Here is a 57671-nt window from a genome sequence, read left to right on the forward strand (position 1 = left end):
CTGCGAACCGAATCTTGTCCATGCCGTCCAGACGCATCTCGTTTCCGGTCGGTTCGACGTCGTTGAACGGCCCGTCGTGCGTGCCCGTCACCGTCCAATCGAGCATCATCACGCCGTCCCCCGCGAGCATGTCGTTGACGGTCACGTGGAAGTCCGGGAACCCTGTGTGGAGTTCGCGGACGTACGCTTCGAAGGCGTCCCGCCCCTCCACGGCGTCCGGTACACCGGGGTCGTGGACGGTTATCGACTCGGCAACGACGTCCTGAATCTTCTCGTAGGCCTGCTCGTTGTAGATGGCGACGTAGTCGTTCATGAGCTGTTCCGCGTCGCGTGTGGCTGTGGCCATAGATACCCCTCCGTGGTGAACGTCCGAACCACCTCACCCTGCAGTCCCTCGGTACTCTGGAACGTTCGCGTGGAACTTCGCTAAGCGTCGTGTTAAGGGTTATCACATGCCGGGTGCTGTCGGTCACGGACCAGTCTCAGGCCCGGAGATTGGGTTACCGACGTACGTCACACCCCAACGCTTCGAGCGTCTCGACCGCCGCGCCTAGGTCATCGTCCCCGACCAAGACGTGGTCGGTCGAGTACGAGGATAACGCGAACACGGCGACGTCCGCGTCCGCGAGCGCTGTCGTGACCGTAGACAGAAAGCCGACCAGTTCGAACGGGAGGTCCGCCTCGAACGTGAGCCGTCGCCACCCGCGTTCGACGTCGGTGGCATCCTCGACGGCCGGACTGTCCCCCTCCACGACGACCGTCGTCTCGCTCTCGTCGGTGACAGTCGCGAACGCGTCGGTCGCCGGCCGGTCCGTCCGGCAGACGGCGTACGTCGGGTCCGCCACCGTGACCGTACACCCATCGAGAACCGATTTCGGGTCCATGCGCGGGCCGAGGGGCCGGGACCGGAAAAGCACGCCCCCCGGGGTACTGACGACGACGGCCTGAATCAACAGGGTTTTCCGACCCGGACAGGGTACCCTCGAACGGGTCCCGGTCCCCGCTGTAGCCACACACGCTCACCCATCCCACATCCCCTCGATGGGAACGGGACCCGCTTCTCCACCGGTCGCACGGACCCCACGTCGAGCGAACAGTACGACGCGACAGTACGTATCGCTGAAACCGGCAAGGGTGACTCGAACCGGAAACATATCAACCAATCAAGCAGTACTCACTAACGGACCTCGACATGCCCACCTCGGCGGAAGCGACAGGAGTCCGCCAGTCGAGGTCTCGCCGCGGCGTTCGGATGGGGTTCGAAAGGGGCGAATAGGGACTGGTCGGCGGCCGCCGTCCGGGGGAGCGAGCGGCCGTCGGCCGAGTCGCTACAGGCTGTCGTCGGTAGATTCTACCAACGCATCGTAGAGCCGACTCTTCCGGTGTTCACCTGCAAGTATAGCTACCACAAAAAACTCAGTTCCATTTTCGGATGGTAGCCGAGACGCACGGACGGAAACACGGATTACTTCACAAACTGTCAGACGGTAGCCGTCGGGGCATCCGCTCTGAAGCCCGCGAAAAGGTGACACGTTTCCCATCCACGGCGCGCGGGAGTCTTACTCGGTCCGAACCGCGTCGGCGATAGCCGTCAGGTCGGCTTTCCGGAAAGCACGGTCGGTGCGGTCAGCGTCGCCCGCGTCGAGTCGACCGATTTCGCGCAGAATCGCCGCTCGCATCTCCGGTTTCGGCGGGAGTCGGGTCGAGTCGACGTCGTGGCCCACGGCCTCGCAAATCGCCGCGAGCGCTTCCTTCGTGAACGCCGTCGATTCGACGCGCTCGTAGCGGCCCACGGCCAGTCGAATCTCGTTGCGCAGGTCGTCGACGGTCGGTGACATGGGTGGATGGAGCGTGTAGGTCGACGTGTAGCTTCTGGTTTTCACGTCGGTCGTCGCGGGCACAGGGCCACAACGAGGGAGCGGGAAACCCACGAAGGATTTACCAGTTGAATACGGACGGTCAGACGAAGATGGTCCCTCCAACACGCCGCCGCCTCCTCCACGGAGTCGCGGGACTGGTCGTCGCACTCGCCGGATGTGGCAGACTAGTCGACACGAACGGCACCCCAACCCCGACGAGTACCGCCCGCCCAGACAGTATCGACGACCCCGGGTCCGGCTCCGAGTCCGACCCCGAACTCGTCACCCTCCGGTCGGACGGCGAACGGCCACCGATGTGGTTGACCGACGGCGACCAGACCGACGAGCCGACGGCCCGCGGGGATGACCGGCCGTTCCGAACCCCCAGAACTCTCCTCGACAGCCAATCCCGGGCCGACGGAGTCCAGTTTGCGGACGTCGACGGTGCCGACCGCGCCGCCTCGTTCCTGTCCGAGACAGACTTCGACAGCCAGACGATGTACCTCGAAACGACGGCAGTCGAGTCGTGTTTCCGCCTCGAACTCTGCCGCATCTCGTGGCGACCCGACCACGTCGAGACGGACTACGCCCGGACTATCCGACCGTACGACGAGCGATGTTCGGTCGACGCCCGAGTGTTCGAATCGCGCCTGATACGGATTCCAGACGCCCTCGACGCGGAGTCGGTGAACAGCCACGGTTCTTCCATCGGGTCCGGTCGCTGCGACAGCGGTCCCGAGATGGCCGCGGGAGAGGAAAGCGGCCGGACTGAAGTGGTCCGAACGGACGGTCCCTCTGATACCGACGAAACGGGAGGTGAACAGTGATGGGTGGCGAGAAGGGCGTCACCCGACGCGGGCTACTGACCTTGCTCGGGTCGAGCGCTCTCGCCGGGTGTGGCGCGTTCGACAGTCTCTCCGGTGAGAGCCGCGAGACAGTCAGCAGCTACCGGCTGCCGGATTTCGACCGCGGCGAGGACCCGGAGCAGGTCGTCAAACCGAGCGTCCCCGTCGAAATCGACCCCGCATACCTCGCTAGCGTCCGAGACCGGGTCACCTCCTTGCTCTCGACACTGCCGACCCCGCTGGGACCCGAAGCGATTCCGAACGGCCACGTGCGCCAACACCTCGTGGACGCGGCCGCGGACGCGACGACAGCGCTCGACGAAGCACTCAGCGCGGAGACGCAGTACGTCTCGCTCCAATCGCTCCGAGAGGCCCGGGAACGGGCGCGATACGCCGCCACCGGGTGGGCCGTCGCTGACGCGGGACAGACGCTCGAAGACGTCAAAGCGGAGCAACAGCGTGCCGCCTCACGGGCGGCGTCGTTTCGGTCGGACCGGGAGTACCTCGGGCGCGACCCAGTCACCGCCACGTTGGTCCACGCCCGCATCGAAACAGCACTCCGGCGAGCGACGACGGACGACCCCGTACACACCTCACACGGCGGCGACCAGACGCTTCTCGGAGTCGCCGAGTGGGGCGAACGGGCAGAGTCCACGCGAGCTCTCTTGGCCGACGCCCGACACCTCGACGAGCGGTTCGCCGACTCGCTTCCCGCTGACGTGGGGACGGTCGAGGAGACGCTGACGGGGGCCGCCGACGCGCTACTCGGCGACGTGCGGTCACGGCAGTCGTCGCTCCCGCCCCAACAGAACGGCGACGACTGGACGCCGGCGATGGAAATCCTCGACGAACTCCGGTGGAGGGCAGAAAGCGGGGCCGACCGCGTCTCGGACGGGGCAGGACCCGCCAGTGTAGTCGTCGACGCGACCGACCGACTGGCGACGTTCAGGGCGCTGGCCCGAGTGCGAGACCGCATCGACGACGGGGAGCAGTTCCGGGTCGAGAGCGCCGACGACGTCCGTCGGTACCGGAGCGACGCGCTCGACGCCGTCGAGACGGCCCTCGACGAGAGTCCCGCGCCGGGCATCGCGAGAACTGTGGCCGTCGACGCAGTGGCACTCATCGCGAGCACCGATTGGGAGTTCACCCGGTACCGCGGTGACGTCCGACTCGACCAACTCGACCGAACGATTACGGGCTACGTCGTCGCGACGAGCGTCGCCCGAGCGACGCCGGCGGCGTGTCGACAGACACTCGAAGCGTTGACCGCGGCGTGAGCGACCACCCCCTGTTTCGAGTGTTCTGAGCGGCGGTGGAACCTGTCGGCATCCCCCTGTGCCATTCGTCGTCGTCAGTCCGTCGACCGGCGATACATCGACGGACGAATTGTACCCTTCCAAGAGGGGTACACAGCGGTACGTAGCCCGGAGGACACACACCTCTATCGAAGTGTTCCACCGCTCGTCGAGCACGTGTCCGACGCCCGAAAAGTGCAGCGAACCGGGGAGAGCCCAGCGGACAGAGAGGGGTCGGAACAGACACACCCCTCTATCGATGTGTTCCAAACGTGGGTGACTCGGCAGGCACTCGGGACGAGCGAGGGGCAGAACTAACAGGAGCGAGGGAAACGTCAGTCAATACCCGGTAGAGGGTGTGACTGGGGTGTTGAGAGCGGCGAGAGCCACAATCGACGAACGGTGCAGCGTGGGACGAACGACGGGTCCCTACCGACACTTCGAACACTTCGATAGAGGTGTGTCTGTGTCTCTAGTACTAGCTAGACTAGAAGAAGAGAGAAGAAGAGGAGAACGGACAGGAATACAGCACGGCTAGAGTGTCCGCTCACGGTGCACGGAACGGATTCTTCGGCCTGGGGCATCTCTGACTGCGTTTCGTTCCTTGCCGTTCGAGTCAGATGGTTCCTCGATGGGCCCCCTCATCCCTTCCCCTGAACACATCGATAGAGGGGTGTGTCTGTCACGGCGGGATCAGTCCTGTACGCCACGTGGCAGTCGTCACGAACACTTCGTCAGTCGTTCGCGGTTCCGTCTGAACTGAGTGCTCCGAACGCCGGAAAAATCCACCGAGAACCCCTCGAACAGAGAGACACACATCGATAGAGGTGGGTAACACTTTTGTCTGGTCACCGTCTGGTTCTTGCATGGACACCGACGACTCCGACCGCTCCACCGACCGGCAGGAGTCATCGGACGGCGCGGACCCAAGTGTCGACGGTCAGGACTCCGCATCGCCGCCGCCCGACCGAGAGGCGGACGCGGACGGTTCGGGGTCGCAGTCTATCGAGGAGATGCTCCTCGAGTTCGACGAACAGGAGGGGTTGATTCGGGAACGGACTCTACTGGACCCGAACTACGTCGTCGAAGAGGACCGCATCGTCGGGCGCGACGAGCAGTTACAAGAAGTCACGAAGATGCTCCGGGTGGCACTGGGCGACAACCGGCCGCCGAACCTCTTTCTGTACGGCCCCTCGGGGACCGGCAAGTCTCTCATCACCAAGGCGGTGTGTAAGAACATCAGCCAAATCTGTGAGGCTCGGGACATCCGCTTCGGCACTATCGAAGTCAACTGCCAAGACCTCGACACCCTAGGCGTCGCCGTCTACGAACTCGTCTCCCGGGCCGCCGACGAGGCCGGCGTCCCCGTCGAAGTACCGAAACACGGCGTCGCGACGAAGGAGAAGTGGGACGAACTGTTCCGCATCGTCGACGAGAACTTCGACTCGTTGGTGTTCGTCCTCGACGAACTCGACATGCTCGTGGGCCGACGGGACAAGCAATACCCCGCCTTCTCGCGCCTCCTCTATCAACTCTCGCGGGCGGGCGCTGACGGGGACCTGGAGACGTTCATCTCTGTCGTAGCCATCTCGAACGACACGAAGATGATGGAGTCGGTCGGAAGCCGCGCTCTCAGTTCGTTCACTCCGGAAGACGTCCACTTCGGAGACTACGACGCCAACCAGTTGCAGGCGATTCTCCGCCGCCGGCAGGACGCCTTCTACGAGGACGTCCTCGACGACGACGTCATTCCGCTCGCGGCGGCGTTCGCCGCACAGACCCACGGCGACGCTCGGAAGGCCATCGACCTGATGCGCGTCGCCGGCGAACTCGCCGAGCGAGAGGGCGACAAGCGAGTGAACGAGTCTCACGTCCGCGAAGCACAGGACAAGGTCGAGAAGAACCGCGTCCTCGAAGTCGTCCGCGGCATCAGCACCCAGAAGAAACTCTGTCTGTACGCGACGGCCGCCGTCGCCGCCGAGTCGAACGACGGCGCGGCACGAAGCACGACGGGGTACAAGGTGTACCAGTTCCTGACGGACTCTATCGACGCCGACCAGTACCACCAGGAGACGTACGTGAACAAGATGAAGGAACTGACGACGTACTCGCTCGTCGACTTCGAGCGCCGCAGTCACGGCCCCAGTTCGGGGATGTTCCTCGAGTTCCAGTTCGGCGAATCCCCGGAGACGATTCTGGAGACGCTCCGCGAGGACTCCCGCATCGAGATGGTCTCCCCGGACGAAGTCCAGTCCGTCGTAAAGGCTCAGATTCGGAACGAGGGCTGAGAGGAGCAGTCGAAGCGGCGGGCGGGGGAGACGCCTCTATCGAAGTGTTCTTTGGCTGGCCCCGGGGCCCACGTGTACGTCCATGCTCGGCAGCACACCCTGGCGGACACCCCTCTATCGAAGTGTAAACAGCCGCCACAAGCGTTGTAGTAGTCGGTATTTGGACTTCGCGAATTGCAAGTCCTCCATCATGATTGACAGAACGAGGGCGACGAACGGCGGCCGTCGACCCGTCGTGACGGCGGACACACCCCTCTATCGAAGTGTTCCGGCCGACTCCACTCTTCCAGAACAGACACACCTGTATCGATGTGTTCGTGCGGGACGCGTCCACGAGACAGCGTAGGATTGTCGACCCGAGTTCCGACAGCAGGGTCCGGAAGACACACTTACCGCTACGCCGAGCTAACCAACATAGGGCGGTATACCGACCCACTGTTGGTTAGCAGGTACACTGACGTAGTCGGCCACCGAAACACTTCGACAGAGGGGTGTGGGTCGGCCTCGACATCGAGACCCCAGCGTCCTTACTGACTACCGTTCCCACTGGGCAACTTCGGGATGAGCCACGAGAGGAAGGCGTCGGGGCTTCGCGTCTGCGTCCACACGGTTCCCTCGCCGGTGAACTCACAGACCAGGCCTTCCCCGCTGAACAGCGTCGACTTGAGGCCGCCCACCTTCCGCACGTCGAAGTCCAGTGACTCTTCGAAGGCGACGATGTGACCCGTGTCAACGACGACGGACTCGCCCGGTTCGACGGTGAGTTCGTCGATGGCGCCGTAACTCGAGATGAACGCCGGGCCGGTACCGGACAGTTTCAGGAGGAAGAGCCCTTCACCGCCGAAGAACGTCTTCCCGCCACCGAACTTCGTGTCGACGTCGATAGCGGGGTCCGACGCGATGAACGACGTGGACTGGACGTACAGGGTCTCGTCGTTCAGTTCGTGGTGCTGTATGTCGCCGGACAGGGCCGGTGCGAGTCGGAGTTCGCTGGCCTGCGATGCAGTGAACGTGTTCATGAAGAACGACTCGCCACCCAGCACCGACCGGGAGAGCGACTTCAGCAAGCCACCCTCGGCCTTCGTCTCCACCTCGATTCCGGCCGTGTGGCTGACCATCGCACCGCCCTCGGCCCTGATTGCCTCACCCGGTTCGAGTGAGAGGTTCAACTGGGCGTACGACGGTTTGTGTGTAATATCGAACTCCATGGAGTACTGTTCGCTCAAGTGATATATAGCCGTGGCGCTGCTGGCACGCTCGGAGTTACTGTGGAATCGGGTACGGGGTCTGGACTAATTTGGAGATTGATCGTTCACACCCGCGTCACGCGGTCTTATCGGTGCCAAAAGCGTAGGTCCTCTACTCGGAGGATGGTGACAGACTGGTAGCTAACCAAAAGGCAGCTGGGTGAAAGTGGTGGTGAGGTGCTATTTCGAACTGGGTAACAGGCCCGTAAGCCGGCGGTTTCGCTACGCGAGAGTAGGGGAGACAGAACTACGACCGGATTTTAGAAGGCCTATAACCGTGAGAAACGGGACGCTGAGTGGTTTTCAGGCGGCATATTCTAAGATAGCTAACATTCGAGAGTTCCTCCGATGCCAGACAGAAGTCTCAAGCGAAAATCACTTGCAATCACGTTATCAGTTCTCACAGTATTGTCGATAGTCGCCGGCGGCACCGCCGGCGCGTTCGTGACCACACAGGGGACGGCACCGACCACGTATCAGGTGTCCGCAGACACCACGCCGCTGTACCAAGCGAACGCGGGCGGGGGCTTCACTGCCTCGAACGGTGACCAGTGGGATCCGCTGACGGACTATCTGGTCGCAGGAGGCGATGAGACGTCTTCACACGGCCAGCCGAGTTCGATAGATAGCTCGGTCCCCAGCGGGACCCCAAGTCAGATTTGGGAGACAGAGCGCTGGGACCCGGACTCCGGGGACGAGATGCAGTACGAGTTCTCGGTGCAACAGGGAGAGCAGGTCGAAGTTCGCCTGTACTTCTACGACGGCTACTCCGGGACGAGTTCCGTCGGCGACCGGGTGTTCGACATCAGCGTCGAGGACCAGACGGTCGAGAACTTCGACATCATCGAAGAGTACGGCGACGACACCGGCGCGATGAAGTCCTTCACGGTCACCAGTGACGGGACCATCGACGTCGACTTCGCACACGTCACGGAGAACCCGCAAATCAACGCCATCGAAATCGTCTCGACGGAGCCCGCACCTGGCGAACTGAGTGCCACTCCGTCCTCGGTGGACTACGGTGACGTCGTGGTCGGCGACTCGGCGACGGAGACCGTCACCTTGACGAACCAGGGTGATACCGGTGACCAGACCATCTCGGTCGACAGCGTCGACATCACCGGCGCGAACGCGACCGCGTTCAGTCAGGACTTCTCCGGGAGCACGACACTCGCTCCCGGGGAGTCGACGACGGTCAACGTGACCTTCGCTCCGTCGAGCACTGGCACCAAGAGCGCCTCGCTGGAGGCCACCCACAACGCGACGAACACGACCTCGCCGCTGACGGTCGGTCTCAGCGGGAACGGCCAGAGCACGGCGACGGTCGGGTTCGGTGCGAAAGACACGGTCACCTCGCAGGTGAGCAGTCCGACGTCGATAGAGTTCGGCCCGGACGGCCGGCTCTACGTGTCCCAGCGGTTCGGGGCCATCAAGATATTCAACGTCACCAGAACCGGCGAGGACAGTTACGATGCGACCCTCGAAGAGGAGCTGACGACTGTCAAGACCCTCCCCAACCACGACGACCAGGGCAATTACCAGTCCGGCGTCGACAGTCGCGAGGTCACTGGGCTGACCGTGACGGGAACGGCAGACCAGCCGGTCATCTACGTCACGTCCAGCGACCCACGCGTCGGCGGTGGCGGCGGTGGGGACGAGACCGGACTCGACACGAACTCCGGTGTCGTGTCGCGACTGACCCAGCAGAGCGACGGGAGCTGGGAGCACGACATGATGGTGCGCGGACTGCCGCGCTCGGAGGAGAACCACGCCACCAACGGCGTCCAGTACTACACCCAGAACGGCAACGAGTACCTCCTACTGGCACAGGGCGGCCACACCAATCAGGGTGCCCCGTCGAACAACTTCGCGTACACCCCTGAGTACGCGCTCTCGGCGGCCATCCTGCAGATCAACCTCACCCAGATAAACAACCAGTACGCGGAGAAGAGCGCGGCCAACACCGACGCCGAATATCTCTACGACCTGCCGACGCTGAACGGCACGGCGACGCCCTTCGGTGGGCAGGACGGCGAGAACATGGCAAAACTCGTCCAGGGAGGCCCGGTCAGCGTCTACTCGCCGGGGTACCGGAACCCCTACGACGTCGAACGGACCGTCGACGGACAGGTCTACACGATAGACAACGGACCGAACGGTGGCTGGGGCGGAGTCCCGATTGGTGAAGGGACTGACCCGGTCTGTACCAACGAACCCAACGAGAACGGGGACGAGAGCAACGGCGACAACCTCCACTACGTCACCGAGGGGTTCTACGGCGGGCACCCGAACCCGACGCGAGCAAACCCCGACGGTGCCGGACTGTGGGAGGAGACTTCCAGCGACCCACAGCAGATAGGGAGTACCGCTGGCGCCGTCTACGACGGCTACGACGGCTCCAACGAGTGTGACTACCAACCCTCTGCAGAGGGCGACGGTGCGCTCTGGGAGAACGGTGCCTCGACCAACGGGATGGACGAGTACACCGCGTCGAACTTCGACGGCAAGATGCAGGGCGACCTGTTGACGGCCGCCTTCGACGGGAACGTCTACCGGATTCAGCTGACCTCGGACGGCACCGACATCTCGACCGAGCCGAACGCGCAGTTCTCGCCGGGTAACACCCCGCTCGACGTGGACGCCGTGGGCGACGACGGACCCTTCCCGGGGACCATCTTCGTCGCGGAGTTCGGCGGTGCCATCAGCGCCTACGAACCGAACGACTACAACACGTCCGACGACGGTGGCACGACCTGTACGGGCGACGACGACCCGACCATCGACGAAGACGGTGACGGGTACGACAACGCGGACGAACTGGACGCCGGGAGCGACCCGTGTTCGGCCAGTTCGACGCCGCCGGACTACGACGACGACGGGACGTCCAACGTCAACGACCCCGACGACGACAACGACGGCATCGACGACGTGAACGACGAGTTCGCCGTCGACCCCGACAACGGCCTCACCACGACGCTCCCCGTCGAGCGCACGTTCGTCCGCGCGTCGGTCAACGACAGCCTCGAAGGCGTCGGGTTCACGGGCCTGATGATTCCCGAGGACGGCAGTACGGACTATCAGGACCTCTATATCCCCGAAGACACCATCTTCGGCGGCGCGAACCCGGCCCTGACCGTCGAAGCGGTCAAGACCGGTGACGCGACCAACAACGACCAGCAGCACGCCTACCAGTTCGGCGTCAACCCGCCCGAAGAGGAGTTCGTCGTCGACACGACGGTGACCGGATTCACCGACGACCCGGACCAGTACGAGGCGGCGGGTATCTTCATCGGAACCGGTGACCAGGACAACTACCGCAAGCTAACGGTCAACGGCTTCGGCGGTGGGACGAGCGGTGAGTACGGCGTCCAGTTGTTCGGCGAGACTAGCGGAACGAACCTCGACGTCGCCAACCCGAACGTCTCCGACGAGTTCACTGGACCGGGGACGACGACGCGACTCGAACTCGTCGTCGACCCGACGACGGACCCGAACCCCGGCAACTCCGTCGACGAAGTCAACGTCACCGGCTACTACACCATCGACGACGGGCCGCGGACGATGGTCGGAACGACCGCCATGCCCGCGGAGTGGCTCAACACGTCCGACGGTAACGGCCTCGCGGTGGGCGTCATCTCGACGTCCTACCAGGGCGACGAACAGTTCTCGGTCACGTGGAACGACCTGAACGTGACGTCGACGGCCGAGGACACCAACTCGTCTCCGATCGCCGACGCCGGCGACGACCAGACGGTCGAGGAGAACACGACGGTCACCCTCGACGCGACCGGTTCGAGCGACCCGGACGGCGACCAACTCGGCTACTCGTGGACGCAACTGGCCGGTCCCGACGTCCAGTTCGACGTCCAGGACACCGCCACGCCCTCGTTCACCGCACCGGAGGTCGACAGCGAGACGACGCTGACCTTCGAGGTGAACGTCTCTGATGGCGAGGCGTCCGACACCGACGTGGTCAACGTGACCGTGCAGGACACTACGGCTGGAGACGTCGTTCTGGCCGTCAACGCGGGCGGGAGCAACTACACCGCCAGCGACGGCACGGAGTACCTCGCCAGTTCGGAGACGAGCGTGTTCACCGGCGGGACCGACTTCTCGACCTCCAACGAGATAACGAACACCGACGACGATCCGCTGTACCAGACGGAACTGTACGGCGGTGGGAGCAGCAGCGGTGCCCCAGCGGCGCCGAACATCTCGGCACCGGTCCAGGACGGCACCTACGAGGTGACCCTGAAGTTCGCCGAACTGTTCCAGGAGTCCGAGGACGCTCGCATCTTCGACGTCTACCTCGAGGGCGAGCAAGTCCTGAACGACTACGACATCTTCGCTGAGGCCGGACAGTACAACGCGACCGACAAAACCTACACAGTCGTCGTCACCGACGGCGAACTGAACGTCGACTTCGTCGCAGAGGTCGACAACGCGAAGATTGGCGCAGTGAAGGTCGTGCGGGTCGGCGACGTGCCGCCCTCCGCGACCAGTGCCGACCTGACCGTCACCGAGAACGGTGGCGTCGACGCGAGCACCTACTCCGGCGGGTCGTTCAGCGTCACGAACACCGGCGAGGAGAACCTCTCCTCGGTCCAGATAGACCTGAGCGAGAGCGCCATCCCCGACGCGGTGTTCGACCCCAACGGCACCGCCGGTGACACGACCTCGAAGGGCGTCGCCATCGACAGCGAGTCCGGTGACGGCGTCGGCGTCGTCACCACGGACAGCAGCGAGGTGTTCAGCCAGCCGCACAACGGCGTCGACGACGAGGAAGGCTACGACGTGCTGACGCTGGAGTTCACCGACTTCGAGCCAGGCGAGACGGTGACGTTCTCGACGGATATCGACCCGACGACCATCAAGGGCGCCTCCACGACCGGCGGCGCCGGGTCGGTCTCCGGTCTCGAACTCTCGGGCTCCGCGGTCACGGTCACTTCGAGTAGCGCCACGGTCTCGAACGACCTCTACACCGACGGCTCCGCAGGCGGATCGCAAGCCAACGTCAACAGCGGGGCCTCTGCCGCACCCACGCTCGGTGTCGAGGGGGTCACGCTCGGCGCGACCGACTTCCCGGCCCACGAGGCCGCGACGGTCAGCGACCAGCAGCAGAACCTCACCGTGAGCGGCCCCGCGGGCGCGACCGTGAACCTGCTCACTATCGAGGCGAGCGAACCACCGTCGGACGGCTACGACATCGACGCCTACGAGGCCGACAACGCCGAAGTCGTCAGCAACCAGACGGTCACGCTCGACTCCAACGGCCAGGCTACGGTCCCGGTCACGCTCGACACGACGAACCTGAACTACTACCAGGCGGCCGTGCAGGACGGACCTGCCTCGAACGGCGCCGTCTCGCAGACGGTGGCGCTGGAGTACGAGGAAGCCGCAGTCGCCGGCAACACCAGCGCCAGCGTGGCGCTGACGCCGAACAGCGGCATCGAGGCGAGCACCTACGGCGCCGGATCGTATCAGGTCACCAACACCGGTGACACGAACATCACGACGCTCCGTGTGGACCTGAACGACACGGTCCTCCCGGACATGGTGTTCGACCCGTTCAACACCGCCGGCGACGACGTCGGCAAGGAGTTCACCCTCGACAGCGGCGACGTCACCGTCGAGAACGTCGAGTACGCGAACTTCCACAACGGAGAGAACAACAGCGCGGGCTACGACAGTCTGGTCGTCACGCTCTCGGGCTTCGAACCGAGCGAGACGATGACGTTCTCGGTCGACAACGACCCGACGAGCATCAGTAGCACGGACCTCGGCTCCCAGGCCGCGGGTCCGGTCTCCGGACTGGAGCTGTCCGGCGGTACCGTCTCGGTCGGTGCAGAGTCGACCGGGATGTACGAGGCGACGCTGGTCGGTGACGGCAGCGCTGGCGGATCGGAAGCGACGGTGTTGAACGACACCGACGAGACCAAACCGGCCATCGGCGTCGATAACGTCTCGCTGTCCCCGATTGCGATGTCCGACCGGCACTCCGCCGCGACGGTCACCGACGCGAACCAGACGGTGACCATCGCGGGTGCGCCTGCGAACGCGGACGTAACCCTGCTCCGCATCGAGGGCGAACTGAACCTCTCGAATGTCCCCGACCCGTACGAAATCGAAGACTACGAGGCCAACAAGGCGGTCGACGTCCAGTACTACTCGGCGACGACCGACTCGACTGGCGCGGCCACGGTGGACGTCTCCCTGACGAACTCCACCGATGAGGGCGGTCTGAACTACTTCGTCGCACACGTCGAGGAACCGAACGGCGACACGGGGCCGACCTCAGACTACGTCGTGCTCGAACTCTCCGAGGCGCAGGCCAACACCGCGCCGACGATAGACAGCATCACCGACAAGGGCGTCGCCGAAGGTGAGTCGCTCACCGTCGACGTGCCGGCTTCGGACGCCGACGGCGACGCGCTCGACCTCTCGGTCAGTGGCGCGCCGTTCGCGAGCGTCGACGACCAGAACGGTACGGTCGTCATCGCACCCGGCGCCGACACGGTCGGCACCTACGACCTGACGGTGACCGCCGACGACGGCAACGACACGGCGAGCGAGTCGTTCGCGGTGTACGTCGACGAACCCGACCAGGACGGCACGGTCGTGTTCGCGGTCAACGCCGGCGGCGGGTCCTACACCGCCACGGACGGCACGACCTATCAAGCCGACACGAACTTCACCAGCGGGTCGACGTACAGCACGACTCAGGACATCGGTGACACCGAGGACGACACGCTGTACCAGACCGAACGGTACGGCGACCCGTTCAGCTACACCGTCGGCGTCGAGAACGGCACCTACGAGGTCACCCTGCAGTTCGCCGAGATCTTCCAGGGCGTCGCTGACACCGACTCGCCGGACTCCTCCGGACCGACCGACGGCACCAACGAGAACGACCGGTTGTTCAACGCCACCGTCGAGGGTGACCAGAAACTGACGGCCTACGACATCTACTCCGAGGTCGGGCCGCTGAACGCGACGTCGAAGACGTACACCGTCGAGGTGACCGACGGCGAACTCACCGTCGAGTTCGACGCCATCAACGACAACGCGAAGCTCAGCGCCATGACCATCGAGCAGATCGACGAAGGTCCCGGCCCCATCGGCGACTTCGAGAACGCGCCGACCGACCCGGACGGCGACGGCAAGTACGAGGACGTCAACGGCGACGGCGCGGTGAACGTCGGTGACGCGCAGGCGCTGTTCGCGAACACCAACGACCCCGAGGTGCAGGACAACCCCGACGCGTTCGACTTCAACGACGACGGGTCGGTGAACGTCGGCGACGCGCAGGCGCTGTTCGCCAACGGACTGGAGGCCTGATCAGCCTCGGCTCCACCCAGACCCGGCACCACTCCAGAGGCAGACCGTCTCCGCCGGGTCGGCATCCCACACGCACCACGAAATCACGCATCGACTCCGGAACGAAACGACGCGAAAACCGACACAATGACATCAAGCGGACTCACGAATCCATCGCGGTCACAGGTCCTCAGCCTGCTGCTAGCGGCCTTCGTCGTCCTCGGGACGACTGCCGGCCTCGCTAGCGCGGCGACGACGACGGACCTGACGGTATCGATTACAGACAGCGACAACACGATTGCCCCGGACGAGACCACCACCGTCCAGATAGGTGTCGCGAACGCCGACGGCGGCGTCGGTGCCGCGGAACTCGGCGTCGAACTGAGTGACCCCGGCGTCGCGACTATCACCGACGTGACGGTCCTGCACACACCGGGCAGTACAGACAACAACATCACCGGTGGCGGGGCGGCGGCGGACGTCAAGTACGCCTTCGCCGACAGCCCCGACACCGGCGCGGTCACCATGGTCGAGGTGACGCTGCAGGGCGCAGCGGAAGGCTCGACGAACGTGAACGTCGTCCCGAATAGTGAGACCGGCAACCTCGTCGTCTTCGACGAGAACGGGGCCGGCTACACGCTGGACACGGTCGGGAGTGCGACGCTGACCGTCGAAGAGGTCAACACCCCACCGACCGCGGACGCGGGCGTCGACCAGACGGTCACCGCGGGCGACAGCGTCACGCTCGACGGCACCAACTCGGTCGACCCCGACGGAACCCTGAACTACTCGTGGACGGAGACGACCAGTAGCGGGGTCACGCTGAGCGGCGCGGACACGGCCACGCCGACGTTCACCGCGCCAGACGTCGACAGCGAGACGACGCTGACCTTCGAACTGACCGTCACCGACGACGACGGCGCGTCCGACTCGGACCTCGTGAACGTCACCGTCCAGCCGCCGGAAGCCGCGAACTTCCAGGTGTCGAACCTGCAGGCGCCCGCCACCGCGACGCAAGGCGACGTCGTCAACGTCTCGGCCGACGTCACCAACGAGGGCGGGCAGTCTGCGACCAAGACCGTCGAGTTCCGACTCGACACCGACGGTGACGACTCGATAGCCGACGAGAGCGCCGTCGCATCGCAGGACGTGCAGCTAGACGCCGACGCCTCGACGACCGTGGAGTTCGACGTGGACACCGCCGGCATCGCCGCTGGGACCTACACTCACGGGGTCGTCACGCCCGACGACAGCGCGACCGCTCAGATAACCATCGAGGAGCCGTCTGAACCGGCGAAGGAGACGACGGTGAGCCTCCAGCCGACTGACCAGACGACTGCTGTCGGTCTCGGCACGACGTACGACGTGGTCGTGGACAACGCCGACGGCGGCGTCGGTGCCGCCGAACTGCGCGTCGCCATCGACGACACGAGCACCGCCGAGATTACCGGTGCAGACGTCGCGGACGACGGCGCGACCGAGGAGATAGAGGTCGCCGCCGACGGGTCGTGGGTCGACGTCGAGTACGCCTTCGCCGACACTGCCGACACTGGCAGCGTCACCGTCGCGACGGTCACCGTCCAAGGCGTCGACGCGGGTACCGCCAACCTCTCGGTCGAACCGACCGACGACAACACCGAAGTACTGGTCTTCGACGAAGAAGGGCAGGGCTACGACGTGACCGGTACGAACGGGGCAACCCTCGACGTGGAGGCGGTGCAGTTCCTCGTCAGCGACCTCAGCGCACCCGACAAAGCAGCCGTCGGGAGCACTGTCACGGTCACGGCGAACGTCACCAACGACGGGAGCGTCGAGAGCACTCAGCCGGTCGAGTTCCGCATCGATGCGGACGGCGACGGTGACATGGAGACTATCGTGACCAAACAGGAGACGATAGCCGCCGGGGCCACGGACGAGGTGACGTTCACCATCTCCGTGCCCAGTGACGCCGAACTCGGCCCGCGCCAGCACGGCGTGTTCACCGCCGCAGACAGTTCGACGGCCGAGATAGAGTTCACGCCACCGGACGTCAACGGCGACGGACTGCTCCCCGGTGACCCGGACGACGACGGCCTCTACGAGGACGTCAACGGCGACGGCAGCACGAACGTCGGCGACGCACAGGCGCTGTTCAGCAACCGCGACTCCACCGCAGTGCAGGACTACGCCTCGTCCTACGACTTCAACGGCGACGGCGTGGTCAACGTCGGGGACGCGCAGGCCCTGTTCAGCGAGGTGACCGCGTAAGATGTCCCTCGGCCACCTCACTCTCGACCGACGCGGACGACGTGGGCTCGTCGCCCTCGTCGCGCTGTTGTTGGTCGTCCCCGCCGCGGCCCCGTTGGCGGCGGCCGCCGGGGCTACCACGGTAAGCATCGCTCCCGCCGAGTCGAGCGTCGACGTCGGCCAGAGCACCACCTACGAGGTCGTCGTGGACGACGCGCAGGGTGGAGTCGGCGCCGGAGAGTTCAGTGTGGTGGTCGACGACAGCGTCGCGACGATTACCGACGTCGAGGTACTCGGCTCCGGCGCGACCAGCGTCGACGTCGCGGCCGACGGGTCGTCCGCCGACGTCGAGTACGCGTTCCGCGACACGGCCGACACCGGAAGCGTCACCGTCGTCGAAGTGACGGTGCAGGGCGTCAGCGACGGCAGTACCTCGGTCGGTCTCGCGCCGTCGGCGGGCAACGACGGAGTGCTGGTCTTCGACGAGGACGGCACCGGCTACGACGTCACCGGGACGAACGACGCCACGCTGACCGTCGTCGGTGACCAGCCGGAACCCGACCCGGCGAGCTTCGAGGTGTCGAACCTCGACGCGCCCGACAGCGCGACGCAGGGCGACGCCATCGACGTCTCGGCCGACGTCGAGAACACGGGCGGGGAAGCCGCCACGAAGGCCGTCGAGTTCCGCGTCGACACCGACGGCGACGGTTCGATAGCCGACGAGAGCGCCGTCGCCACGCAGGACGTGCAGTTGGACGCCGGGGCCTCGACCACCGTCGAGTTCACCGACGTCGATACGAGTGGGCTCCCGACTGAGACGCTCACCCACGGCGTCGCTACAGCCGACGACGCCGCGATGGCAGAGATAACCATCGAGGAGGCACCGGAACCGACCCCCGAGACGGCGGTGAGCCTCCAGCCCGCGGACCAGACGGTCACGACCGGGCAGGCAGTCACCTACGACGTGGTCGTGGAGAGCGCCGACGGCGGCGTCGGTGCCGCCGAGTTCGCCGTGACTGTCGACGACACGAGCGTCGCCACCATCACGAGTGCAACGGTCCTCGGGGCGGGGAACTCCGAAGTCAGCGTCGCCGACGACGGGTCGTTGGTCGACGTCGAGTACGCGTTCCGCGACACGGCCGACACCGGTAGCGTCACGATAGCCGAAGTGACCGTGCAGGGCGAGAGCGCCGGGATCGCCGGGCTCAGCCTCGCGCCTTCCGACGGCAACGACGGGGTGCTGGTCTTCGACGAGGACGGCACCGGCTACGACGTGACTGGCACGGACGGGGCGTCCGTGAGTGTCGAAGCGCCGCCGGAACCCGCGACCTTCGAGGTGTCGAACCTGAGCCCGACCGACGTGACGGTCACGCAGGGCGAGGCCATCGACGTCTCCGCGACAGTCGAGAACACGGGCGAACAGGCCGCCACGCAGACCGTCGAGTTCCGCGTCGACGGGGCGACGGTGGCGAGTCAGGACGTGACGCTCGACGCCGGTGCGTCGACGACCGTGACCTTCGAGGACGTCGACACCAGCGGCCTCGAACCCGGGACGTACACCCACGGGGTGTTCACCGATGACGATTCCGCGACGGCGACGCTCACCGTCGAAGACGCGAGTCTGCCGCCGATAGGCGACTTCGCGAACGCGCCGGCCGACCCCGACGGTGACGGCCTCTACGAGGACGTCAACGGTGACGGCGTGGTCGACGTGGTCGACGTGCAGGCGTTGTTCGCCAACCTCGAGGAGGCGACCATCCAAGACAACCCCGAGAACTTCGACTTCAACGGCGACGGTACCGTCGACGTGGTCGACGTGCAGAAACTGTTCACGGAGGTGAGCTAGCGTGCGGGTGACGGGTATCCCCGCAGTACTGGAGACGAAAAGCGCCGTCGTCCTCGTCGTGGCGGCGCTCGTCGCAACGGTCGGCATCGGCGGCGCCGCGGTCGGCGTCGGTCCCGCCGGTGGGCTACAAATCCCGTCGGCACAACAGCAGGAGCGGCCGGGGACGGCGGTGAGTCTCCAGCCCAGCAGCGGCACCGTCGAGGCAGGCGACACGACGACGTACGACGTGGTGGTCGACAACGCCGCGGGCGGCGTCGGCGCCTACGAGTTCACGGTCAGCGTGGGCGACCCGAGCGTCGCCTCGATAACGGACGTCGCCGTCGGCGGCGACCCGGCCGCACAGACGACCGACGTCGCTATCGCCGGTGACGGCTCGTCGGCCGAGGTCAAAGCCGCGCTGGCGGACACGTCCGATAGTGGGAGTGTGACCATCGCGACGGTCACCGTCCGCGGTGACGCCGCGGGGACCAGCGACCTCGGACTGAGCGTCGACGCGCTGGGTACCGAAGCCGGCGAATCATACACCGTGACGGAGACGAGCGGTGCGTCGGTGACCGTCGAGGCACCCCCGGAACCCGAACCTGAGCCGGACCCGGCGAGCTTCGAGGTGTCGAACCTCGACGCGCCCGACAGCGCGACGCAGGGCGACGCCATCGACGTCTCGGCGGCCGTCACCAACGAGGGCGGTGAAGAGGCCACCCAGACCGTCGAGTTCCGTCTGGACCTCGACGGCGACGGGAGTCTGGAGGCCGGTGAGGCACTGACCTCACAGGAGGTGACGCTCGCCAGCGGTGCGAGTACGACCGTCACGTTCAGCGGCCTCGACACGAGCGGTCTCGACGCCGAGGAGTACGACCACGGCGTGTTCACCGACGACGACTCCGCGACGGCGACGATAGCCATCGAGGAACCGACGGAGTCGGCACCCGAGACGAGCGTGCAACTGGAGCCGGGTAGCGCGACGGCGGACGTCGGCGAGTCGACGACCTACGACGTGGTCGTGGACGGCGCGGACGGTGGCGTCGGCGCCTACGAGTTCACGGTCAGCGTGGCCGACGAGAACGTCGCCGGAGTAACGGCGGCCAGCCCACAGGGGAACCCGTCCGCACAGACGACGGACGTCTCCGTCGCGAACGACGGATCGTCCGTCGAGGTGATGGCCGCGTTGGCGGACACCTCGGACAGCGGGAGCGTCACCATCGCCACGGTGACGGTCGATAGCCGTGGCGTCGGGACCAGCGACCTCGGACTGAGCGTCGACGCGCTCGGTACCGAAGCCGGCGAGTCTTACACGGTGACGGAGACGACCGGCGCGTCGATTACCGTCGAAGCGCCGCCGGACCCAGACCCCGACCCCGAACCGGACCCTGACCCAGACCCCGAACCTGAGCCGGACCCTGCGAGCTTCGAGGTGTCGAACCTCGACGCGCCCGACAGCGCGACGCAGGGCGACACCATCGACGTGGCAGCGGACGTCACCAACGACGGTGACGAAGAGGACACGCAGGACGTCGAGTTCCGTCTGGACCTCGACGGCGACGGCACGCTCCAGTCCGACGAGACACTCGCCTCGCAAGAACTGGCACTGGACGGCGGCGAATCTGAGACCGTCACGTTCGAGGGAGTGGACACCACCGGTCTCGAGGTCGACGACTACGAGCACGGTATCTTCACCGACGACGACTCCGCGACGGCGACCATCGCTATCGAGGCATCCGACGAGCCTTCGCCGGACTTGGAGACTGCAGTCCAGTTGGCCCCGAGCAGTGCGACTGTCGAGGCCGGCGACACGACGACCTACGACGTTGTCGTCGAGAGCACCGATGGCGGAGTCGGTGCCTACGACTTCAGCGTCAGCCTCGGGGACGCTGACGTCGCCTCGATAACCGACGTGAGCGTCGAAGGCGACCCATCCTCGGAGACGACCGAGGTCTCAATCGACGACGAGAGGGCCGACGTGGAGGCCGCACTGGCGGACACGTCCGACAGCGGACGCGTGACCATCGCGACGGTCACCGTCCGCGGCGACGGCGCTGGGTCCAGCGACGTCGAACTGAGCGTCGAGGCACTGGGGACCGAAGACGGTGACTCCTACACTGTAACCGATACGGACGGCGCGTCGATTACCGTGCAATCGTCCGAGGACGAGGAGACCGTCTTCTATCAGGTCGACTTCGTGGAAGGCGAACCGCTGGAGAACCTCGGTCCGGAGGACAGCGACAACTTCTACAGCGACCAGGAACGGCTCATCCAGTACCTTCACGGAAGCTCGGAGGACCCCGTGACGCGACGTGGTAGCCCTGATACGCTGAACGAAACGACCAATAACTGTATCGAAGCCGAGAACATCGTCGTCGACGACGGAACGGCGTCAATCACGTTCACCGTCGCTGACGACTGCAGTCACGAGCTCTCGTTGGTGAGCTACTCGAAACCGCAGGCAGAGTGGAGTCGGGAAATCGCCGACGAACAAGTGCTCGTCGATTCGTCCACTGATACGTTCGGCCCGGGCACCCACACAATCACTGTCGAGTTGCCCGAAGAGTGACTGCCGTCTCACCCGCTTGAAACGGGTCGAGAACGGTACCGCTTGCATTTTTACAAGCGGAATAGGAGAATGCCCCGGGGCTTGACCCCGAGGCGATTCACGTCGACTCTTCCACAGGAGTTGTCTCGGCCTGCACCTCTCGGTTCTGCATCCGCTCGGAAATCCGGCCAGCGAATGTCGCGACCCGAATCAGGTGGTCGAGAACATAAAACACGAGTAGCTCGTAGAAGCCGACTGGACCGTCGGACTCGGCCTGTACCTCCTGTGCCGAATCGCGCAGCTGCGAGGGAGATACTGTCGGCAAGAGGTGTTTGGGATGCCAGAGCGGCCGACGGTCGAACAGTTCTGGATGGTGTCGCTCCCGTTGATGGAGTCCCCGGCCGATTCGGAAGTACTTGCTCAGTAGCTCACGGGTCGACCGTGTCGGGTGGTACATCGTCACCGACGGCTCGTACTGTTGGTCGAACCCCGCTGCGTGGACGCGTTTGCCGAACTCGGCGTCACCCGAAGAACAGAGTCGGTCGTCGAACGTCCCGACTGTCTCGAATACTTCCCGACGAACAGCGAGACAACAGGTCGGTGCAAAGTCGTTCTCTGTCAGGTACCGTTCGACCGGAAACTCGGCGAACTGATTGTACGCGTCGACCACCGAGTTCGACGGGGAACCGACCAGTTCGACCTCGAATCCAACGTAGTCCTTGTCTTCGCCCATCGTCTCGACGACTGACTCCACCCACGACCGTTCGACAGTCATGTCCGCGTCGACGAATGCGACGATGTCTCCGGTCGCCCGGGAGATTCCCGCGTTCCGTGCGGCGTACGAGCCTTGTACTTCGTCTTCGACGACGAGTGTGACGAGGTCTGGTGCTGCTGTTTCGAACTCCCGAACGACGGTCGGAGTCTCGTCTGGGGACCCATTGTCGACGACGAGCACCTCGTACGTCGACGGTGAGGCAGTCTGGCGCGTTACGGATTCGAGCGTTCGTCGAATTCCACTCGGGTCCTCGTACACCGGAATCACGACCGAAACGTCGGCACTGTGTGACGGCTCACGAGGCATCGTCGATAGGGTAGTCCACCGACGGAACTCGCTATAGTATTTACAGGCTTCTTTGGGAGGGTATCCACGCTCACGGCTCGTAGACGTACGATAACTATTCCAGCGCGGTCAGAAGGGGACCCGTGTTTCGAAAGGTGGCGTCGGCGGTTCGCCGATTAGTCAGGTTGTTTCGGCCGGGGAGCTCACTCCTCGGCCAGGCCGCCACCGGTGGACTCTGGCTTGGCTTGCTCAACGTTCTCGACCGTCTCGTCAGGATGGGAACGCTCGTCGTCCTTGCGGGCATTCTGTCGCCAAACGCATTCGGGGTTGTCGGACTCGCGATGCTGAGTCTGTCTGTTCTTCGACGGTGTTCGAAACTCGGGCTCGACGATGCGCTCGTCCAACACGAACAGGAAGACGTCGACGGATACCTCGACACCACGTGGGTCTTGAAGAGTATGCGGGGGCTGGGACTGGCGGTCACCGCTGTAGCTATCGCGCCTCTGGTCGCGACAGGGGTCGGAAATCCGACTTTAGAGCCAGTTATACGCGCTTTAGCGGTGGTTCCACTGGTTACAGGTCTCCGCAATCCGGGTGTGGTCTATTTCACGAAACAACTGGAGTTCCACCGTGAGTTCGTCTACGAGCTTTCTGGGACAGTCGTTCATACGCTCACTGCTCTCGGAGTCGCCATCTCGTTCGGTACGCTCTGGGCTTTGGTCTGGGCCCTCGTCGCGAGTTCCATCTCGCAGACAATCGTTTCGTATCTCGTTCACCCGTACCGGCCGGCACTCCGATTCGACCGCACCGCGGCCAGCGAACTACTCGGATACGGGAAGTGGATCTTCGGTTCCGGCATCCTCGTCTTCCTGCTCAATCGAGTCGACGACGCGCTCGTCGGGCTGACACTCGGGACGACGGCGCTGGGCCTCTATCAGATGGCGTTCCGGTTTTCGAACGCGCCGGCGACGGAGATTACGCACGTCGTTTCCAGAGTGACGTTCCCCTCTTTCTCGAAGGCACAAACTGATGTGCAGAGACTCCGGGAGGGATTCTTCGGCACTGTCCAATTCGTGTCGTACATTGCCGTGCCGATGGCGACGGGGATAGTGCTCGTCACACCCGTCTTCGTCGATGCGTTTCTCACCCCCGCTTGGACGGATATGGTACTGACCATGCAACTTCTCGCAGTCTGGGGGGCCTTCCGGGCTATCGTCTCAACACTGGGGCCGCTCTTCCGAGCAATCGGCCGTCCGGAATACAGTACCGTGCTCCAATTTTCTCGCTTACTCATTCTACTCGTGTGTCTCTATCCCGCCGCGACTACTTGGGGCACGGCCGGCGTTGCAGTTGCGCTCCTCGTAAGCGGTGTGTTGCAGAATCCTGTCGCGCTCTTCGTTGCTATCCGTGCAGTCGATGGCAACGTTCGGGACTTCCTCCGGGTGCTATCTGTCCCGCTGATCAGCAGTGGTCTTATGGGAACGGTGGTTTTGACGTCCAGAGGGACGTTCTCTTCGATTTCACCTTCCTTCAGGTTCTTCCTGCTCGTACTGATCGGCGTTGGTTCCTACGGAACGCTCCTACTTCTCGGGGACCGGTTCTTCGGGGTCGGTCCCAAAGACGAGCTTGTGAGACTGGTCACTGCGCTTCGGGAGTAGCTGTGAGTCCGTTTCGAGAGCAGGTCTCACTTCGGCGAGTTGCGAATAGACAAGTCGGCACACAGCCGATTGAACGACCGTTTGAAGAACCGTGTGACCTTGAGTCCCCAATCACCGCCCAGGGCTATCAGGAGAAACAGGTACGAGCGGAGGTACGCTGGTCGATAGCGCAGGATTAGCAGCGAGTGATGGATCGCGTCCCTGTAGTACCCGTTCGCGAGCGCAGAGGTCGCCACGAGTTGATGGACGCCCGCCAGGAAGTGGCGTTCCTGTGACGGTCGATTCGCTGCGACCGTCGAACGATGTTTCTCCAGTAAAAGCGGACATCCGACATCGCGTCTGGTCTCGTAATCGTCCGATATCTGCCTGTGCTCCGCAATACGGCGAACGGTCAATGGCTCGGGGACAGACTCGTAGGAGAACTGTGTCGCTAACCGGAAGTAGAACTCGCGATCTTGGAGGCAGGGGAACCGCTCGTCTAGAGTCCCCACTGCGTCGAAAACGTCCGACCGAACTAACAGCGCAGAGAACTGGCCGAACGTCCCACTCCGGGTGAGTTGTGTCAAGAAATCGCCCGGTGGGAGCGGCCGTGTGATGTTTGTCACCTGTCCTTCGCCGTTGACGGTTTGCTGGCCAGAAAATACCGCTGCAACGTCGTCGTCGGCGGCCCTCAGCGCCGATACTTGGCGCTCGATTTTTGTCGGGAGCCAGAAATCGTCGTCGTCCAGAAACGCCACGAACTCTCCACTCGCTACCTCGATGCCCGTATTTCGTGCCGCGTTCCCACCACGGTTTCGGTCGTGTCTGATAATCGTAACGTCTGTTAGTTCACCGACTTCGACGTCGTCGAGCAGTTCTTCTGCTGGTGTCGGTGAGCCATCGTCCACCACTAACAATTCGATGGGGTCGTAGGTCTGCGCAACGACGCTCTCTACGGCTTCGACGAGCAATCGGTTCCGGTCGTACGTTGGAACGACGACGCTCACCAGCCCTGGTTCCGACACGCCCATGCTCTCCAGTCGACGAGGGGTTGGCAGATAGTTTTGTTAGTCGCGCTATAACCTGCCCAGAGTAGTCCGACGGATACGGACGGGTCCCAGTTCGTCGCCGGTTTCCGACTGAGCTTCGACGTCGACGGCTGTCTTGAAACCGACGGGGTGCTGACCGAGACCGGCGCTTCAGACGTAGGAGGTGATGCGTGCCTGTGCGGCCTCGTCGGGATTCGGAACGAGGTCGTAACGTTCGAGCATCGATTCGGCGCCCTCTTGGTCGTACTTCAGCCCCTCGAAGACGAGTTCGGGCGACACTTCGAGGGTGTGGATGTAGGACCGGCCGCCGGCGCGCCCGAGGTTCCGCTCGTCGCGTTCGAGCAGGCCGTACAGACGGATGGAGTCGAGGAAGTCGTTCACGCGGCGTTTCGACCGCGGTTCGTAGCCACAGACCTCACAGATGTTCTCGTACACCTGATAGATGTTCTTCGCCCGAGGTGAGGCCTCGTCGTCGATGTTGAGGAACGTCGTCGCCAGCAGTGCGAGTTTCATCTGGGAGGTGAGTTGCTCGCGGACGATGGTGAGGACGCGCTGTTCCTCGACGCGACCGCCGGCCTCTTCCACGTGGTCCTTGGTCACTTTCTCGGCGTCCTGCTTGCGCGCGATGTTGCCGGCCGTCTCCAGCAAGTCGAGCGCCTCTCGGGCGTCACCCTGCTCCTGTGCGGCGCGGGCCGCACACAGCTCGATGACCCCCTCGTCGACGGTTCCGTCACGGAACACGAGGCTAGCGTAGTGGTCCAGAATCTCGGTCAGTTCGTTGGCGTCGTACGGCGAGAAGAATATCTCGTACTCACAGAGTGTACTCTTGACCCGGGGGTCCAGCGAGTCTTTGAACATGTGGTTGTTGGAGATACCGATGACGCCGACGCGCGTGTTCTCCAGCGACCCCATCTTGCGGGCACGCGGGAACTCGTAGAGGAGTTTGTCGTTGTCCGCGCCGAGCATGTCTATCTCGTCCAGTACGACGACCACGTCGCCGTCCAACTGGTCGAGTTCGTCGTACAGCGTCGACCAGAGGAACCCCTTCGTCGGTCCCTGTTCGGGCACCTTGTCGTCTGGCGGCCGGAGTTGGTTGATGAGGGAGATGAGGACGTTGAAGATGCTGTCGTCCCGGTTGCAGTTGACCTCCAGAATCGTCAGGGGGATGCCGTGTTCGTCCGTCTCGTCGCGGAGGAACTCGGTCATCTTCTTCGTGACCACCGTCTTTCCGTTCCCCGTCTGGCCGTAGATGAAGACGTTGTTGGGACCGAACCCCTCGATGACGTCCTGTAGGGCTTCCGAGTAGCGGCTGATTTCCTCGTCGCGGCAGAGGATGGTCTCCGGAGTGTAATCTTCGTCGAGTGGCCGCTTGTCGGCGAAGATTTTGCCGGGTTCGTCGAACGGCGAATCCATCTTGTCCGGTGACTCGCAGAGGTGGGTTATAAATATACATAGTTCGAGTGTTTCGAGTGTTTCGAGTGTTTCTCTTGTTCTGCTGTGAGCCAGAGAGGGCGACACCCCATTTCCAGTGTAAAACCCCCTTACAGGACTTGTAGGTCTCCTTCCCGACCCTCTCGTCTCGGTACAGGGCGGTACGGACGCCGTCCCCCCGTTTCGAGTGTTCTTCTCTTCCGCGTCGTGCGGTTTTCCACGGCACGAGGTCGGTTTTGGAGCGGAATCGGCACGACCGAGACCGCCCACGGGCATCGTTGCCCCCCGTTTCGAGTGTTCTTTCGACGAGACCATCGCCCACACACACCCCCCGTTTCGAGTGTTCTTCCGCGACAGAAGTGTCGTCACAGGTTCGGGGACCGTTAGTGAGGCGATGCAGTCCTGTGCACTGTCGTATAGCTAGTACAGAACCTGTGCAGCGGTCGAATGTGTCGAAACCGTTGAATTCGACTCTATTACTATACATAACGATTTCGTCTAGCTAGTGTTAGTAGTAGTTATACAGCTCTGTACTCCCCGATAAACACTCGAAACGGGGTGTCCCAGTGACCACCTTCATATACATACGGCTGTTCTCGGTTCGTCTCTTTCACCCACCGGGCATCTCACAAGAACACTCGAAACGGGGGGTGTGTGGGATGCCCGACGACGACTCATCGAGCACCCCGGTCGTCTCGTTCGGTGGCCCCATCTCGGCTCTGTCGATGTCGAGTCCACTCTGCGAGCGCTAACCAACATCTCTCCGAAAACTGCTGCTGTTGGTTAGTGACCTGAGACGACACCGGCCCGCTGACGAACTTGTCCAAGCTGGTTTTGATAGTTTGTACAACTGAATCGGTTCGGCTGGAACGCTTCCTCGGCGAACCGCAGGTACGCCGGCCAAAACGGCATCACCGATTCGTCTAGCTTGTATAGTTTGTACAGTTTGTACGGCTCGTAGCTGCCGCGGGTTCACCTCCCTACCACGGGAAAGGTCGCCCCGGAGAAGGCCAGACGCTCTCGGGGTCAAGCGAAGACGAGAGCGCGAAGCGCGGCGGCAGCGGCCGACGTGCCGACCATCACGCCGGCCCCGAATCCTCCGATTCGTGCCATCGCTCGACGGGAGTCGGTCTCAGACCAGTCGCTCCCGGTCCCCATGTACCTCTGCATGTTCTCGATACCCGGGCCTGCGAATATCGACCCGGACCAGCCGAGGAGTCCGAACCCGAGCGCGAGCGCACCGAGTGCGAACGCCGTTGACTCCGCAGCGAGAACGTCGTTCGAGAGGACCGCACCGCCGGCCGTCGCCAACACTCCTACGAAGAGGCCGACGAGGATGGCCGACCCCACCACGACGGCACGGGGACGGAGCCACGCCGAGACGGTGGGCTCACCGCTGCCCGCAGGCATCAATCGACGGCTTCCCGCATCCGCGGGTCGAGTGCGTCTCGCATCCCGTCTCCGAGTAGGTTGAACCCCAGCACGGTAATCGCGAGGAACAGGCCCGGGAAGAACGAGAGCCACCACTGGCCGGTCAACAACCCGTTGTCGACGCCGCGGGCGAGCATCAGTCCCCACGACGGCGTCCCTGCCTGCGCCCCGAACCCGAGGAACGAGAGGGCCGCGAGGTCGATGATGGCCAGTCCGAAGTTCAACGTCGACTGGACGGTGATGGGTGCGAGCGTGTTCGGTAGGATGTGACGGGCGAGGATTCGAGGGTCCGTCGCGCCGAGGGCGATAGTGGCGTCGACGTACTCGTCTTCGAGCACCTTCAGGGCCGCCCCGCGGACGACGCGAGCGAACCGCGGCGTGTACACCAACGTCAGCGCGGTCACCGCACGCCAGAGGCCCAACTCACGCGGGAAGATGGCGACGAGAGCGAGCGCCAGTAGTAGCGGCGGGAACGCCAGCAACACGTCCATCGTCCGCATGATGACGTTGTCCGTGACGTCGCCGTAGTACGCGGCGAGGATACCGAGTCCCACGCCCGCCGTCGTCGAGATGCCGACGGTGATGGTACCGAACTTCAGCGCCAGCCACGCGCCGTAGAGACAGCGCTTGAAGATGTCTCGTGCGGAGGCGTCCGTCCCGAACAGTTGCTCCGTCGCCGGCGCGGGTCCGAGCCAGCCCGGCGGCGCTCGGTCGACTATCTCCGTCCCGAGGCGGGAACTCGTGAGCGCGCCCAAATCGTAGGTCACCCGTGCGTAGACGGCGACGAGCGCCATCCCCAAGATGATAGTGAGGCCGACGACGGCCAGTCGGTTCGCGAGGAGGTCCGCGAGGAACGGTGAGGCGCGGACTCGTGCGACGAAGCCGCGGGACTCTGTTTCGGTGCTCATTGTTGAATCCGTGGGTCGAGGTAGCTGTAGGTGATGTCGACGCCGAGGTTGACGAGGGTGAACAGGAGGGCGAAGGTCAACACCGTCCCTTGGACCACCGGATAGTCAGAGACGCCGATGGCCGTGACGATGGTGAGGCCCATCCCGTTGATGCCGAACACCGTCTCGGTGAGGACGGCCCCCCCCAGTAGCGTCCCGAACTGGATGCCGATGACGGTCACGACGGGGATGAGCGCGTTCCTGAAGCCGTGTTTCATCAGGGTAATCTTCGAGCCCTGTCCCTTCGCGCGCGCGGTCCGTATGTAGTCCTGTCTGACGACTTCGAGCATCGACGAGCGCATCATTCGGGAGATGAGCGCCGTCGAGTAGATACCGATGACCAGCGCCGGGAGCGTGAGGTGGTGGACCGCTGAGAGGAAGGCGTCGACGTTCCCGAGCAGCAGGGTGTCGACGGTAATCATCCCCGTCAGCGGTAGCTCCCGACCCATGAACGTCCACGTGTTCGGGAGGAACAACGTGGAGGCGATGCGACCGCTCGTCGGGAACAGGTCGAGATACGTCGAGAACAGGAGGATGAGTAGCGGTCCGGACCAGAAGATGGGCACCGAGATACCGGTCAGCGCTCCGATTCGCGTGAGGTGGTCGGTCAGCGAGTCCTGCTTGACGGCCGAGACGATGCCGAGTGGGAGACCGAACAGGATGCCCATCACCTGCCCGTACAGGGCCAGTTCGAGAGTCACCGGGAGACGGTCGGCGATGACGCTCCGGACGGTGCTGCCCTGACTGATGGTGTAGGAATCGCCGAAGTCGAAGCGGGCGGCGTCCGTGATGAAGTCGATGTACTGCACCCACAGGGGGCGATTCAGCCCCAACGCCTGTCGTATCTGCCGAACCTGCTCGGCGGACGCTCGCTGGCCGGCCATGATTCTGGCTGGGTCGCCCGGTGCGAGGTGCAAGATACCGAAGACGACTGTCGCCACGCCGAACAGGACCGGAACGAGCAACAGGAGTCGTTTGACGACGAACCGTTTCGAGACCATTCGATGGAAGTGGAAAGCGCGTGATGGTAAATGTTAGCACTGAACCGGCCGCCGCGAGGGATTACTGCAGTCGAACGAGGTTCAGATAGGGACCGCCGACGGAACTGACGGGGTAGCTATCGGCGACGACCGCCTCGTTGACGGCCCGGAGCGTCTCGGCGTAGTCGATGAACACCCACGGGGCTTCGTCGTGGGCCATGCGGTTGGCCTCCTTGTACATCGACTCGCGCTGGCTGTCTTCGTAGGTGGCTTGGGCCTCACGGACGAGTTCCATGTACTCCGTGTTCGCCCACCCAGCGACGTTCAGGGGGCTGTACCCCTCGGTGTCGAAGCTAACCCAGTCCTGTCCGTCCGGCACGGCCGACAGTTCGACCTTCGGGTCGAGCAGGACGTACATGAAGTTGTCCGGGTCGGCGTTGTCGGTGTACCACCCGAGGAAGCAGGCGTCGTGACGGCCCGCGTCAGTGTAGTCGAGGTACGGCCCGAAGTTGGAGAACTGGTTGATGTTGACCGTCAGCCCGATGTCTTCGAGGTCCGACTTGACCTGATTGGCCGTCTGGACCGGACTCGGGTTGTAGCCCCGTGGGTTCGAGAACGTCGCCAGTTCGAACTCGAAGCCGTCGCCGTAGCCGGCCTCCTCCAGCAGGGTCTGGGCTTGGTCCTTGTCCGTCGGGTACGGGTCGAGGTCGCCGTTGTGTCCCAGCACGTCCGGCGGGAGCGGTTGCGATGACTGGGTCGCAAAGCCCTGGTAAATCTGGTTGACGATGGCCTCGGTGTTGACTGCCAGCGAGATGGCCCGCCTGACCTTGCGGTCGCGGAACGGTTCGAACCGGGCCATGTTCATCGCCATGTACCCCGTGTTGATACCGTTCTTGCGGAGGAGCGAGGCCGTCTGGCTCTCCTGTGCGCGCTGGAACCCGCTCGCGTCGAGGTTGTCGGTGATGTGCGAGGCGCCGTTGATGACGTCCTGAATCCGGGTGCTGTTCTCGGTGATGGTCTTGAACACGACGGCGCCGACGTTCGGGCCTTCGCCCCAGAACTCGTCGTAGGCCGTCAGACGGATGCGCTCGTTGGGGTTGTCCAGCGCGTCGAACTGGAAGGGGCCCGTCCCGACCGGTTGGGTACCGAGACTGGCTTGGTCGTCCGGGTTCGCCCCCATCTCCTCTATCTGGGCCTTCGAGAGCACCGAGGCCGCGAACATGGCGAGGTTGCGGAGGAACGGCGCGTACCGCTGTTTCAACTCGATGGTCAGTTGATAGTCCTGACTGGCGTCGACGCTCTCTATCCAGTTACCCAGCGTGAACGGGCCGTACCCCGACCGATTCTCGTCGCCGAGGTAGTAGTCGTAGCCGCTCTCGGTGAACCGGCGGAACGTCGCCTTGAAGTCGGCCGCGGTGAACTCCTCGCCGCTGTGGAAGGTGACGCCCTCCCGGAGGGTGAGGCTCGCGGTCGTCCCTTCGAGCGAGTAGTCCGTGGCGAGGCCGGCCTCCAGTTCGCCGCCACTACCGGGCTTGAACTGGATGAGCGTGTCGAAAATCTGGTTCGTAACCTTCGCCACCTCGCCGCTGGTGGTCTGCTGTGGGTCGTAGTTCTCCGGGTGGTCCCCACGGGCGTACACGAGCGTCTGACCGCTTCCACCGCCGCCGCCATCGCCACCGTCGCCGCCGTCGCTACCGTTGCCCTCGCCACCGCCGTCGCCGCCATCGCCGCCACACCCGGCCAGCGTCGCCGCCGCGGCCGCACCGCCAGTTGCCTTCAGGAAACTGCGCCTGTCGATGGACTCGTCGGGAGACATGACATGTGGTTCCAACAGTATGTGTATAATACTACCGAAAACCCAAACTATTATTTAACACATATACAGACTGCCAGACAGCGGGGCGACTACTCTTGCTCGCTGTCGGGCTGTTCGTAGAGGTGACACGCCGCCGGATGCGCGTCCTCCTGTAGTTCGGGATGGGAGCTTTCGCAGACGCTCTCGAACCGGTCTCGGAGGACGTCGGCCGCCGCCTCCCACTCCTCGGCGGCGACGTGTTCGAACGACTCCGCGACGACACGCCTATTCGCGCCGCGCAGGTCGGCGTCGAACTCGCGGTCGAACATCGTCGAGACGAACGCCGACAGCGGCGGCGCGTCGGAGTCGGGAGCGGTCGCGACCTCAGCGCCGCCGTCCGTCGCGGTCTGGGGGTTCTCCTCGGCGGCGTCCCACGCCGCGTCGAGGTTGATGGCCTCCTCCTCGACGCGCTGTCGGTAGTCCATGACCTCCCGATAGGCCGCCTGTTCGATGTCGACGTCGGCCGGCGGGATGACCGAGGGACACCGGGTCCTGAACCGGCACCCGGACGGCGGGTCGATGGGCGAGGGCACGTCCCCCTTCAGGAGGACCCGGTCCGTCTCGACGGTCGGGTCCGGTTCGGGGATGGCAGAGAGTAGCGCCCGCGTGTAGGGGTGTTTGGGGTCGCGGAACAGGTCGTCCGTCTCGGCCACCTCGACCACCTCGCCGAGATACATCACGGCCACCCGGTCGCTGATGTGGCGCACCACCGAGAGGTCGTGGGCGATGAACAGGTACGTGAGTCCGAACTCCTGCTGGAGGTCTTCGAGGAGGTTGATGATTTGGGCCTGCACGGAGACGTCGAGCGCCGAGACGGGTTCGTCACAGACGATGAAGTCGGGGTCCACCGCGAGCGCACGGGCGATACCGACGCGCTGTCGCTGGCCGCCCGAGAGTTCGTGCGGGTAGCGGTCGTACTGGTCCCTGTCGAGGCCGACGGCCTCCAGCAGTTCGAACAACCGGTCGCGGCGCTGGGCCGACCGGGACTGGTCACCAGGCGGTTCCTCGGGGAGGTCGTGGATCTTCAGCGGTTCCATGATGGTCTGCCCGACGGTCATCCGGGGGTCCAGACTCGACAGCGGGTCCTGGAAAATCATCTGCATGTCTCGCCGGGTCGCCCGGAGTTCGTCCTCCGAGAGGTCGGCGAGGTCCTGTCCCGCGAAGACGACGGTGCCGTCCGTCGGTTCGAGCAGGCGGACCAGTGTCCGCCCCGTGGTGGACTTCCCACACCCGGATTCGCCGACGAGGCCCAGCGTCTCCCCCTCGTATATGTCGAAGGAGAGGCCGTCGACGGCCTTCACCGACCCCGGGTCCCGGCCGAGGTACTTGTCGAGCAGGTCGTCGGCCCGCGAGAAGTGTTTCTTGAGGCCGTCCACGCGGAGCAGTTCCTCCTGTGTGCGTGTGCTCGAGGTGGCCGCGACGCCGTCGCCGGCCTCGACGTACTCCGACGTGTCGAACGAGTCGAGGATACACTTCGAGCGGTGGTCGACCCCCTCGGGACCGTGTTGGAGGTACGGAATCTCCCCTTCCCGGCACTCGGGCTGGGCCCACGGACAGCGGTCGGCGAAGTGGCACCCGTCGGGCATGTCGATGAGGCTGGGGACGTTCCCCTCGATTGGCCGGAGTCTGTCGGTGTCCTCTCGTGGGATGGACTCCAGTAGCGTGTACGTGTACGGGTGCGAGGGATTGGCGAATATCTCGTCGACCGGTCCCTCCTCGACGATTTCGCCGGCGTACATCACGGCGACTCGGTCACAGGTCTCAGCGACCACCCCGAGGTCGTGAGTGATGAAGAGGACGGACATCCCCAACTCGTCCTGCAAGTCGTCGATGAGGTCCAGAATCTGCGCCTGAATGGTCACGTCGAGCGCCGTCGTCGGTTCGTCGGCCACGAGCAGTTTCGGGCGGCAGGCCAGCGCGATGGCGATGAGGACGCGTTGGCGCATCCCGCCGGAGAACTCGTGGGGATACTCGTCGACGCGGGCGGCCGGTTCCGGAATCCCGACCTCGTCTAGCAACTCGACGACGTCCTCACGTATCGCCTCGCCCATCGCACCGCCGCTCCCGATGCTCGGGACGATTTCCCGGACGGCGTTGAACCAGTTGTCCGACCGCTTCTTCCCGTATCTGTGCAGGCGGAGGCTCTCGGCGACTTGCTCGCCGACGGTCAGCGCCGGGTTCAGCGAGGTCATCGGGTCCTGAAATATCATCCCCATGTCGCCGCCCCGAATGTCCCGCATAGCGGCTTCGGGGGCCGCCGTCAGGTCCACGTAGCCGCCGGTGACTTCGACGATCGGGTCCGTCTCCGAGAGCGCGTCCTCCGGGGCCGCCCGGATGGTCTCGCACGCGAGGGCGGCGTCGTCGGACGTCGAGTCGACCCCTTCGGGGAGCGACCGTCGGTCGACCATCGCCGACTCGACGTGGATGAACCCGCCCCCGTCGTCCGTCACCTGTTCTGGATAGCGTCTGGCGAGGCGCGTGACGGTCTCGGTCGCACCGAACGTGACCCGCCCACCGGCGATGTGTCCGGGGTCGTCGACGATACCCATGGCCGACAGGGCGGTCACCGACTTCCCGGACCCGGATTCACCGACGAGGCCGACGGTCTCCCCCTCGCCGACCGTCAGGTCGATGCCGTCGACGGCCTTGACGGTGCCGCGGTCCGTCTCGAACTCCGTCCGGAGGTCGGATATAGAGAGCAGGTCGCGCATCTGTGTTGTGTTCGCAAATCGCATGTAAAATGCTTGCGCCGGTCACAGGTCGGTGGCGGCGGAACTACGCGCCCGAGGTGCGGACCGCGGCCCGACGTTCGGCGACGAGGTCGAGTTCGGCTTCGACGTCGCCGAGGACGAGCAAGGCGTAGTACCGGAGGAACGTCACGACTGGCACCTGCACGAACGCCGAAACGACGAGTATCGAGAGGAAGAACGCTAACGCCACGACGGCGAGGACGGCCACACCGACCGGTTGGACGACGCTGAGCAAGGCGAAACCGACTGCGCCGAGGATACCGAACGGAATCAGGAGGACGACCGCCGCGATAGCGACCAGTATCGTGACGAGGACGCCGGCGACGAGGTTGAGGACGAACGCCGCCACGGCGTAGGCGAGATACTGCCACGGGTGGGACGTGAGTGACGACCAGAGACGCTGCCACCCGCCGAGGACGGTCCGGTCGCCACGCACCATGATGGGAACGACGAACACCGTGGTGAATTCGCTGACCAGACCGACGAGAACGGCGAGTAGGACGACGACCGGAAGCAGTACGACCAGTGTCGCGATGGAGAACCCCGCACTTGGCAGTCCGGTTGGGTCGCCCCCGGCGACGAGTGGCAGGAGAAACAGCCCTGCGAGAACAGCAACGGTACCCAACACGAACAGTCCGAGTAGCACCCGAAAGCCGAACAGTCTGAGGCCCTGCCGCCATCGCTCGGACCAGTACCGACGGATTTCGACCGTCTCGGTCCGAAGGGAGTCGACCAGAACGAACTCCATCACGGACCCGACGAACAGGAAGAGGAGGCCGACCAGTAGGGCCGCCGCCACGACTGCGACGACGAGTAGCACTATCGAGGACCCCACGTCCGGTGGTGACGGAACGCCGCCCGGGGGTGTTCCCTGATTGGCGGGGACGTTGAACTGCGCGGTGTTGAAGTTCGCCCCGGCCCCGCCGACGAAGAACACGACGAGGGCGAGTTTGAGCCATCGCGCCCGGTCGAGTGGCCACAGAAACGCCCTCGTCGCGGCCAACGCGTCGTCCACGTCTTCGAACGCGTAGATCGGCATACGTGTATGTTGTCACCCAGAATACATAGCTCTAGTTTCCGTGGCGACCCCGTTCGGCGGCCAACACTTTTGTCGTGGGCCGGTCAGGCCCAACTATGGACGAGCCAGCGGAACCGACGGAGAACCCGTTCGACCGCGTCGTCGGACCGTGGGAACGTGTCATCGACGACATGGTTGCGACGGCCGCGGAGTACCGAGCGGCCGGCAGAACCGCGGTCGAACTCCACCCGGGAGACGTGAGCGTCCTCACCGGGGAGCCCCGGACGCTCGCCGAGGAGGAAGACGAGTTCGACCCGGACGCCCGTCGACTCGGGTTCGACGTCGTCGTACCCGGTAACGAGTTCGAACAGGTGCGGGAGGCCCTCGACGGCCGCTCTGTCGACCGGTACGAGGTGTTCGCCGCGACGGGCAACGGGATGGTGTTCCTGCTGGTCGCGCTGGAGTGTGGCGACGACGTCGCGGTGCTCGTTCCGCTGTACTACGAGCAGACGGACCGAAGAGACTTACAGCGACTCGCCGAATCGGGGGACCTCTACACACACGTCCGACCGCTGGCGGACGACGACGTGGTCACCATCGCGCACGCGGACCCGGACCCGTTCTTCCCCGACTGACTGCGCCGAGAGCGCGACGACGGCGACCACCCCGGTCGGCAGGCGGTCTGTGCGTGTGTTATTTATCGGCTGACGGCATATTGCTGTGTGATACCACGCCACTAGCGAGCGGTAGAGGAAACGATGCCGACCGACCTCGAACGCGACCTCGGCCTGTTCGCGACGACCACGATTAGCATCGGCGCGGCCGTCGCGGCGACGAACGACGGAACGCTCCACGTCGCCGCGTTTCAGACCGTGCCCGACCAGACGACGCTCTCCTCCGCGTCGGTCGATGTGGACGAGGCGGCGTTCGAAGCGAGCGTCCGTGACGCAGTCCCGTCAAGCGACGTCGACGTGACCACGGACGTCGTCGTCACGCACAACCCCAAGCGCGCCGTGGTCAACCTCGCCGGGGACGTTGATGCGGACGTCATCTTCGGGGAGTGGGACCCGGAGTACCGCACGCCGACTTGCTGGGGAGCGACGTCGACTGGTACATGGACCGGGCGCCCTGTGACGTCGGCTTCCTCCGGAACCGTGGGCCGGCCGAGTGTCGACGGTGACGGTTCTCGTCGAACCCGGCATCTTCAACGCCGCGAAGGTGTCCGTCGCCTCGGCCGTCGCGACGGCCAACGACGCGACGCTCTGGTTCGTCACGGCACTCTCGGAAGACGCGTCCCCGGAATTCGTCGACGCCGCAGAGGACGTCTACGCCGACCTCGAACGGGTCGCGGCGGTCCCGACCGAGTGGGAACTGGTGCGGACCGACGACCGAATCGAGACGCTGACCGACCGGGCGGCCGACAGCGACCTCGTGATTCTCGGCACTGCGCCACACTCGGTCCCCTACACGTTCCTGTTCGGCGACGTCTCGACGGCCATCAGCGACGGCATCGGCGGGAACGTCCTCCTCTTTCACCCCGACGAACACGGCACGCAGACGTTCCTGCGGAAGGCCCTCGAACGCCTGTCGTTCGGGCTCACCGACCGGTCGCGGTCCGCACCGTCGAGCGGTGACTGACGGTTAGTGAAGTCGCTGCTCCGTGAGTATCAGTCACCCATCGATGGTCTAAGGATAGTGCCGACTGTTCGAATGCACGTACGAAATCACGCACCCATGTATAATTACTGCATTATTGTGGTCGATATGGACGTCTAAATTGGCTTTCTGGGTGGTAATGCCGGGGTATGGGAGCAGAATATCCCTCAAACGAACGAACCGACCGTTCGACTGCTTCGACGGAGTCCGATGCGGCGTCGTTTCCCTCTCCATGGGGACAGAGAGCTGTCGTCGTTCGTGTCCGCTTCGCGTGTTTCCTCTCGGAGCGAGGGCCATGCGTATGGTTCGCAGTAGCGATAGAAGTTTGATATATCTCCAGCACGTACCCCTGTCCTCTACTTCGATGACACGCGCTACTCGACACGTCGGATTGCTGTTCGCGGCTCTGACGCTCATTTGGGGCCTCTCCTTCGTCGCTATCAAGACCGGTATCGAGGGTATCCCACCGGTTCTCCTAGCGGCGCTCAGACACGACGTCGCCGCCGCGGTGCTGATTGCGTACGCCGCCGTCCGCGGCCGACCGCTCGCGCCGCGGAACCGGGACGACATGCGACTGATTCTTCTCGGCGGGACGCTGCTCATCGGGGCGCACTTCGCGCTCCTGTTCCTCGGCCAGCAGTACGTCCCGAGTGCGTACGGCGCTATCCTGCTCAGTCTCACGCCGGTCGTGACGCCGGCGTTCGCGTCGACGTTGCTCCCGAGCTATCGGACTCGCCCCCACGAGAGCATCGGGACGGTGTTCGGATTCGTCGGCGTCGTCGTCATCGCCAACCCGTCGCCCTCGGCGCTCGGGGGCCGTCTGACGGGCATCGCGCTCCTCATCGGTGCTGCCGTCGTCTTCGCCGCGGGTGCCGTCCTGACCGAACGCTACGAGCCCTCGATGCCCCTCGTCTCACTGCAGGCGTGGATGGCCGTCGTGGGGGCGGTCCTGTTGCACGCGCTCAGCGCGCTTCTCCCTTCTGAACGCCTCAGTTCGGTGTCCGTCGGCCTCGAACACGTCGTCGCTCTCCTCTACCTCGGTGTCCTCGCCAGCGCAGTGGGGTTCCTCCTGTACTTCCGCCTCGTCGCGGCCGTGGGGGCGGCCGAGACGAGTCTCGTCTCCTACGCCGTCCCGGCCGTCACCGCCGGTGCGGGGTGGCTGCTACTCGGCGAGACGCTGACGCCGCTGACGTTCGTCGGCTTCACGGTCATCCTCGCGGGGTTCGCGTGGGTCAAAGCCGACGTTCTGCGGACTGCCGTTCGCCGCCGCCGCGAGACACACCAGCCGCGAGGACAGGGGTACGTAGCCGTCGGCGGCAACGTCTATCGGACGCGGGACTGCTGACTCGGGCGATTCGCCAGCGTCTGCTGCCTGGCGATACGAGACGCCGACGCTGGGTCGATATGCGCTCGCAAAAGGTGGGGGTGGGGTGGGTGGGATTCGTCCCGGAGCCATGATGGCTGCAGCGGGGATGTCGGGGGAAGCACCTTGGGGTGGGGTTCTGGTGCGGACGCTTGTGGCCCGGGACATTCCACGCTACGAGCTATCCGACATTTATTATTCAGCAGATAAGGCACGCAATGGGCTGCTATTATCCGGTCGACTGTTCGACGAAACACCGTCAATTACGCTTAAGCAGTCGATAATCGAGTCCTCTGGGCGACCCGAGGACGCCGACCCTCGCCCGGCCGCACGTCCGGACGACGGTCCGCGAGGGTCGGTGACGGTGTCGCCCCCACAATTGATTTACCGCCCGAGAGCAATCCGACGCCAATGGGAACGGACGGGTCCAGACAGTCGAAGGTCGAGCGACTCGTCGAGAAGTACGACCTCGAAGGCATCGGCGGGGAACTCGAAGCCGCGTGGTTGGGCGAGGGCCGCGAGCGAGAGAGTCTCCGGGCGCTCGCCGACCGGTTCAACCGAACCCTGTTGGTGGCGGCTATCCGCGACGCCGAGATGGACGTGGTCGACGGGGAACCGGAGAACTTCTACCGCCTGTTGACGGACGACGCCGTGAGTGCGGGAACGCGCGTGGAGGGACGCAACCGACTCGAACGGGCGGGGGTCGACGTCGAGGACCTCGAAGCCGATTTCCTCACGTATCAGGCCATCCGACACTACCTGACCGAGGTCCGGGGCGTGCGCTACGAGACGGACGACGCCGACCAAGTCGACCACGAACGCGGGACGATAGACAGACTCCAGAGCCGCGTCGAGACAGTCGTGACGGACACCGTCGACCGCCTCCGGTCGGCCGGCGAGGTGTCGCTCGGCGAGTACCGCGTGTTCGTCAGCATCGAGATTCTGTGCCAGGACTGCGGGCGGCAGTACAGCGTCGGTGACCTGCTGACGCGCGGCGGGTGCGAGTGCGAGTAGTCAGACGTCGGTCACGCGGTGATAGCTGTCGTCCAGCGCCTCGGCGTCCTCCGGAAGCAGGGCGACGACGAGATACGGGGCGTACTCGGCGAAGTACTCGACGAGGGCGGCGATGCGCTCCGAGTCGATGGCTTCGAGCGAGTCCACGAGCATGAACGGCACGTCCTCGTAGACGTCGTGGACCAGATACCCCGCGAGCGCGAAGACGAGGCCGGTCACCTCCCGTTCGCTCTCGCTGAGGTGCGCGACGGTGTCCTCGTAGGCGGTCCCGCGCTCGCTCCTCCGGACGACGTGTAACTCGAAGGACGACCCCGCGACGACGTCGTCCGTCGAACTGCCGACCGGGTCGCTCGGTTGGTCCGTCCGCTCTATCCATATCCGCTCGACGTTCTCGTAGTCGAGGACGTCGAGCAACGCGTCGATGTGGTCGTTGAACTGCTCGGTCGCCTCGGCTTCGAGCGTGTCGATGCGGGTGCGGAGGTCTATCAGCTCCGAGACGACGGCCTCCCTGCGGGCGGCGAGTTGCTCTCCGTGGCGAATCTCCGCCTCTATCTCCTCTATCTCGGCGGTCACCTCGTCCAGCTCGGATTCGAGGGTGTCGAGTTCGAACTCCAGTTCGTTCGCCTCGGTGTGGAGTTCGAGTATCTCGTCGAACTCCTCCGAGCGTAGCTCCGACACCTCTGCTTCGAGTTCGGCGACCCGGTCCGAGAGGTTGTTCCGTCGCTCGCGGAGGTCCGCCACCGTGGACTGCCGGCGCTGCAGTTCGGCGTCGATTTCGTCGATGGTGTCCGCCAAGTCGGCCCGTCTCTCGACGGTGTCTTCGATGTCGTCGCGGCGACTCGTCAACTCGTCGAGTTCGCCCTCGATGTCAGTGACTTCCGAGAGCGTCTCCTGTCGGTGAGTGCGCATGCTGTCGAGCGTCGACTCGATGCGGTCTCGCTTGACCCGGGACCCGCAAGTCCAGCAGACGGTCTTCGAATCACGGAACAGTTGGTCGGTGACGTCGCCGACGCTCTCCGGTTTCGCCGCGACGGCGTCGGTTATCTGGGTGTGTTCCCCGGCGAGGAGTTCCTCGTTGAACCCGATGACGTTCTGCAGTCGCTTGGTGTACTCGGTGAGCTCCCGCTTTCGCTCCCTGAGAGTGTCGATTTTCGACTCGATGGACTCCAGTTCGGCCTCCGGGGCGTCGGAGAGGCCGCTCCGCTCGGCCGCGAGGCGGCCCCGTTCGTCACGGAGCGCCGCGATACTCTCCTGTTCGGACTGGATGTCGTCCCGGACGCGCTTGAGTTCGCTCCGGGTCGCCTGCAACTCGTCGAGGGTGGTCTCACGCTTCTCTCGGGTCGCCTGCGTAGTCGACACGTCGTGATTGCGCTCCTCGAGTTCGGCTTCGACCTCGCTGAGTTGCGCTCTGACCTCTTCGATTTCCTCGCGGCGGGCGGCTTGGCGCTCTTCGAGGCGCGGGAGCTTTCGCTTGAGCGACGCGACGTGGTCCAGGTCGTCGTCTATCTCCTGCTTTCGCTGTTCGGCGTCCCGAATCTGCCGGCGTATCTCGGCCACGTCCACCGGACGCATGATGACGTCACGCAGGTCGTCCCCGCGCGCGACGGCGCGACGGGCCTCGTTGTCCTCCAACAGGAACGCGAAGAGGTCGGCCACCTCGGGGTCCGCGAGCAGTCCGTCGCCCGACCCGACGACGCCGTCGTCGGTCTTGGTCAGAGTCCTCGTGTACGTCTCGTCGCCGAGGGTCAACTCCACGCGAGCGGTTTCGGCGTCGCCCTTGACGCTCGCCCAGTCGCTCCCGTGGGCCGCGATAATCGACTGCAAGAAGGAGGTCCGGTTGGTCGCGTTCCGGCCGACGAGCACGGTGACGCCCGGGGATAGCTCCACCGTCGTCGATTCGATTCCCCCCACGCTCTCGGCGGTGACCGTCGCGCGCTCACCGGTCACGGTGCCGCTGTCCATACTCGCATCTGAGTCAGTCGTGTGCATAAGCGCTTGGACGCGCCCCAGCGTGGCGGGATGTGTCCGTGACCGCACCCACCCATTAGGCTAACAGACATATGGGTGTTATCTCACGAAGTGGGCGTCCTCCCTATCGGTAGCGTTCACTCATCCGAGGCAGGATAACAGTCACATTGGGGCAAAAACAATCACGAACGATACCATTTATCTACAATCATCTATGTAGCTCGCGGTGTCGTTCACCATGTCAGCAAGCACTGGACCAGCGCGTATGCTCCGCGCTCACGTCACCTCTGTGAAAGAGGACCTCATGACGGGCGTATCGTTCATGATTCCCTTCGTCACCATCGGGGGAATCTTCCTCGCCGTCGCGTACGCGGTGGGGGACACACAGACAGTCTTCGAGAACACCGGGTCGGCCGGCTGGTTCCTCGCCCAAATTGGCGTCGCCGGCCTCACCATCATGGTGCCCATCCTCGGTGGGTACATCGCGTACGCCATCGCGGACCGCCCCGGACTGGCGCCCGGGTTCCTGCTGGCGTACATCCTCCAGCAGGGGTCCGTCATCGAACAGGCCGCGGGCGTCATCGGCATCTCCGGGGGCGGCGCGGGTGCAGGGTATCTCGGAGCTATCGTCGCCGGCCTGCTGACTGGTTACGTCGCCCGCTGGTTCAAGAACCTCGACGTCCCGGAGTTCATCCAGCCGATGATGCCAGTCCTCATCATCCCCGTGGCGACGATGGCCGTGCTTACGCCGCTTATGCTGTTCGTACTGGGCGTCCCCGTCGCCATCGCCAACCAGTCGCTGACCACGTTCCTCGAGACGATGCGCGGCGGACAGGCCATCGTCGTCGGCCTCATCCTCGGCGGGATGATGGCCTTCGACATGGGCGGCCCGGTCAACAAGGTCGCCTACGTCTTCGCAACCGGCCTCATCACCGAAGGCATCTACGCGCCGATGGCCGCAGTGATGATTGGCGGGATGGTCCCGCCCATCGGCCTCGCGCTGTCGAACTTCATCGCCCCGCACAAGTACGCGGCCGAGATGTACGAGAACGCAAAGAGCGGCCTCGTCCTCGGGGCCTCCTTCATCACGGAGGGAGCCATCCCGTACGGCGCGGCCGACCCGCTCCGTGTCATCCCGGCCATCGTCGCTGGGAGCGCCGTCGGCGGCGCCGCGTCCATGTCGATGGGCGTGACGATGCCCGCCCCCCACGGCGGTATCTTCGTCGTCCTCCTGTCGAACAAGCCCCTCGCCTTCGTCGGGTGCATCCTGCTGGGGTCGCTGGTGACGGCCGCCGTCGCGACGGTCATCAAACCGGACTTCGAGGACCGCATCGCCGAGGAGGGGACCGCGTCGAACGCTCAGCCGACCAACGACTGACGCTACCACCGACTACACCACCACCTGAGAGTACACACAATGTCTGATGCGATACCACGAGACGACGTCGACGAACTGATTCCGACCGAACACATCTCGCTGGCGGACCCGCCCGCCGAGAAGCAGGCGTGCATCGAACACCTGCTCGACCTGCTGGTCGACGCCGACCGCGTCGAGGACCGCCAGACGGCGCTGGACGCGCTGCTGGCCCGCGAGGCCGAGACGACCACTGGCGTCGGCATGGGCATCGGCATCCCCCACGCGAAGACAGACGCCGTCACACGCCCGTCGCTGGCGTTCGTCCGCTCGGACTCGGGCGTCGACTTCGGCGCGATGGACGACGAACCGGCCACCCTCATCTTCATGATACTCGTGCCGGAGTCCGGCGGCGAGGAGCACCTCGACATCCTCAGCTCCCTCTCCCGCGCGCTGATGCACGACGACATCCGCGAGCGACTCCACGAGGCCGACGACGAGGACGCCGTCCAGGAGACGCTTCGGGAGGCCATCGCATGAGCGTCGAACGCACGGTCACGCTCGTGCCGGAGGCGGGCCTCCACGCCCGGCCCGCGTCGGCGTTCGTTGAGGCGGTCACCGACCACGAAGCCGACGTCTCTGTCGGCCGCCCCGGCGAAGACCCGGTGCAGGCCCAGAGCATGATAGCCGTCACGAGCCTCGGACTGGCCGAGGGCGACGAGGTCCACTTGGTCGCCGAGGGGGCCGACGCCGAGGCGGTCCTCGACGAACTCGAACGGATACTGACCACACCCGAGGCGGAACTGGACGCCTGACGATGGCCGAACGCACCCTGCAGGGAACCGGCGCGACCCCCCGGTCCGGCGTCGGCACGGTCGTCTGGTACGGCCAGGACATCTCGCTTCCGGACCCCGACGAGACGGACGTCGACGTCCCGACGGAGCGTCAGCGGTTCGCCGAGGCCGTCGATACGGCCCGTGCCGAACTCGAAGCGGAGCGCGAGTCCACCGCCGAACACGTCGGCGAGGACGAGGCGGCGGTGTTCGACGCCCACATCCAGTTCCTCGAAGACCCCACCATCGAGGACGCCGTCGAGACGGCCATCGCGGACGACACCCCGGCGCCCAACGCCGTCGACTCGGCGTTCGGCGCCCACATCGAGCAGTTCGAGGGGATGGACGGCCGGATGGCCGAACGGGCCGACGACCTCCGAGACGTGCGTGACCGACTGCTCCGCGTCCTGACCGACGGCGACCACGTCGACATCGGGTCGCTCCCGGAGGGGAGCGTCGTCCTCGCCGAACGCCTGACGCCGAGCGACACCGCGCAACTCGACCCCGACAGGGTCGCGGGGTTCGCCACGGTGACCGGCGGTCGGACGTCCCACGCCGCCATCTTCGCTCGCTCGCTCGCGCTCCCGGCCGTCGTCGGCGTCGGCGAATCGCTGGAGGACGTAGAGGAGGGTACCGACGTCGTCGTGGACGGCGACGCCGGCACCGTCCTCGTCGGTCCCGACGAGGACGAACGCGAGGACGCCGCCGGTGATTCCGGTACCGAAGTCGTCGAGGACGCCGTCGAGACGACCGACGGCCGCGAAATCGAAGTCGCGGCGAACGTCGGCCGACCGGCGGAACTGCAGGCCGCCGCCGACCGCGGCGCGAACGGCGTGGGCCTGTTCCGGACGGAGTTCCTCTTTCTCGACCGGGAGACGCCGCCGTCCGAGGACGAACAGTACGAGGCCGTCCGCGAGGCCCTCGATACGTTCCCCGAGGGGCGCGTCGTCGTTCGGACGCTGGACATCGGCGGCGACAAGCGCATCCCGTATTTGGACCTGCCCGAGGAGGAGAACCCGTTCCTCGGCGAGCGAGGGGTCCGACGCTCGCTCGGCCCGGACACGGACCTGTTCACGACGCAACTCCGCGCCCTCTTGCGGGCGGCCGCAGACGGTGAGGGGGACCTCGCGGTCATGTTCCCGCTGGTCGCCTCCGTCGCGGAACTCGACGCGGCGCTGGACGCCCTCGACGAGGCGGCCGCGGACGTAGCGGACCGGGGCGTCGAGTTCGAGCGTCCGTCCGTCGGCGTGATGGTCGAGACGCCGAGCGCCGTCTTCGCGGCGCGCGAACTGGCCGCTCGGGTCGACTTCCTCTCCATCGGGACGAACGACCTGACACAGTACGTGATGGCCGCCGACCGCGAGAACGAACGCGTCGGCGACTTACACGACCCGACGTATCCGAGCGTCCTGCGGGCCATCCACCGGACCGCCGAGGCGGCCCACGCGGAGGACGCGTGGGTCGGTATGTGCGGCGAGATGGCCGGCGACCCCGACCTGACCGAACTGCTCGTCGGCCTCGGCCTCGACGAACTGTCGATGAGCGCCGTCACGATTCCCGACGTGAAAACCGTCGTCGGCGAGACGGAGTACAGCACCGCGGCCGAGCGCGCCGACCGCGCCCGGACCGCCGCAACGCGCAGCGCAGTCACCGACACCATAGACCAATGAAATTCGTCGCAGTCACATCCTGTCCGACCGGTATCGCACACAGCCAGATGGCAGCCGAGAACCTAGAACAGACGGCAACCGAACAGGGCCACGACATCTCCGTCGAGGTCCAGGGCGCGATGGGCGCGGAGAACGAACTCTCCGCGGCCGACATCGAGGCGGCCGACGCCGTCATCATCGCGGCCGACACCGCGGTCAGCCGCGACCGGTTCGACGACGTCCCGGTCGTGAAAGGCACCGTCAAGGACGCCGTCAACGACGTCGAGAGCCTCATCGCCGAGGCCGTCGAGGCCGCCGGCGGCGACGCCGACGTCGACACGTCCGGCGCTGGCGACAGCGCCGACGAGACGACCGACGACGGCGGGTCCGAGAACGTCCGCCGCGGCGGCGACCGGGAGAAGAGCCTCGTCAACCGAATCAAGCGTCTGCTCAGATAAGTCGCCGTTTTCGCCTCCGGAAACGTCGCAGGATAAGATTGGATGGGATTATTTACCTCTACTTTTAGAAAAGTATAGGTACAATATGGGAAGTGTCGATATTATATGGGTTAGGATGGCTATATTGGGCTCGTATGCTCGTTTATTGGGGAGAAATAGTCATTTTCACTTACGAATGGTGCCAAGAGGCGAACGAGACGAGTTTGCGACTCGAGCTCTGCGTGCAGGCCCGTCGAAAGTGGCCAAATGGCAGTTAGTCAGTGCAGAGAGTCGTGTGGGACGAATTCCGCCAGCCGGTCACGACGACGTCACGCGGAACACCATGACGCCCTCGTTCTCGTACACCATCTCGTAGCGGTCGGAGGCGACCATCGAGGGGCGCATCTGCTCGCTCTGCGTGTAGTCCATCCCCCGAATTGCGTAGTGGCCCTTCGGAACGTAGACGTAGTCCGGAGAGTGGCCCGACGACTGGAGGTGGTCGGACACACACGCGGCGTCCTCGCACTCCGAGATGGACTCGTACAACTCCAGTTGCGACTGGTACCGTTCCGGTGTGGTCCACTCCACCCCCCACGGGCCGACGAGGATAGTGCGGTCGGTGAGCAGGGGGAACCACTCGGCGGCGTCGCCGAGGACGACGAAGGAACTGGACGGGTCCGTGTTGTGCTCCGCCCACGACATCGCCATCTCGTCGGACTCGTCCATGAACGGCGGCATCGTCGTACTCCCCGCGTGGGAGTCCAACGCGCTGGCGGCGAAGGCAGTCCCGAGCCCCATCGCCGCCAACACGACGACGACGGCCGTGAGGACACCGACGACCCGCCGTCGGTTCGCGGCGAACTCGGAGCGCTGGACGCGCGGGACGACCACGTCGGCGAGGAGGACGACCGTCAGCATCGACCCCGCGAGGAACTGGAACCGCGGTTTTCCGACGATGTAGCCGAGCCCGAGCAACCACGCCGGGAGGAACCACCGACGGCGGTACAGCGCGTAGGCCGTCCCCGCGTAGGCGCCGAGGTAGAACACCGACTCGCTGTCGATGTCGACGGGGTAGACGAACTCGGAGAGCAGGCGGGTCGCGCCGCCGCCCAGTCCGGAGTGGGTCCCCGCGGCGGCAGTGAAGATGCCGACGCCGTGGTGCTGGACGACTTCCAGCCACCAGGGGGCCGCGAGGAGGAGGCCGCCGCTGGCGACGGCGGCGCCGGCCACGAGTCCCGTGAGCGACCGGTCGAAGCAGGCGAACAGCAGGAGGTACGTCAGACCGAAGACGACGGTGTACGTCGGGTGGGTCAGCACCGTCAGTCCGAAACAGAGCACGCCCGGAACCAGCCACCGTCGGTCACCGTGGCGGAACAACTGGAGGCCGACGTAGGTGCCGGTGAGCACCAGCAACAGGCCCATCGCGCGGACGATGCCGCCCGCCGAGAGGTGCCACTGGAGCGCGGCCGGCGTCACCGCGAACAGGGCGCTGGCGACGGCCGCCCGGCGCGGCGAGGCCAGCAAGTCGCGTGCGACGAAGTAGTACGGTATCAGGTACAGCAACACGAGCAGCCCGGGAACGTACCGGGCGTACGCGATGGGACCGATACCGGTCAGGTCACGGATGACCGCTGCGACGTAGAACATCAACGGCGGGTACGCGAACGGCACGCCGGCCTGCGTGTACCCCGGAATCCGCTCGGGGAGCGCGTAGCCGTGGGCGCGAATCTGGTCGGCGATTTCCAGATACAGGCCCGCGCCGTAAGCCGGGTAGTCGTGGGTCGCGAGATAGGTCACGTAGACGAGGGCACCCACGGTGAGGACCGCAGCGAGTAGTCGCAGGTCCTCGTTGCCGGTGCCGACTCGCTGGAGCCGATTGGCGAGGCGCTCGGCGGTCGATTCTCTCCCTACGCCACCGTCGGACCGGACTGGCTCGTCTGGTGCCCCGTCGCTCGCCATCGTTCAGTCCCTCCACTCCAGATTGAGGCGCTTGTGGGCCGTAGGCCGCCACGGGGACCAGTACAGTTCCGTGCCCGCCCAGACGAGGACGGTACCGACGGCCACGACGAGTGCGGCCAGTTCCGGGCCGCCGACCCAGACGGGGAGGACGTATATGACGGCGTTGACGACGGTACTACCGACCAGCCCCTTGATGGCGCCGTAGACGGTACCGAACGCGTTGGCCCCGCTGGCGGACTCGGACTCGCCGTCACCGTCCGCGGTGGCACTCGGCAGGCCGGCCTGCTCCGCGCTCGGTCCGCCGGTGCTCTCGTCGCCGGTGCCGAGTCGCTCGGCCTCGTACGGGAACGCCACGTCGAGCGACCACACCACGTCGCCGTTCCGGTCGAGTTCGAACACGCGGTTCCCGTTCGAGTCCGTGACGAGGGTGTGCCCGTTCGGAAGTCGGTCGGCGTCACGCGGCCACTGGAGGCGGCCGTCCTGCCACGTCCACGAGCGCCCCCACTCGCCGTCGGTCCGCTGGTACTCGACGAGACGGCTGTTCTCCGAGTCCGCAACGAGGGCCGCCGGGCCGCCGTTGGACCGCGGGATGTAGTCGGGGTTGTGCTGTTCGTACAGCACCTCGTGGTTGCCGTCGGAGCCCAGCGTCTGGTTCTCGATGAGGCCGGTCTCTCGGTCGAGGAAGACGACTTGGTCGTGATTGCGGACGCTGACCATGATACGACCGTCATCGAGGACTTCGACGTCGTTGATGTGGGTCCAGTCCTCCGGGTAGGGACCACCCGATTCGTCGACGGGGAACGCGCTCTGTGCGCTCCACGCCCACGTCGTCAGTCCGGTGGTGGTGTTCACGACGAACACGCGGTCCTTGGCGATGTCCGCGACGACGATGTGGTCCTCGTCGATGCGGTCGGCGTCGTGCCAGCGGGTCGAGTGTTTCCCCTCGGTGACCCGCCCGAAGACGCGTTCCGTCTCACCGGTCGAGAGGTTGACCCGCTCCACGACGTTGCGCGTACACACGGTGTCACCGCCACACTCCTCCGGCGAGAGGTGGTCGGCGGCGACGTACTCGACGGTCATCTCCGTCCCGGGGACGGGGTCGACGTCCCAGTAGCGGGTGTGTGAATCGTTGTAGTACAGGACCTCTCCTTCCGGACCGACGGCGAACAGTTCGGCTTTCGCACGCGGCCCTTCTCTGCCCTGTCCGAGCCACGCGTTGGAGTCAGTCGCTATCACCGTCACGCCCTCGCGCTCTTCGGCGACGGTGTTCCCCTCGGCGAGGCGGTCGGAGGAGGTTCGCTCAGACGTGGCGAACCCTGACACCACCGTCGCACTAGCCGTGAGGAGAAGGCAGACGAACAGCAGTCGCAGACCAGATTTCAGACCGTTCACTATCGGACGGTAGAGGCCCTGCTAATTTATTATATGGACAGTAAGAGATTCGAGTGACTGCGGTTGGATTCTGTGGAGTCGCTTACCGATATCGGACAGGAGAGTGCGGGTGAGCCCCCTAGTTCTGACACCAACTCAGTCGCTCGGGTTCGGGCAAGCCCACGTTAAGCCGACCGGAAAGATACCCGCTCGTGATTAGCGGAAATATAATAACCACACCTAGAGGACGTATCACACACGATGGAACTGCACGAGCGGTCCCGGACCGTCGTCGTCGTAGTTCTAGCGCTCGTTGCGCTCTCGGTCCTCGCCCCGGCGTCGCCGCTCGTCCAACGCGGTCCATCAGAGGAGAAGACCGTCTCGGACGTCGGACTCGTCACGCCGGACCCGGACGATGGGTCGAGACTGTGGCCCTACACGAGTCGCGGTCGGTCGTTCAGTCAAGCGACGCTCCCTATCAACGCTATCGTCCACGCCGACGCCACGACGGTCCGTCGTCTCCTCGCGTCGACACCAGGCGGCCAACAGCGCCTGTACTGGAACCAGACCGCAGAGACCTGGCAAACGGGTGCTTCCCAGCGGGCGAACGTCTCCATCAACGGGACCGGCGTCTACTGGGGCGAGTCGACCGGGTCGGAGCGGTACACGTTCACCATGTCGAACACGTCCAGCCGCTGGGCGGACGCGACGTACCAACTCCACGACGGTACGTACTTCGGCTCACGTCACCACCTCCGACTGTACGAGAGCGGGTCGGGGGGCGAGCGGTGGACGGCGATTCAGGCGCACTACGAGTACTGGGACTGGTTCCGGCTGAAACACGACGTGAGCAGTCTCAGCCGCTCACAGCACTATCTGGAGCGGGACTTCCTCGGGACGGGCGTCATCAAAGAGATGCGCCGCGAGCGGTGGGGCAACGGCGGGGCCATCGACGCGGACGGGTGGGTCACGGTCATCGAACTCCGAGAGCGCGTGACCCGCGGTCCGCGACTCGACCAGTCGCCGCCGTCGGCACCCGGTCAGTTAGCGGGGATTGCGCCGCTCGTCGGTCTCGTGGCCATCACGCTCACCGCGGCCGCGTCGGAGGCCCGCGAGTATCTCGACCAGTTACGCGAGAGTCGGCTCTCCGGCTACCACGTCGCGCTGTTCGCGTCGACGGCGCTGTTGCCGCTCGTGGTTCGGACCGGCGCCATCGCCGCCGAACGGGCGTTCCCGCGCGCGCCGCCGGAAGTCGTCGGCGGCCCGTTCTACGTGTTGCTCGTCGCCGGGTTACCGCTGGCCGCGGCGCTGTTCGGGCGGATGCTCAGGGCGACGGACGGCTTTACCGTCACCGTCGTCGGGTTCGGCACGGGTATAATGCTGGATTACGCCTACCTCGGCCTGACAGTCGTACCCTATGGCGCGCTTATTCAGCGTCTCGTCCTCCTGTTCGGACTTGGACTCATCGGGGCAGGAGGAACCCGCTGGTCGGCCGAACGGATGACACGCCATCGCTACTGGACCGTCGGAATGGCCATCTGGGTCGGAATGCTCGTCTGGCCGTTGTTGGGTCGCTGACGTTCCGGAATTGGGGAGCGCTACGTGCGCTTATTTAGGGGATAATAAAGTCCGGAGACGTACCGTGTCTACGTACCCAATGCGTACGCTCCCCTCCGACCTCACGGTCCGCCGAGCTGTCTTTGTCTCTCGTCTCCAGCCCTGGGGCGGCTCGACATCTGACTACGCACTACCGACTCATGATAGCTGACGACTCTGCGAGCGGGACAGACCGACCTGAGACGCTCACCCGGCGCCGAGCCCTCGGTCTGTTCGCGTCGGGAACCGCCGGCCTCCTCGGTGGATGTCTCGGCGACGACTGCCCGTTCAACTCCTGTGACCCGGGCGAACAACTCGCGCTGAGTGTCAAGGCACCGCCGGCCGACGCCGACGCGAGGGCCATGCGAATCGCTCGGTTCCTCACCGAGAACCTGAGCGCCGTCGGGGTAGCGGCGACTGTCGTCCCCACGCGCAAGGAGACGCTGTTGCGCGACGTCCTGTTGAACCAGCACTTCGACATCTACGTCGCACCGTTCCCCGAACGGAACGACCCCGATTTCCTCCGGCCACTGCTTCACTCCCGGTACGCGGCGGACGCCGGGTGGTGCAACCCGTTCGGCTTCGAGGACGCCGAAATCGACGCTCTCCTCGAACGTCAGCGCCGACAGCGCGGCGGGCGACGGCGGCAGACGCTGGCGACACTGCAGCGGCGAGTCGCGGGGCGACAACCCCTCAGCGTCGTCGCGTTCGTCGACGAACTCCGGGGGCACGATTCGACGCTGGAACTGGGTTACGACGCCACGAGCGTCCACTCCAAACTCGGCTATCTGTCGCTCTCACAAGCCGAGGCGGACTCGGCCCTCGCGCGGGACGCGGTGCCGAGCAACGAGACGACGGCGACGACCACCGAGACGGAGACGGCGACGGACACTGAGGCGCGGACGGGCATCCGTATGACCCTGACCGACGTCCGGGGGTTGAAGAACCTCAACCCCCTCTCGGCATCGGCCCGCGACGACGGCGTGATTACCAGTCTCGTCTACGACTCGCTGGGCCACCGTATCGACGGCCGCGTACGCCCGTGGTTGGCCGAGTCGTGGTCGTGGAGCGGGTCGTTCCCGGCCGACGGCACCCTCGACGTCTCTCTCCGAGAGGACGCCGTATGGCACGACGGCGAACCACTCGACGCAGACGACGTCGCGTTCACGTTTCAGTTCCTCTCGGACACGTCGCTGGGGAATCTCGAGGAACCCGTCCCGGCCCCGCGCTTCAGCGGTCGCTCTGCCCTCGTGGCCGACGCAGAGGCACTCGACGACAGGACGGTTCGGTTGTCGTTCGAGTCGGTCAGTCGTGCAGTCGCGCTCCGAGCGCTCACCGTCCCGATTCTCCCGGCACACGTCTGGGAGGAAAAGACGGGGCGCGCTATCGTGGGCGGAATCGACACCGACCGGACGGTCACACACGCCGTCGTCTGGAACAATCGGGACCCGGTCGGGAGTGGGCCGCTCCGAGTCACCCGACTGCAAGCACAGGAATCCCTCCGCCTCGAACCGTTCGAGGACCACTTCCTCGAGGACGCGACGGCCTCACATCTCCGGCCGTTCGCCGGCGGTATCGACTACGAAGCGCTGACCTTCCGACGGGCACCGTCCGCCGAGGCCGCGGTCTCGTTGCTCCAGAACGGGGATGCCGAGGGCAATGCGCTGGGCGTGTTCCCGTCGAGCATCTCGACGATCGGGCAGGACCGGTCGCTGGACCTCTCCGTGTACCCGTCGCGCACGTTCTACCACGTCGGGTACAACGCACGTCGACCACCGCTCGACGACCCGTCGTTCCGTCGGACGGTCGCTCGGCTACTCGACAAGGGGCATTTCGCCGAGCAACTCTTCGAGGGGTACGCGGACCCGGCGACGAGTCCACTGGCCCGCCACGCCTCGCTGGCCGACGACTTGGCCTGGGAGGGTTCCGACCCGGTGACACCGTTCATGGGGACGAACGGGCGACTCGACGTCGAACAGGCACGTGACCGGTTCCGCGCCGCGGGCTATCGCTACGACGGTGAGCAACTGGTGGTGACCTGACGATGGTGTTACTCGAGTTCGTCGGGAAGTTGCTAGGTAGCGTGGCCCTGATGCTCGCGGTCGCGGGCGTCGTCATCGTCGACCGGAACCGCGCAGCGAGGGCGCTCGCTGACCCCCGTCGACGCCTCCGAGAGATTGCGCCGCACCTCTCGGTCCTCGTCGGCGTACTCCTGCTGAACCGCATCTTCCGCCACCTCGGACAGGAGATTTCGTGGCTGATAGGGTGGAACATCACTGGCCTCATCTACGCCGTCGAAGGCGACTTCGTCGCGTTGGTCCAGACGGTGGCGACGCCAGCGCTGACGGTGTTCTTCTCGTTCGTCTACCTGTACGGGTACGTATTCCTCGCGTCGTTCCCCGTCGTCGCATACCTACTCTTAGGCGACCGCCGGCCCATACAGCGGACGCTCGTGGCGTATGCGCTCAACTACGCCGTCGGACTCGTCTTTTACACGCTGTTTATCTCTTTCGGGCCGCGGAACCTACTGCCCGGTACCGTCGAGGAACTGCTGTACGCCACGTACCCGCAGTCACAGATACTGACGAGTACCGTCAACACCAACACGAACGCGTTCCCGTCGCTGCACACCTCGGTATCGGTCACCGTCGCCCTGTTAGCGCGCCGGACCCGGGACGTGTACCCTCGATGGTACACTCTGTCGACGGTACTGGCCGGACTCGTCGTGATTTCGACGATGTACCTCGGTATCCACTGGGCCATCGACGTCGTCGCTGGGGCGCTACTGGCGGTGTTCAGCGTTCGCGTCGCCGACCGATACTACGACTTGCCGCGCCTCGAGACGTTCCTCCCCGATAAGGTGCGCGTACTGGTCGCCGACCGACGCAACGACTGACCCGCCCTCTCGCTGAGAGCGCGTGTGGGTGACCGTCTCCGGCCGACACTCGAACCGACAGAGAGAGGCTGGAATCTGCGTTTTCAGTGTATGTCTGTGAATACGGCCGTGGATACTGGGCACTGACTATGATGATAAATGGGTCAGAGCTGGTAACTACATACGTAGCAGAAACCAACTTACCTGAAATTAGCCACCAACCCGGTATGGAGGACCGGGCCGCGAACATTCCCGATATTGGGACCACGACGAGCGGAAAGATTAACGACGCGACTCTGCTGGGCACCACTCCGACCACGACTGGCTCTGACGGCGGAACCGACGCCGACACCGACCGGAATCCCACGCTCCGAACTATCTGCGGGGACTTCACGCTCTCGCACCCGGACATCGCGCTCACGGCCGCGACGAAACGAGTGCCGTCCGTGACCGTCACGCCCGAACAGGTAGCGGCGGACGGCGCCGCGACCATTCTCGTGTTCTCGGTCGTCGGCGACGGCGTCGCGGAGTTCGAACGCGTCCTCGAAGCAGACGAGAGCATCACCGAACTGTTGCGAATCAGCGGTTCTGCCGACAGCCGTTGTTACCGAGGGGCCTTCGGCGAGGACTGCATCACCGTCTCGCCGCTGTTGACCCGTGTCGGTGCGCGCGTACTCGACGTGCAAGGGTCGAACGGCGAGTGGGAAATCCGTTCACAGTTTCGCTCCCGAGAGGCGTTTCTGGCGTTCCGCTCGTACTGCGCCGACAACGACATCTCGTTCAGATTGCGCCGGCTGTGTTGGGACGAGGGTGGGTCAAACTGGCGCCGTGCGGGGTTGACCCCGGAGCAGTGGGACGCCCTCAAACAGGCGCACGAAGCGGGGTATTTCGACGTTCCCCGCGCCATCTCCCAATCGGAACTCGCCGAGGAACTCGGTATCTCCCCGTCGGCCGTCTCGCAGCGACTCCGGCGGGCCACCAACCGACTCATCGAAGAACAGCTAGACACCGAAGCGAACTGACGGCAGTCTGCAGTTAGGGTGCGTCTGTGTTTGTCACTGCTGATAACGATGGTACTTAGTATCGCGTTTGGTTCCGCGCGCATCGGCAAAACAGGGGAAGATTGCCGTCTCGTTCATTGAAAAGTCAAACTCCCCGAAAACGCCGATTTCTGGCATCTCGCGCTCTTTAATGGGATTTTAAACTATCCTTAACGATGGCATATCGAAACGCCGAATCGATGTTTACTCTATTAACAAATAATTAGAGCGTACTTAATACGTGTAATCGGACAGGAGAATCCTATTCTCTGCTCGGGCGAGAGATGTAGGTAGATTCACCGTGCCAAGTGACTCCGACTCTGCAAACGTTGCCGACGAACAGACCCCATCCAGCGCCGGACGAACCGACCCCGGCCGAACGACGCTGGGACGCCGCAAACTGCTTCAAGGTATCGCCACTACTGCCGTTGGAGGCGTACTCACATCTATGGCCGGACGTGCCAGCGCGGCGACCACCTCGGACCGACTCGACCAGTACATGGAGGAGTTCGGTACCGTCATCGACGTGGTCGAAGCGGGCGCAGACAACACCGGAAACGAATCTGTCGTCGACGTCATCCGCCGGCACCGCGGCGACGACACGCTGCTCGTCTTCCCCCCGGGCGAGTACTACATGGACGAGCAGGTCCGGTTCACGGGCTTCGAGAAGTTCGGTCTCGTCGGGAACGACGCGACGCTCGTCCCGGCCGATTACCACCACTTCGACGGGCCGCAGTATCGCCTGTTCCGACTGGGTGTAGGGTACAGCCCCGGGAACCGACTCGTCTTCGACGGATTCGACGTCGACCAGACGGCGCCGGACACAGGTATCCGCGTCATCGAAACCGTCGTCGAGGACGGCCTCGAAGTCCGGAACATCACCGTCCACGGCGAACACGACAGCGGCACGTGGGGGCCGGGTCGCTTCGCCATCTCCGACCCCAACGGGAGCGGCCTCGTCGAGGGGTTCGAAGTCCCCGACGGCGGCGCGTGGGAGGACGAGACGCCGAACGCGGGCAACATCTGGCGCGGCCCGACGGGTCTGCTGGCAAACTCCAACAGCGGGACTCTCACCTTCCGTAACTGCGTCGTCGGGGCCTTCCCGGACAACGGTCTCTACGCCTCCGGCGGGGACGGCGTCATCAAGGTCGAGGGCGGACACTATTCGAACAGCAACGCCGCGTGTCTGCGCGTCGGCGGAGACGGCAGCAGCATCACGGGCGCCACCGTGGTCGTCGACCAGAACCGCCCGCAGGACGAGGCCCACCGTGCAATCCGTGTCGAGAAGGGTCACGACATCCGCGTCGAGGACGTCACCGTCCGCAACACGGCCCCGCTCCCGAACAGTTTCGGCATCTCCGTGATGGGCACCTGCACGTCGGCGTGGATACAGAACGCCGACGTCTACATCGGGGGCGACGAGGTTACCAACGGCATCGTCACCGCGCCGGACTGTGGTGAGGTGACTATCGTCGGGTCGCGCGTCGAGATGGACACGCCCGGCGGATTCGGCATCGAAATCAACGACGGCGACAACACCGGACAGGTGCTACTGGAGTACGTCGACTTCGTCGGGTCCGTCGGCGACGAGACGGCGAAGGCCGCCATCCGCTGTGACCGTGACGACGTCCGCTTCGGTGCGGTCAACGTCGACCAGCCCGGTGGGACGGACCGCCGCGCCATCGTGAACACGGGCGACAACGTCACGATTTACAAGGGCGACTACCTCGCCGCCGAGTACCCGATAATCGACCTCGGGACCGGCACGCACGTCGAGGACATCTACGCCAAGTCCTACGGCGGCGACGAGGCCTACTGTCTCTACCCCGAGAGCGCCGACGTCTACCTCAAGCACAACACGCTCCGTAACGGCATCAAAGACCACGGCTGTGACGGCCTCAAGACCCTCGGGAACGAGTACTAAAACCCGTCACAGAGCACCTCGAGTCTACTTGGTACCCCTTTTCACTGGAACTCCGGCCCTCTAGCGGTCCAATTCTGTTGCTGTCCCGATAGCGACACGCCGTCGACGAACCGGTTGTCCGCGACGATGACGCCGTCCGTCGACGCTCGTTCGTACTGGTAGAGGCGGCCGCGCTTGAAGTCGCAGTTCTTGAGCCTGAGATAGTCGGCCCCGTCGTCCAAGAGGAGGGCCAACCCGCCGTCTTCGTGCCGGAACGAACAGTTACGGACGTCGACCCACGGGGCGTCGACGACGAGGCCGTGCCGCTTCCCACCGTCGGTTGGGTCGATGGTGACGTCCCAGTTCTCCAGCACGACGTTCGGCCGGCTGATTCGTCCGAGGTGAGCGTTCGACTGGGCGCTCCCGGTGTCGGTCACCGTCCAGTTCGCGGCGACAACCTGTCCGAGGCTGTCGTCGTCGCCGGTGAACGAACAGACGTGCTGGTTCGCGTGGCTCTCGACGACGACGTTCGAGAGGGTGCAGTGGTCGACGTCGTCGTTCACGCGGACCAGTTCCGATGGCGTGGCCTGTCTGGCGACGATTTCGATGCTGTCGGCGACGGCGTGACTCGCGTCGGTGACCCAGAGGGCGGCGTAGGAGTAGCCGCGGTCCTCGGCGTCGTCGTTGACCAGATGGCACTTGTAGGCGTAGTCGCCGTCGCCCAGACGGAGCATGCCGGCCCCGCAGTTCGTGACGCTCGTGTTCCGTATCGCGACTTTCCCGTTGTGGCCAGCGGAGTAGATGCCGTTGTTGATGAACCCCGCGATGTCGCTGTTCTCGATGACGAGATACCCCCGGTGGTGTCGCTCGATGGCCAACCCCATCGGGTGTTCTTGCTCCGTGCGGTTCGGGTCGTAGAAGCTCCCGTCCGGCATCGTGACGGAGACGTACCCCCGCCCACTCTCGGTCACCAACGCGGGCGCGATGGAGTAAAACGGTGGGACCACGCGGTCGAGTTCCCCCGAGAGCGTGCAGTTGGCTATCT

The 57671-nt window shown here is 64.8% G+C and carries 40 protein-coding genes (2 of these 40 cut by a window edge); 22 read left to right on the forward strand and 18 right to left on the reverse strand.

All coding sequences use genetic code 11. From position 1 onward, the window contains the following. The 3 genes from Hhyl6_RS19350 to Hhyl6_RS19360 form a co-directional block, all read right to left on the reverse strand. A protein-coding gene (locus tag Hhyl6_RS19350) for an ester cyclase (RefSeq protein WP_483740892.1) crosses the window boundary here: on the reverse strand, positions 1 to 346 show its 5' portion. It extends 77 nt beyond the left edge of the window; only the first 346 of its 423 coding nucleotides appear in the window; its start codon is at positions 344 to 346; the stop codon falls past the left edge of the window. 154 nt (positions 347 to 500) lie between these two features. Then, positions 501 to 884, reverse strand: coding sequence for an ACT domain-containing protein (locus Hhyl6_RS19355; protein ID WP_483740893.1), 384 nt, complete (start codon positions 882 to 884; stop codon positions 501 to 503). Between the two features lie 675 nt (positions 885 to 1559). Further along, on the reverse strand, positions 1560 to 1838 hold the full coding sequence (locus tag Hhyl6_RS19360) for a hypothetical protein (RefSeq protein ID WP_483740894.1): 279 nt from the start codon (positions 1836 to 1838) through the stop codon (positions 1560 to 1562). A gap of 131 nt (positions 1839 to 1969) precedes the next feature. Between Hhyl6_RS19360 and Hhyl6_RS19365 the strand changes: the two genes are divergently transcribed. The 3 genes from Hhyl6_RS19365 (at position 1970) to Hhyl6_RS19375 (ending at position 6287) form a co-directional block, all read left to right on the forward strand. After that, complete coding sequence (locus Hhyl6_RS19365; protein WP_483740895.1) at positions 1970 to 2686, forward strand: hypothetical protein; 717 nt, start codon at positions 1970 to 1972, stop codon at positions 2684 to 2686. Beyond that, the gene (locus Hhyl6_RS19370) at positions 2686 to 3981 is read left to right on the forward strand and encodes a hypothetical protein (protein ID WP_483740896.1); all 1296 of its coding nucleotides are present in this window, start codon (positions 2686 to 2688) and stop codon (positions 3979 to 3981) included. The genes Hhyl6_RS19365 and Hhyl6_RS19370 overlap by 1 nt, the downstream gene beginning before the upstream one ends. Positions 3982 to 5012: 1031 nt before the next feature. Continuing rightward, positions 5013 to 6287 (forward strand): orc1/cdc6 family replication initiation protein, encoded by a 1275-nt coding sequence (locus Hhyl6_RS19375; protein WP_483741155.1) that lies wholly within the window; start codon positions 5013 to 5015, stop codon positions 6285 to 6287. A 527-nt stretch (positions 6288 to 6814) separates the two neighbouring features. Here Hhyl6_RS19375 and Hhyl6_RS19380 read toward each other — a convergent pair. After that, a complete protein-coding gene (locus Hhyl6_RS19380) occupies positions 6815 to 7495 on the reverse strand; it encodes a TIGR00266 family protein (RefSeq protein ID WP_483740897.1) in 681 nt (226 codons plus the stop codon). A gap of 387 nt (positions 7496 to 7882) precedes the next feature. On the opposite strand from Hhyl6_RS19380, the gene Hhyl6_RS19385 reads away from it, so the two are divergent. The 4 genes from Hhyl6_RS19385 (at position 7883) to Hhyl6_RS19400 (ending at position 21471) form a co-directional block, all read left to right on the forward strand. Then, positions 7883 to 14872, forward strand: a complete 6990-nt coding sequence (locus Hhyl6_RS19385) for a malectin domain-containing carbohydrate-binding protein (protein ID WP_483740898.1) — start codon at positions 7883 to 7885, stop codon at positions 14870 to 14872. 126 nt (positions 14873 to 14998) lie between these two features. Then, complete coding sequence (locus tag Hhyl6_RS19390; protein WP_483740899.1) at positions 14999 to 17098, forward strand: PKD domain-containing protein; 2100 nt, start codon at positions 14999 to 15001, stop codon at positions 17096 to 17098. A gap of 1 nt (position 17099) precedes the next feature. Then, on the forward strand, positions 17100 to 18923 hold the full coding sequence (locus tag Hhyl6_RS19395; RefSeq protein WP_483740900.1) for a CARDB domain-containing protein: 1824 nt from the start codon (positions 17100 to 17102) through the stop codon (positions 18921 to 18923). Position 18924: 1 nt separating this feature from the next. After that, complete coding sequence (locus Hhyl6_RS19400) at positions 18925 to 21471, forward strand: hypothetical protein (protein WP_483740901.1); 2547 nt, start codon at positions 18925 to 18927, stop codon at positions 21469 to 21471. Positions 21472 to 21568: 97 nt separating this feature from the next. Here Hhyl6_RS19400 and Hhyl6_RS19405 read toward each other — a convergent pair whose 3' ends face one another. Then, complete coding sequence (locus tag Hhyl6_RS19405) at positions 21569 to 22531, reverse strand: glycosyltransferase family 2 protein (protein WP_483740902.1); 963 nt, start codon at positions 22529 to 22531, stop codon at positions 21569 to 21571. A gap of 134 nt (positions 22532 to 22665) precedes the next feature. Here Hhyl6_RS19405 and Hhyl6_RS19410 point away from each other — a divergent pair, with 134 nt between their 5' ends. Beyond that, the gene (locus Hhyl6_RS19410) at positions 22666 to 24168 is read left to right on the forward strand and encodes a lipopolysaccharide biosynthesis protein (protein ID WP_483741156.1); all 1503 of its coding nucleotides are present in this window, start codon (positions 22666 to 22668) and stop codon (positions 24166 to 24168) included. A gap of 26 nt (positions 24169 to 24194) precedes the next feature. Here Hhyl6_RS19410 and Hhyl6_RS19415 read toward each other — a convergent pair whose 3' ends face one another. From Hhyl6_RS19415 to Hhyl6_RS19450, 8 genes are all read right to left on the reverse strand, one after another. Continuing rightward, on the reverse strand, positions 24195 to 25178 hold the full coding sequence (locus tag Hhyl6_RS19415) for a glycosyltransferase family 2 protein (RefSeq protein WP_483740903.1): 984 nt from the start codon (positions 25176 to 25178) through the stop codon (positions 24195 to 24197). Positions 25179 to 25346: 168 nt separating this feature from the next. Continuing rightward, positions 25347 to 26609 (reverse strand): Cdc6/Cdc18 family protein, encoded by a 1263-nt coding sequence (locus Hhyl6_RS19420; RefSeq protein ID WP_483740904.1) that lies wholly within the window; start codon positions 26607 to 26609, stop codon positions 25347 to 25349. Between the two features lie 1044 nt (positions 26610 to 27653). Beyond that, positions 27654 to 28037 carry a DUF7268 family protein gene (locus Hhyl6_RS19425; RefSeq protein WP_483740905.1) on the reverse strand — a complete coding sequence of 128 codons (384 nt, stop codon included), beginning with the start codon at positions 28035 to 28037 and terminating at the stop codon, positions 27654 to 27656. Then, positions 28037 to 28966: an ABC transporter permease gene (locus tag Hhyl6_RS19430; RefSeq protein ID WP_483740906.1), complete on the reverse strand. Its 930-nt coding sequence runs from the start codon at positions 28964 to 28966 to the stop codon at positions 28037 to 28039. Before Hhyl6_RS19430 ends, Hhyl6_RS19425 begins: the two co-directional genes overlap by 1 nt. Next, a complete protein-coding gene (locus Hhyl6_RS19435; protein WP_483740907.1) occupies positions 28963 to 30006 on the reverse strand; it encodes an ABC transporter permease in 1044 nt (347 codons plus the stop codon). The genes Hhyl6_RS19430 and Hhyl6_RS19435 overlap by 4 nt, the downstream gene beginning before the upstream one ends. A gap of 61 nt (positions 30007 to 30067) precedes the next feature. Continuing rightward, the gene (locus Hhyl6_RS19440; protein WP_483740908.1) at positions 30068 to 31801 is read right to left on the reverse strand and encodes an ABC transporter substrate-binding protein; all 1734 of its coding nucleotides are present in this window, start codon (positions 31799 to 31801) and stop codon (positions 30068 to 30070) included. A gap of 89 nt (positions 31802 to 31890) precedes the next feature. Next, positions 31891 to 34551: a dipeptide ABC transporter ATP-binding protein gene (locus tag Hhyl6_RS19445; protein ID WP_483740909.1), complete on the reverse strand. Its 2661-nt coding sequence runs from the start codon at positions 34549 to 34551 to the stop codon at positions 31891 to 31893. A gap of 64 nt (positions 34552 to 34615) precedes the next feature. Continuing rightward, positions 34616 to 35629 carry a DUF7544 domain-containing protein gene (locus Hhyl6_RS19450; protein ID WP_483740910.1) on the reverse strand — a complete coding sequence of 338 codons (1014 nt, stop codon included), beginning with the start codon at positions 35627 to 35629 and terminating at the stop codon, positions 34616 to 34618. 95 nt (positions 35630 to 35724) lie between these two features. Here Hhyl6_RS19450 and Hhyl6_RS19455 point away from each other — a divergent pair, with 95 nt between their 5' ends. After that, positions 35725 to 36243 (forward strand): DUF7529 family protein, encoded by a 519-nt coding sequence (locus Hhyl6_RS19455; RefSeq protein WP_483740911.1) that lies wholly within the window; start codon positions 35725 to 35727, stop codon positions 36241 to 36243. A gap of 230 nt (positions 36244 to 36473) precedes the next feature. On the opposite strand, the gene Hhyl6_RS19460 is transcribed toward Hhyl6_RS19455, so the two are convergent. After that, positions 36474 to 36602 (reverse strand): hypothetical protein, encoded by a 129-nt coding sequence (locus tag Hhyl6_RS19460; RefSeq protein WP_483740912.1) that lies wholly within the window; start codon positions 36600 to 36602, stop codon positions 36474 to 36476. 182 nt (positions 36603 to 36784) lie between these two features. Between Hhyl6_RS19460 and Hhyl6_RS19465 the strand changes: the two genes are divergently transcribed. The 3 genes from Hhyl6_RS19465 (at position 36785) to rdfA (ending at position 39641) form a co-directional block, all read left to right on the forward strand. Further along, positions 36785 to 37246 carry a hypothetical protein gene (locus tag Hhyl6_RS19465; RefSeq protein WP_483740913.1) on the forward strand — a complete coding sequence of 154 codons (462 nt, stop codon included), beginning with the start codon at positions 36785 to 36787 and terminating at the stop codon, positions 37244 to 37246. A gap of 382 nt (positions 37247 to 37628) precedes the next feature. Next, on the forward strand, positions 37629 to 38609 hold the full coding sequence (locus Hhyl6_RS19470) for a DMT family transporter (protein WP_483740914.1): 981 nt from the start codon (positions 37629 to 37631) through the stop codon (positions 38607 to 38609). 429 nt (positions 38610 to 39038) lie between these two features. Next, entirely contained in the window at positions 39039 to 39641 is a 603-nt protein-coding gene (rdfA, locus tag Hhyl6_RS19475) for a rod-determining factor RdfA (RefSeq protein ID WP_483740915.1), read from the forward strand. Here rdfA and Hhyl6_RS19480 read toward each other — a convergent pair whose 3' ends face one another. Then, positions 39642 to 41603, reverse strand: a complete 1962-nt coding sequence (locus tag Hhyl6_RS19480) for an archaea-specific SMC-related protein (RefSeq protein ID WP_483740916.1) — start codon at positions 41601 to 41603, stop codon at positions 39642 to 39644. Between the two features lie 271 nt (positions 41604 to 41874). Here Hhyl6_RS19480 and Hhyl6_RS19485 point away from each other — a divergent pair, with 271 nt between their 5' ends. The 5 genes from Hhyl6_RS19485 to Hhyl6_RS19505 are packed head-to-tail and all read left to right on the forward strand — an operon-like array spanning position 41875 to position 45903. Continuing rightward, the gene (locus Hhyl6_RS19485) at positions 41875 to 42987 is read left to right on the forward strand and encodes a PTS fructose transporter subunit IIC (RefSeq protein WP_483740917.1); all 1113 of its coding nucleotides are present in this window, start codon (positions 41875 to 41877) and stop codon (positions 42985 to 42987) included. A 39-nt stretch (positions 42988 to 43026) separates the two neighbouring features. Then, positions 43027 to 43503: a PTS sugar transporter subunit IIA gene (locus Hhyl6_RS19490; RefSeq protein WP_483740918.1), complete on the forward strand. Its 477-nt coding sequence runs from the start codon at positions 43027 to 43029 to the stop codon at positions 43501 to 43503. Further along, positions 43500 to 43778, forward strand: a complete 279-nt coding sequence (locus tag Hhyl6_RS19495) for an HPr family phosphocarrier protein (RefSeq protein ID WP_483740919.1) — start codon at positions 43500 to 43502, stop codon at positions 43776 to 43778. The genes Hhyl6_RS19490 and Hhyl6_RS19495 overlap by 4 nt, the downstream gene beginning before the upstream one ends. Before the next feature lie 2 nt (positions 43779 to 43780). Continuing rightward, a complete protein-coding gene (ptsP, locus tag Hhyl6_RS19500; protein ID WP_483740920.1) occupies positions 43781 to 45466 on the forward strand; it encodes a phosphoenolpyruvate--protein phosphotransferase in 1686 nt (561 codons plus the stop codon). After that, positions 45463 to 45903, forward strand: coding sequence for a PTS fructose transporter subunit IIB (locus Hhyl6_RS19505; protein ID WP_483740921.1), 441 nt, complete (start codon positions 45463 to 45465; stop codon positions 45901 to 45903). The genes ptsP and Hhyl6_RS19505 overlap by 4 nt, the downstream gene beginning before the upstream one ends. A 297-nt stretch (positions 45904 to 46200) precedes the next feature. Here the strand turns inward: Hhyl6_RS19505 and Hhyl6_RS19510 are convergent, their stop codons facing one another. Both Hhyl6_RS19510 and Hhyl6_RS19515 read right to left on the reverse strand, forming a co-directional pair. Beyond that, positions 46201 to 47841 carry an ArnT family glycosyltransferase gene (locus tag Hhyl6_RS19510; protein WP_483740922.1) on the reverse strand — a complete coding sequence of 547 codons (1641 nt, stop codon included), beginning with the start codon at positions 47839 to 47841 and terminating at the stop codon, positions 46201 to 46203. A gap of 3 nt (positions 47842 to 47844) precedes the next feature. Then, on the reverse strand, positions 47845 to 49233 hold the full coding sequence (locus Hhyl6_RS19515; RefSeq protein ID WP_483740923.1) for an aryl-sulfate sulfotransferase: 1389 nt from the start codon (positions 49231 to 49233) through the stop codon (positions 47845 to 47847). A 240-nt stretch (positions 49234 to 49473) separates the two neighbouring features. Here Hhyl6_RS19515 and Hhyl6_RS19520 point away from each other — a divergent pair, with 240 nt between their 5' ends. The 5 genes from Hhyl6_RS19520 to Hhyl6_RS19540 all read left to right on the forward strand — a co-directional run bounded on the left by Hhyl6_RS19520 (position 49474) and on the right by Hhyl6_RS19540 (position 56647). Then, positions 49474 to 50790: a hypothetical protein gene (locus Hhyl6_RS19520; RefSeq protein ID WP_483740924.1), complete on the forward strand. Its 1317-nt coding sequence runs from the start codon at positions 49474 to 49476 to the stop codon at positions 50788 to 50790. A 179-nt stretch (positions 50791 to 50969) separates the two neighbouring features. After that, on the forward strand, positions 50970 to 52850 hold the full coding sequence (locus Hhyl6_RS19525; RefSeq protein ID WP_483740925.1) for an ABC transporter substrate-binding protein: 1881 nt from the start codon (positions 50970 to 50972) through the stop codon (positions 52848 to 52850). Between the two features lie 2 nt (positions 52851 to 52852). Further along, positions 52853 to 53704, forward strand: a complete 852-nt coding sequence (locus tag Hhyl6_RS19530) for a phosphatase PAP2 family protein (protein WP_483740926.1) — start codon at positions 52853 to 52855, stop codon at positions 53702 to 53704. Between the two features lie 206 nt (positions 53705 to 53910). Further along, complete coding sequence (locus Hhyl6_RS19535) at positions 53911 to 54705, forward strand: helix-turn-helix domain-containing protein (RefSeq protein WP_483740927.1); 795 nt, start codon at positions 53911 to 53913, stop codon at positions 54703 to 54705. A gap of 466 nt (positions 54706 to 55171) precedes the next feature. Next, complete coding sequence (locus Hhyl6_RS19540) at positions 55172 to 56647, forward strand: right-handed parallel beta-helix repeat-containing protein (RefSeq protein ID WP_483740928.1); 1476 nt, start codon at positions 55172 to 55174, stop codon at positions 56645 to 56647. A gap of 41 nt (positions 56648 to 56688) precedes the next feature. Here the strand turns inward: Hhyl6_RS19540 and Hhyl6_RS19545 are convergent, their stop codons facing one another. Further along, a protein-coding gene (locus Hhyl6_RS19545; RefSeq protein WP_483740929.1) for a hypothetical protein crosses the window boundary here: on the reverse strand, positions 56689 to 57671 show its 3' portion. Its footprint extends 814 nt past the window's final position; the window shows 983 of its 1797 coding nt (coding positions 815–1797); its start codon lies beyond the right edge, outside the window; its stop codon occupies positions 56689 to 56691.

This window comes from Haloarcula sp. H-hyl6 (assembly GCF_056934455.1).

Excerpts from the sequence above, each read along its gene's own strand:
- Hhyl6_RS19445 (WP_483740909.1), bottom strand. The coding sequence starts at position 34,551 with ATGCGCGACCTGCTCTCTATATCCGACCTCCGGACGGAGTTCGAGACG.
- Hhyl6_RS19440 (WP_483740908.1), bottom strand. The coding sequence starts at position 31,801 with ATGTCTCCCGACGAGTCCATCGACAGGCGCAGTTTCCTGAAGGCAACT.
- ptsP (WP_483740920.1), top strand. The coding sequence starts at position 43,781 with ATGGCCGAACGCACCCTGCAGGGAACCGGCGCGACCCCCCGGTCCGGC.
- Hhyl6_RS19405 (WP_483740902.1), bottom strand. The coding sequence starts at position 22,531 with ATGCCTCGTGAGCCGTCACACAGTGCCGACGTTTCGGTCGTGATTCCG.
- Hhyl6_RS19420 (WP_483740904.1), bottom strand. The coding sequence starts at position 26,609 with ATGGATTCGCCGTTCGACGAACCCGGCAAAATCTTCGCCGACAAGCGG.
- Hhyl6_RS19520 (WP_483740924.1), top strand. The coding sequence starts at position 49,474 with ATGGAACTGCACGAGCGGTCCCGGACCGTCGTCGTCGTAGTTCTAGCG.
- Hhyl6_RS19360 (WP_483740894.1), bottom strand. The coding sequence starts at position 1,838 with ATGTCACCGACCGTCGACGACCTGCGCAACGAGATTCGACTGGCCGTG.
- Hhyl6_RS19495 (WP_483740919.1), top strand. The coding sequence starts at position 43,500 with ATGAGCGTCGAACGCACGGTCACGCTCGTGCCGGAGGCGGGCCTCCAC.
- Hhyl6_RS19430 (WP_483740906.1), bottom strand. The coding sequence starts at position 28,966 with ATGAGCACCGAAACAGAGTCCCGCGGCTTCGTCGCACGAGTCCGCGCC.
- Hhyl6_RS19355 (WP_483740893.1), bottom strand. The coding sequence starts at position 884 with ATGGACCCGAAATCGGTTCTCGATGGGTGTACGGTCACGGTGGCGGAC.
- Hhyl6_RS19480 (WP_483740916.1), bottom strand. The coding sequence starts at position 41,603 with ATGGACAGCGGCACCGTGACCGGTGAGCGCGCGACGGTCACCGCCGAG.
- Hhyl6_RS19365 (WP_483740895.1), top strand. The coding sequence starts at position 1,970 with ATGGTCCCTCCAACACGCCGCCGCCTCCTCCACGGAGTCGCGGGACTG.
- Hhyl6_RS19375 (WP_483741155.1), top strand. The coding sequence starts at position 5,013 with ATGCTCCTCGAGTTCGACGAACAGGAGGGGTTGATTCGGGAACGGACT.
- Hhyl6_RS19385 (WP_483740898.1), top strand. The coding sequence starts at position 7,883 with ATGCCAGACAGAAGTCTCAAGCGAAAATCACTTGCAATCACGTTATCA.
- Hhyl6_RS19535 (WP_483740927.1), top strand. The coding sequence starts at position 53,911 with ATGGAGGACCGGGCCGCGAACATTCCCGATATTGGGACCACGACGAGC.
- Hhyl6_RS19390 (WP_483740899.1), top strand. The coding sequence starts at position 14,999 with ATGACATCAAGCGGACTCACGAATCCATCGCGGTCACAGGTCCTCAGC.
- Hhyl6_RS19470 (WP_483740914.1), top strand. The coding sequence starts at position 37,629 with ATGACACGCGCTACTCGACACGTCGGATTGCTGTTCGCGGCTCTGACG.
- Hhyl6_RS19505 (WP_483740921.1), top strand. The coding sequence starts at position 45,463 with ATGAAATTCGTCGCAGTCACATCCTGTCCGACCGGTATCGCACACAGC.
- Hhyl6_RS19435 (WP_483740907.1), bottom strand. The coding sequence starts at position 30,006 with ATGGTCTCGAAACGGTTCGTCGTCAAACGACTCCTGTTGCTCGTTCCG.
- Hhyl6_RS19455 (WP_483740911.1), top strand. The coding sequence starts at position 35,725 with ATGGACGAGCCAGCGGAACCGACGGAGAACCCGTTCGACCGCGTCGTC.
- Hhyl6_RS19530 (WP_483740926.1), top strand. The coding sequence starts at position 52,853 with ATGGTGTTACTCGAGTTCGTCGGGAAGTTGCTAGGTAGCGTGGCCCTG.
- Hhyl6_RS19380 (WP_483740897.1), bottom strand. The coding sequence starts at position 7,495 with ATGGAGTTCGATATTACACACAAACCGTCGTACGCCCAGTTGAACCTC.
- Hhyl6_RS19490 (WP_483740918.1), top strand. The coding sequence starts at position 43,027 with ATGTCTGATGCGATACCACGAGACGACGTCGACGAACTGATTCCGACC.
- rdfA (WP_483740915.1), top strand. The coding sequence starts at position 39,039 with ATGGGAACGGACGGGTCCAGACAGTCGAAGGTCGAGCGACTCGTCGAG.
- Hhyl6_RS19370 (WP_483740896.1), top strand. The coding sequence starts at position 2,686 with ATGGGTGGCGAGAAGGGCGTCACCCGACGCGGGCTACTGACCTTGCTC.
- Hhyl6_RS19395 (WP_483740900.1), top strand. The coding sequence starts at position 17,100 with ATGTCCCTCGGCCACCTCACTCTCGACCGACGCGGACGACGTGGGCTC.
- Hhyl6_RS19485 (WP_483740917.1), top strand. The coding sequence starts at position 41,875 with ATGCTCCGCGCTCACGTCACCTCTGTGAAAGAGGACCTCATGACGGGC.
- Hhyl6_RS19425 (WP_483740905.1), bottom strand. The coding sequence starts at position 28,037 with ATGCCTGCGGGCAGCGGTGAGCCCACCGTCTCGGCGTGGCTCCGTCCC.
- Hhyl6_RS19540 (WP_483740928.1), top strand. The coding sequence starts at position 55,172 with ATGGCCGGACGTGCCAGCGCGGCGACCACCTCGGACCGACTCGACCAG.
- Hhyl6_RS19450 (WP_483740910.1), bottom strand. The coding sequence starts at position 35,629 with ATGCCGATCTACGCGTTCGAAGACGTGGACGACGCGTTGGCCGCGACG.
- Hhyl6_RS19525 (WP_483740925.1), top strand. The coding sequence starts at position 50,970 with ATGATAGCTGACGACTCTGCGAGCGGGACAGACCGACCTGAGACGCTC.
- Hhyl6_RS19510 (WP_483740922.1), bottom strand. The coding sequence starts at position 47,841 with ATGGCGAGCGACGGGGCACCAGACGAGCCAGTCCGGTCCGACGGTGGC.
- Hhyl6_RS19415 (WP_483740903.1), bottom strand. The coding sequence starts at position 25,178 with ATGGGCGTGTCGGAACCAGGGCTGGTGAGCGTCGTCGTTCCAACGTAC.